The 56,607-nt window shown below is 73.0% G+C and carries 49 protein-coding genes and 1 pseudogene (2 of these 50 cut by a window edge); 24 read left to right on the top strand and 26 right to left on the bottom strand.

Features of this window, described 5'->3' with window-relative positions:
- Positions 1-1,261: the 3' portion of a glycine--tRNA ligase gene (locus K7G61_RS01920; RefSeq protein ID WP_225844703.1), read on the top strand. The gene continues 122 nt to the left of window position 1, outside the view; only the last 1,261 of its 1,383 coding nucleotides appear in the window; its start codon lies beyond the left edge, outside the window; its stop codon occupies positions 1,259-1,261.
- A gap of 85 nt (positions 1,262-1,346) precedes the next feature.
- On the opposite strand, the gene K7G61_RS01925 is transcribed toward K7G61_RS01920, so the two are convergent.
- From K7G61_RS01925 to K7G61_RS01940, 4 genes are all read right to left on the bottom strand, one after another.
- Positions 1,347-2,069, bottom strand: a complete 723-nt coding sequence (locus tag K7G61_RS01925; protein ID WP_225844705.1) for a hypothetical protein — start codon at positions 2,067-2,069, stop codon at positions 1,347-1,349.
- 237 nt (positions 2,070-2,306) lie between these two features.
- Entirely contained in the window at positions 2,307-2,900 is a 594-nt protein-coding gene (locus K7G61_RS01930; RefSeq protein ID WP_225844707.1) for a TetR/AcrR family transcriptional regulator, read from the bottom strand.
- A gap of 98 nt (positions 2,901-2,998) precedes the next feature.
- The gene (locus tag K7G61_RS01935) at positions 2,999-4,003 is read right to left on the bottom strand and encodes an aldo/keto reductase (RefSeq protein WP_225844708.1); all 1,005 of its coding nucleotides are present in this window, start codon (positions 4,001-4,003) and stop codon (positions 2,999-3,001) included.
- Between the two features lie 172 nt (positions 4,004-4,175).
- Complete coding sequence (locus K7G61_RS01940; protein ID WP_225844847.1) at positions 4,176-5,693, bottom strand: MFS transporter; 1,518 nt, start codon at positions 5,691-5,693, stop codon at positions 4,176-4,178.
- Positions 5,694-5,806: 113 nt separating this feature from the next.
- Here K7G61_RS01940 and K7G61_RS01945 point away from each other — a divergent pair, with 113 nt between their 5' ends.
- Positions 5,807-6,856: a helix-turn-helix transcriptional regulator gene (locus tag K7G61_RS01945; RefSeq protein ID WP_225844709.1), complete on the top strand. Its 1,050-nt coding sequence runs from the start codon at positions 5,807-5,809 to the stop codon at positions 6,854-6,856.
- A gap of 67 nt (positions 6,857-6,923) precedes the next feature.
- Here K7G61_RS01945 and K7G61_RS01950 read toward each other — a convergent pair whose 3' ends face one another.
- On the bottom strand, positions 6,924-7,445 hold the full coding sequence (locus K7G61_RS01950; protein ID WP_225844710.1) for a MarR family winged helix-turn-helix transcriptional regulator: 522 nt from the start codon (positions 7,443-7,445) through the stop codon (positions 6,924-6,926).
- The gene (locus K7G61_RS01955) at positions 7,442-8,815 is read right to left on the bottom strand and encodes an MFS transporter (RefSeq protein WP_225844849.1); all 1,374 of its coding nucleotides are present in this window, start codon (positions 8,813-8,815) and stop codon (positions 7,442-7,444) included. Before K7G61_RS01955 ends, K7G61_RS01950 begins: the two co-directional genes overlap by 4 nt.
- A 226-nt stretch (positions 8,816-9,041) precedes the next feature.
- On the opposite strand from K7G61_RS01955, the gene dusB reads away from it, so the two are divergent.
- Together dusB and ppdK are read left to right on the top strand one after the other, a co-directional pair.
- On the top strand, positions 9,042-10,247 hold the full coding sequence (gene dusB, locus K7G61_RS01960; protein WP_225844711.1) for a tRNA dihydrouridine synthase DusB: 1,206 nt from the start codon (positions 9,042-9,044) through the stop codon (positions 10,245-10,247).
- A gap of 581 nt (positions 10,248-10,828) precedes the next feature.
- Entirely contained in the window at positions 10,829-13,591 is a 2,763-nt protein-coding gene (gene ppdK, locus K7G61_RS01965; RefSeq protein WP_374204020.1) for a pyruvate, phosphate dikinase, read from the top strand.
- Between the two features lie 165 nt (positions 13,592-13,756).
- On the opposite strand, the gene K7G61_RS01970 is transcribed toward ppdK, so the two are convergent.
- Positions 13,757-14,242, bottom strand: coding sequence for a DoxX family protein (locus tag K7G61_RS01970; RefSeq protein WP_225844713.1), 486 nt, complete (start codon positions 14,240-14,242; stop codon positions 13,757-13,759).
- A 301-nt stretch (positions 14,243-14,543) separates the two neighbouring features.
- Between K7G61_RS01970 and K7G61_RS01975 the strand changes: the two genes are divergently transcribed.
- Entirely contained in the window at positions 14,544-15,602 is a 1,059-nt protein-coding gene (locus tag K7G61_RS01975; RefSeq protein ID WP_225844715.1) for a LacI family DNA-binding transcriptional regulator, read from the top strand.
- Between the two features lie 170 nt (positions 15,603-15,772).
- On the opposite strand, the gene nirD is transcribed toward K7G61_RS01975, so the two are convergent.
- From nirD to K7G61_RS01990, 3 genes are read right to left on the bottom strand one after another with little or no spacing between them, the layout of a single operon-like run.
- The gene (gene nirD, locus K7G61_RS01980) at positions 15,773-16,126 is read right to left on the bottom strand and encodes a nitrite reductase small subunit NirD (RefSeq protein ID WP_225844716.1); all 354 of its coding nucleotides are present in this window, start codon (positions 16,124-16,126) and stop codon (positions 15,773-15,775) included.
- Positions 16,123-18,726 (bottom strand): nitrite reductase large subunit NirB, encoded by a 2,604-nt coding sequence (gene nirB / locus K7G61_RS01985; RefSeq protein ID WP_225844717.1) that lies wholly within the window; start codon positions 18,724-18,726, stop codon positions 16,123-16,125. The genes nirD and nirB overlap by 4 nt, the downstream gene beginning before the upstream one ends.
- A 2-nt stretch (positions 18,727-18,728) precedes the next feature.
- Positions 18,729-20,150, bottom strand: coding sequence for an NAD(P)/FAD-dependent oxidoreductase (locus K7G61_RS01990; protein WP_225844718.1), 1,422 nt, complete (start codon positions 20,148-20,150; stop codon positions 18,729-18,731).
- Between the two features lie 181 nt (positions 20,151-20,331).
- Between K7G61_RS01990 and K7G61_RS01995 the strand changes: the two genes are divergently transcribed.
- The 3 genes from K7G61_RS01995 to K7G61_RS02005 are packed head-to-tail and all read left to right on the top strand — an operon-like array spanning position 20,332 to position 22,706.
- Complete coding sequence (locus tag K7G61_RS01995; RefSeq protein ID WP_225844719.1) at positions 20,332-20,934, top strand: cysteine hydrolase family protein; 603 nt, start codon at positions 20,332-20,334, stop codon at positions 20,932-20,934.
- Positions 20,931-21,929, top strand: a complete 999-nt coding sequence (locus K7G61_RS02000) for a GlxA family transcriptional regulator (RefSeq protein WP_225844721.1) — start codon at positions 20,931-20,933, stop codon at positions 21,927-21,929. Before K7G61_RS01995 ends, K7G61_RS02000 begins: the two co-directional genes overlap by 4 nt.
- Before the next feature lie 60 nt (positions 21,930-21,989).
- The gene (locus K7G61_RS02005; RefSeq protein WP_225844723.1) at positions 21,990-22,706 is read left to right on the top strand and encodes a hypothetical protein; all 717 of its coding nucleotides are present in this window, start codon (positions 21,990-21,992) and stop codon (positions 22,704-22,706) included.
- A gap of 20 nt (positions 22,707-22,726) precedes the next feature.
- Here K7G61_RS02005 and K7G61_RS02010 read toward each other — a convergent pair whose 3' ends face one another.
- The 4 genes from K7G61_RS02010 to K7G61_RS02025 all read right to left on the bottom strand — a co-directional run bounded on the left by K7G61_RS02010 (position 22,727) and on the right by K7G61_RS02025 (position 27,900).
- A complete protein-coding gene (locus tag K7G61_RS02010; protein WP_225844726.1) occupies positions 22,727-23,209 on the bottom strand; it encodes an OsmC family protein in 483 nt (160 codons plus the stop codon).
- A 173-nt stretch (positions 23,210-23,382) separates the two neighbouring features.
- Positions 23,383-24,831, bottom strand: a complete 1,449-nt coding sequence (locus K7G61_RS02015) for a hypothetical protein (protein WP_225844727.1) — start codon at positions 24,829-24,831, stop codon at positions 23,383-23,385.
- 132 nt (positions 24,832-24,963) lie between these two features.
- The gene (locus tag K7G61_RS02020; RefSeq protein WP_225844729.1) at positions 24,964-27,078 is read right to left on the bottom strand and encodes a molybdopterin oxidoreductase family protein; all 2,115 of its coding nucleotides are present in this window, start codon (positions 27,076-27,078) and stop codon (positions 24,964-24,966) included.
- A 108-nt stretch (positions 27,079-27,186) separates the two neighbouring features.
- On the bottom strand, positions 27,187-27,900 hold the full coding sequence (locus K7G61_RS02025; RefSeq protein WP_225844850.1) for a vancomycin high temperature exclusion protein: 714 nt from the start codon (positions 27,898-27,900) through the stop codon (positions 27,187-27,189).
- A 298-nt stretch (positions 27,901-28,198) separates the two neighbouring features.
- On the opposite strand from K7G61_RS02025, the gene K7G61_RS02030 reads away from it, so the two are divergent.
- The 7 genes from K7G61_RS02030 to K7G61_RS02060 all read left to right on the top strand — a co-directional run bounded on the left by K7G61_RS02030 (position 28,199) and on the right by K7G61_RS02060 (position 36,855).
- Positions 28,199-28,669: a gamma-glutamylcyclotransferase family protein gene (locus K7G61_RS02030; RefSeq protein WP_225844731.1), complete on the top strand. Its 471-nt coding sequence runs from the start codon at positions 28,199-28,201 to the stop codon at positions 28,667-28,669.
- 160 nt (positions 28,670-28,829) lie between these two features.
- Positions 28,830-29,729, top strand: a complete 900-nt coding sequence (locus K7G61_RS02035) for a sirohydrochlorin chelatase (RefSeq protein WP_225844732.1) — start codon at positions 28,830-28,832, stop codon at positions 29,727-29,729.
- A 235-nt stretch (positions 29,730-29,964) separates the two neighbouring features.
- Positions 29,965-31,302: a deoxyguanosinetriphosphate triphosphohydrolase gene (locus K7G61_RS02040; protein ID WP_225844734.1), complete on the top strand. Its 1,338-nt coding sequence runs from the start codon at positions 29,965-29,967 to the stop codon at positions 31,300-31,302.
- Positions 31,303-31,555: 253 nt separating this feature from the next.
- Positions 31,556-32,818: an FAD-dependent oxidoreductase gene (locus K7G61_RS02045; protein WP_225844852.1), complete on the top strand. Its 1,263-nt coding sequence runs from the start codon at positions 31,556-31,558 to the stop codon at positions 32,816-32,818.
- A gap of 40 nt (positions 32,819-32,858) precedes the next feature.
- Positions 32,859-33,314 (top strand): GNAT family N-acetyltransferase, encoded by a 456-nt coding sequence (locus K7G61_RS02050; protein WP_225844735.1) that lies wholly within the window; start codon positions 32,859-32,861, stop codon positions 33,312-33,314.
- Between the two features lie 80 nt (positions 33,315-33,394).
- Complete coding sequence (gene dnaG, locus K7G61_RS02055; protein ID WP_225844737.1) at positions 33,395-35,314, top strand: DNA primase; 1,920 nt, start codon at positions 33,395-33,397, stop codon at positions 35,312-35,314.
- A gap of 431 nt (positions 35,315-35,745) precedes the next feature.
- On the top strand, positions 35,746-36,855 hold the full coding sequence (locus tag K7G61_RS02060; RefSeq protein ID WP_374204026.1) for an RNA polymerase sigma factor: 1,110 nt from the start codon (positions 35,746-35,748) through the stop codon (positions 36,853-36,855).
- Positions 36,856-36,952: 97 nt separating this feature from the next.
- Here K7G61_RS02060 and K7G61_RS02065 read toward each other — a convergent pair whose 3' ends face one another.
- Positions 36,953-37,387 carry a type II toxin-antitoxin system VapC family toxin gene (locus K7G61_RS02065; RefSeq protein ID WP_225844740.1) on the bottom strand — a complete coding sequence of 145 codons (435 nt, stop codon included), beginning with the start codon at positions 37,385-37,387 and terminating at the stop codon, positions 36,953-36,955.
- Positions 37,384-37,623: a ribbon-helix-helix protein, CopG family gene (locus tag K7G61_RS02070; RefSeq protein WP_225844742.1), complete on the bottom strand. Its 240-nt coding sequence runs from the start codon at positions 37,621-37,623 to the stop codon at positions 37,384-37,386. Before K7G61_RS02070 ends, K7G61_RS02065 begins: the two co-directional genes overlap by 4 nt.
- A gap of 166 nt (positions 37,624-37,789) precedes the next feature.
- On the opposite strand from K7G61_RS02070, the gene K7G61_RS02075 reads away from it, so the two are divergent.
- The 5 genes from K7G61_RS02075 to K7G61_RS02095 all read left to right on the top strand — a co-directional run bounded on the left by K7G61_RS02075 (position 37,790) and on the right by K7G61_RS02095 (position 42,439).
- The gene (locus K7G61_RS02075) at positions 37,790-38,599 is read left to right on the top strand and encodes a bifunctional 2-polyprenyl-6-hydroxyphenol methylase/3-demethylubiquinol 3-O-methyltransferase UbiG (protein ID WP_225844744.1); all 810 of its coding nucleotides are present in this window, start codon (positions 37,790-37,792) and stop codon (positions 38,597-38,599) included.
- Between the two features lie 343 nt (positions 38,600-38,942).
- Positions 38,943-39,575, top strand: coding sequence for a hypothetical protein (locus tag K7G61_RS02080; protein WP_225844745.1), 633 nt, complete (start codon positions 38,943-38,945; stop codon positions 39,573-39,575).
- Between the two features lie 13 nt (positions 39,576-39,588).
- On the top strand, positions 39,589-40,347 hold the full coding sequence (locus tag K7G61_RS02085) for a hypothetical protein (protein WP_225844747.1): 759 nt from the start codon (positions 39,589-39,591) through the stop codon (positions 40,345-40,347).
- 149 nt (positions 40,348-40,496) lie between these two features.
- A complete protein-coding gene (locus K7G61_RS02090; RefSeq protein WP_225844748.1) occupies positions 40,497-40,859 on the top strand; it encodes a DUF6281 family protein in 363 nt (120 codons plus the stop codon).
- Between the two features lie 266 nt (positions 40,860-41,125).
- Positions 41,126-42,439 (top strand): hypothetical protein, encoded by a 1,314-nt coding sequence (locus K7G61_RS02095; RefSeq protein ID WP_225844750.1) that lies wholly within the window; start codon positions 41,126-41,128, stop codon positions 42,437-42,439.
- Positions 42,440-42,505: 66 nt separating this feature from the next.
- Here K7G61_RS02095 and K7G61_RS02100 read toward each other — a convergent pair.
- A pseudogene (locus K7G61_RS02100) lies at positions 42,506-42,664 on the bottom strand (VOC family protein); the annotation flags it as partial.
- 12 nt (positions 42,665-42,676) lie between these two features.
- Complete coding sequence (locus tag K7G61_RS02105) at positions 42,677-43,063, bottom strand: hypothetical protein (protein ID WP_225844752.1); 387 nt, start codon at positions 43,061-43,063, stop codon at positions 42,677-42,679.
- 323 nt (positions 43,064-43,386) lie between these two features.
- On the opposite strand from K7G61_RS02105, the gene K7G61_RS02110 reads away from it, so the two are divergent.
- Positions 43,387-44,310 carry a hypothetical protein gene (locus tag K7G61_RS02110; protein ID WP_225844754.1) on the top strand — a complete coding sequence of 308 codons (924 nt, stop codon included), beginning with the start codon at positions 43,387-43,389 and terminating at the stop codon, positions 44,308-44,310.
- 126 nt (positions 44,311-44,436) lie between these two features.
- On the opposite strand, the gene K7G61_RS02115 is transcribed toward K7G61_RS02110, so the two are convergent.
- The gene (locus tag K7G61_RS02115; RefSeq protein ID WP_225844755.1) at positions 44,437-45,483 is read right to left on the bottom strand and encodes a sigma-70 family RNA polymerase sigma factor; all 1,047 of its coding nucleotides are present in this window, start codon (positions 45,481-45,483) and stop codon (positions 44,437-44,439) included.
- 240 nt (positions 45,484-45,723) lie between these two features.
- Here K7G61_RS02115 and K7G61_RS02120 point away from each other — a divergent pair, with 240 nt between their 5' ends.
- The gene (locus K7G61_RS02120) at positions 45,724-46,323 is read left to right on the top strand and encodes a dihydrofolate reductase family protein (RefSeq protein WP_225844756.1); all 600 of its coding nucleotides are present in this window, start codon (positions 45,724-45,726) and stop codon (positions 46,321-46,323) included.
- A gap of 176 nt (positions 46,324-46,499) precedes the next feature.
- Here the strand turns inward: K7G61_RS02120 and K7G61_RS02125 are convergent, their stop codons facing one another.
- Together K7G61_RS02125 and K7G61_RS02130 are read right to left on the bottom strand one after the other, a co-directional pair.
- A complete protein-coding gene (locus K7G61_RS02125; RefSeq protein WP_225844757.1) occupies positions 46,500-46,718 on the bottom strand; it encodes a DUF397 domain-containing protein in 219 nt (72 codons plus the stop codon).
- On the bottom strand, positions 46,715-47,545 hold the full coding sequence (locus K7G61_RS02130) for a helix-turn-helix transcriptional regulator (protein ID WP_225844758.1): 831 nt from the start codon (positions 47,543-47,545) through the stop codon (positions 46,715-46,717). Before K7G61_RS02130 ends, K7G61_RS02125 begins: the two co-directional genes overlap by 4 nt.
- 126 nt (positions 47,546-47,671) lie before the next feature.
- Between K7G61_RS02130 and K7G61_RS02135 the strand changes: the two genes are divergently transcribed.
- A complete protein-coding gene (locus tag K7G61_RS02135; protein ID WP_225844760.1) occupies positions 47,672-48,142 on the top strand; it encodes an ATP-binding protein in 471 nt (156 codons plus the stop codon).
- Between the two features lie 26 nt (positions 48,143-48,168).
- Here the strand turns inward: K7G61_RS02135 and K7G61_RS02140 are convergent, their stop codons facing one another.
- Entirely contained in the window at positions 48,169-49,107 is a 939-nt protein-coding gene (locus K7G61_RS02140; protein WP_225844762.1) for a DUF3048 domain-containing protein, read from the bottom strand.
- A 146-nt stretch (positions 49,108-49,253) separates the two neighbouring features.
- Between K7G61_RS02140 and K7G61_RS02145 the strand changes: the two genes are divergently transcribed.
- Positions 49,254-50,300, top strand: a complete 1,047-nt coding sequence (locus tag K7G61_RS02145; RefSeq protein ID WP_225844764.1) for a YafY family protein — start codon at positions 49,254-49,256, stop codon at positions 50,298-50,300.
- On the opposite strand, the gene K7G61_RS02150 is transcribed toward K7G61_RS02145, so the two are convergent.
- The 4 genes from K7G61_RS02150 to K7G61_RS02165 all read right to left on the bottom strand — a co-directional run.
- On the bottom strand, positions 50,291-51,265 hold the full coding sequence (locus K7G61_RS02150; RefSeq protein WP_225844766.1) for an SDR family oxidoreductase: 975 nt from the start codon (positions 51,263-51,265) through the stop codon (positions 50,291-50,293). The two genes, K7G61_RS02145 and K7G61_RS02150, sit on opposite strands and share 10 nt — an antisense overlap.
- A 116-nt stretch (positions 51,266-51,381) precedes the next feature.
- The gene (locus K7G61_RS02155; protein WP_225844768.1) at positions 51,382-53,196 is read right to left on the bottom strand and encodes a phosphatidylglycerol lysyltransferase domain-containing protein; all 1,815 of its coding nucleotides are present in this window, start codon (positions 53,194-53,196) and stop codon (positions 51,382-51,384) included.
- A gap of 120 nt (positions 53,197-53,316) precedes the next feature.
- Positions 53,317-55,233, bottom strand: coding sequence for an ABC transporter ATP-binding protein (locus K7G61_RS02160; protein WP_225844854.1), 1,917 nt, complete (start codon positions 55,231-55,233; stop codon positions 53,317-53,319).
- Positions 55,234-55,280: 47 nt separating this feature from the next.
- Positions 55,281-56,607, bottom strand: the 3' portion of a protein-coding gene (locus tag K7G61_RS02165; protein WP_225844769.1) for an ABC transporter ATP-binding protein. Its footprint extends 410 nt past the window's final position; the window shows 1,327 of its 1,737 coding nt (coding positions 411-1,737); the start codon falls outside the window, past its right edge — the gene reads right to left on this strand; its stop codon occupies positions 55,281-55,283.

The raw sequence follows: 56,607 nt of genomic DNA on the forward strand, positions 1-56,607 counted from the left end.
GCTCAAGGAGAACATCAAGCGCCAGTGGTGGCGCGCGATGGTGACCTCGCGCGACGACGTGGTGGGAATCGACTCGTCGATCATCCTGGCCCCCGAGGTGTGGGTCGCCTCCGGCCATGTCGCCACCTTCTTCGACCCGCTGACCGAGTGCACCTCCTGCCACAAGCGGTTCCGCGCGGACCACCTGGAGGAGGCGTACGAGGCCAAGCACGGCCGTCCCCCGGCCGCCGGGCTCGCCGACATCAACTGCCCGCACTGCGGCACCAAGGGCGCCTTCACCGAGCCCAAGCAGTTCTCCGGCATGCTCCAGACCCACCTCGGCCCGACCCAGGACGCCGGCTCGCTGGCCTACCTGCGCCCGGAGACCGCGCAGGGCATCTTCGTGAACTTCGCCCAGGTGCAGACCACTTCCCGCAAGAAGCCGCCGTTCGGCATCGCCCAGACGGGCAAGTCGTTCCGCAACGAGATCACGCCCGGCAACTTCATCTTCCGCACCCGCGAGTTCGAGCAGATGGAGATGGAGTTCTTCGTCAAGCCCGGCGAGGACGAGAAGTGGCACGAGTACTGGCTGGAGGAGCGCTGGAACTGGTACACGGGCCTGGGCATCCGCGAGGAGAACATCCGCCGGTTCGACCACCCCAAGGAGAAGCTGTCGCACTACTCCAAGCGGACCGTGGACATCGAGTACCGGTTCAACTTCGGCGGCTCGGAGTTCAGTGAGCTGGAGGGCATCGCCAACCGCACGGACTTCGACCTGACCGCGCACTCCAAGGGCTCGGGCCAGGACCTGTCGTACTTCGACCAGGAAGCCGGCGAGCGCTGGATGCCGTACGTCATCGAGCCCGCGGCCGGCGTGAACCGGGCGATGCTCGCCTTCATGCTCGACGCCTACAACGAGGACGAGGCGCCGAACGCCAAGGGCGTCATGGAGAAGCGCACGGTCATGCGGCTGGACCCGCGGCTCGCCCCGGTCAAGGTCGCCGTGCTGCCGCTGTCCCGCAACCCCGAGCTGTCCCCGAAGGCCAAGGGCCTGGCCGCGGCGCTGCGGGCGAACTGGAACATCGAGTTCGACGACGCGGGCGCGATCGGCCGCCGCTACCGTCGCCAGGACGAGATCGGCACGCCGTTCTGCGTCACGGTGGACTTCGACACGCTGCAGGACAACGCCGTCACCGTGCGCGAGCGGGACACCATGGTGCAGGAGCGGGTGTCCCTGGACCAGGTGGAGGGCTACCTGGCGGCCCGCCTGGCCGGCTGCTGACGCGCAGCCGTACGCGGCCGTACGCAGCCGTACGTACGAGTCACCGGGGGCGGGCGCCGCGGACGCGCACCGGCCCCGGTGGCGTTCAGACGCCGCGCGGGCTCGGCCGGTACGGAGACGGCACGGACGGTATGGACGGTATGGAGGGCACGGAAGGCACGGAGGGCGGGGGCGGCACGGACGCGGCAGAGGGCGCGGACGCGGCCGACCCTGCCCGTCCGGCGTTACGGGGTGGGATCCGGGGTGAGGGCAGCACCGTCACGCCGGCCAGGGGCCGTCCGTCCCCGCCGTCCCGGTCCCGGCCGCCGCGCCGGTTCTCCCGGTCGGCCCGGTCCTGCCGGCCGTGACCGTCGTGGTCGGCTGCGAGCGGCCCCCGCGCCGCTCGCAGCGCCAGCACCGCGCACACCACCGCCAGCGGGAGCTCCGCCGCGACCGCCATCAGCACCGCGGTGCCGAAGCCGGCGCCCGACGAGGTGGTGGTGTCGAACCAGGCGTCGCAGACCAGCAGCGTCGCCGTCGCCGCGGCGACGGGCGCCCGGCGGGCACTGCCGCGCAAGGTGAGGAAGCCGGTGGCGATCAGCCCGGCCGCCTCCATGGCGTCCAGGCCCACCCAGGCCACCGTCCAGTGCGGGGCCGTCGCGGTCGACGGCAGGCCGGTGGCCAGGACGACCAGCCACGGCACCAGGGCCACCCCGCACACCACGAGCGCATAGCCGGGCCAGGGGCGGCGGGGCCGGTCACGGGCCGCCGGGCGGTCGGCCGGCGGGTGAGGCACGAACAGTTCGATGACGTCCGCGGTTCGCGGCATGGCTGTCTCCCTTCCGGTCCCCGTGCCGAAGACAACGCCGGGAACACCGTCAACCCTTCCGTGAACCTGCCCACAGATCAGTGGCGTGAGGCGCCCGGAAAAGGTGCGGCCAGGTCCACCCCGGATACGGGGGGAGAAACCCATGTCGCCCGTGACCAGGACCCCTTGGGGCGAACGCCGTCCGCCCTGCCTACCACCGTCCGCCCGCCCTGCCCCCGTACTCCCGTCGTGCCGCCTTCAGGCGCCGGCCAGGCCGCGCAGCACCAGGTCGCGAACCGCCGCGTACTGCGCCTCGATGTCCGGGTCCGACCAGTCGGGGGCGTGCGCCGGGTCGTGGTAGCGCGTGGTGGCGTCCCAGACCGCGCGGGCGGCGGCGGGCAGGCCGGCCGGGGGAGGGGCGAACTCGCCGCGGGCGGTGCCGTCGGCGAGGATGCGGCGCAGCTGCTCGGTCATCTCCTCGATGTGCCGGGTGACCGTGCCGCGCTTCTCGCCGGCCAGCACCGTGAAGGTGGCGAACAGCTCGGGATCGCCCAGCGCCTTGCGGCGTTTCGCGGCGAACAGGCCGTCCAGCCAGCGCCGCAGGCGCTCGGGCGCCGGGGCGGCGGTGTCGGCCGCGAAGACCTCCAGCTCGTCGCGGTTGCGGTCCAGCCAGCGCTGCGTGACCGCCTCGCGCAGCAGCGACTTGGTGGGGAAGTGCCGGTAGACGCTGCCGTGGCTGACGCCCAGCGCCCGGGCCACGTCCACCACGGTCGCCTTGGCCGGGCCGTAGCGGCGCAGCACGTCCTCGGTGGCTTCGAGGATGCGTTCGCGGGTCAGCGGCTCCGGCGGCATGCGGGGCGGTCCTCCTGGGATCGGGGCGGGCGCGCGGCCGGCGCGGTCGGGCCGGTGCCCGTACGCGGGGCCGCGCCGTCCAGTGTGCCGCTCCCGGGTCAGCGCTCGCTGTCCAGGTGGGTCATCTGCCCGGCGTCGTACCGGGTCCCGGCCACCGCTCCCGCCGGGACGGCCGCCTCGATCGCCGCCAGGTCGGCGTCGTCCAGCGTCACGTCGAGGGCGCCGAGGGACTCCGCCAGCCGCTCCCGGCGGCGGGCACCGATCAGCGGCACGATGTCGTCGCCGCGCGAGAGCACCCAGGCGATGGCGGCCTGCGCGACGGTGACGCCCTTGCCCTCGGCGACCTTGCGCAGCTCCTCCACCAGGTCGAGGTTGCGCCGCAGGTTCTCGCCCTGGAAGCGCGGGAACCGCGCGGCGCGCACGTCGCCGGCCGAGGCCGCGCGCTCCGGCGTCCAGTGGCCGCCGAGCAGGCCGCGGGACAGCACCCCGTACGCCGTGACGCCGATGCCCAGCTCGCGGGCGGTGGGCAGCACCTCGTCCTCGATGCCGCGGGAGAACAGGCTGTACTCGATCTGCAGGTCGCTGATGGGCGCGGTGGCCGCGGCCCGGCGCAGGGTCTCCGGCCCGGCCTCGGACAGGCCGATGTGCCGCACCCGGCCGGCCCGGACCTCCTCGGCGATGGCGCCGACGGTCTCCTCGATCGGGACGGCGGGGTCGACGCGGGCGATCCGGTAGATGTCGACGTGGTCGGTGCCGAGCCTGTTCAGGGTGTACGCGAGGAAGTTCCGCACCGCGGCCGGCCGTCCGTCGTAACCGCCCCAGCCGCCGGCCGCGTCGCGCAGGGCGCCGAACTTGACGCTGATGACGGCCTGGTCGCGGCTGCCGGGCCGGGCCCGAAGGGCGTCGCGGATCAGCAGCTCGTTCAGGCCCATGCCGTAGAAGTCGCCGGTGTCGAGCAGGGTGACGCCCGCGTCGAGCGCGGCGTGGATCGTGGCGACGGACTCGGCGTCGTCGGCCTGCCCGTAGAGGGCGGACATACCCATGCAGCCCAGGCCGAGCGCGGAGACGGCGGGTCCGCCGACACCGAGAGTACGGGTACGCATCGAGGTCCTCCCTTGTGTGCGCCGCCGGACGCGGGGCCGCGCCGCGGCATGCCCCCAGCGTCACACATGGACTGACAGATTTCAATATCTGTCAGTCCATGTGTGGATGCGCTCACGCAACCGGGCTGGCTCGACGGGCCCGGCCGGGCTCACCCGGCCGAGCCGGCCGGGCTCACTCGACGGTGCGCGGCAGCCGCAGGCTCAGCACCAAGGTCGCGGCCACGGCGATCAGTTGGGCCAGCAGCGTCCACACCAGCGCGTCCCGGATGCCCACCGAGGAGATCAAGGTCAGGAAGAGGGTGCCCAGGGTGGCCACACCCAGCGCCAGGCTGGACTGCTGGGTGGTGGCCATCGCGCCGCCCCCCACACCGGCCTGGGCCGGCGGGACCTCGCTGAGCACGATCCGGATCACCACGGGAGCCACGAAGCCCTGGCCGAAGCCGAGCACCGCCAGGCTGGGCGCCAGCGCCCATATGCCCAGGTGCGGCCAGCCCCAGTGGAACGTGCCGGCCAGTGCCAGCAGCCCCGCCGCCTGGACCAGCAGACCGTAGGTCACGGTACGGCGGCCGAAGCGGGTCACCGCCCGCGGCCCGAGCAGCGAGGCGGCGAAGAACGCGGCGCACAGCGGCACCAGCGCGGCGCCCGCGGTCAGCGCCCCGAAGTGCAGGCCGTCCTGCATGGCCACGGCGACGACGAACATGAAGCCGCCGAAGCCGAGGAAGAACGGCACGGCCAGCAGCAGACCGCTGCGCACACCGGGCAGGCGCACCAGCGACGGCGGCAGCAGCGGGACCAGCCCCAGCCGCTCGCCGCGCCGCTCCACCGCCACGAACGCGGCCGCGGCGAACGGGAAGACCGCCAGCAGCGCCCACGACCACAGCGGCCAGCCGGCCGCGCGGCCCTCGGTGAGCGGGAGCAGCAGGGTGATCAGGGCCACGGCGAGCAGCAGGGTGCCGGACCGGTCGATCCCGGCCGGGTTCTGCGAACGGGTCTCGGGCACCGCGCGCAGCGCCAGGAACAGCGCGACCGCGGCCACGGGCACGTTGACCAGGAAGATGGCCCGCCAGCCGCTGCCCGCGATGTCGGCGGAGACCAGCAGCCCGCCGAGCACCTGGCCGACCGTGGAGGCGATGCCGGCGGTGGCGCCGTACCAGCTCAGCGCCTTGCCGCGGGCGCTGCCGGAGGTCGCGGACTGGATGGTGGCCAGCGCCTGGGGGAGCAGCAGCGCGGAGGCCGCTCCCTGGGCGACGCGCGCGCCCACCAGGGTCCAGGCGCTGGGGGCGACACCGCAGGCCAGCGAGGTCAGGGCGAAGGCCGCCAGGCCCCACAGGAACAGGGTGCGGCGGCCGAACATGTCGCCGAGGCGGCCGCCGAGTACGAGGAGGACGGCGTACGCGACGCCGTACCCCGCCACGACCATCTCCAGGACCGCGGGGCCCGCGTGCAGGTCGCGGTCGATGGTGGGCAGCGCGACGTTGACGATGAAGAAGTCCACCATGGGCAGCGCCGCGCCGAGCAGGACGGTCAGCAGCCCGAGGGTGCTCAGCCCCGGCGCGGGCGGGGCGAGCCGCGGGGCGGCGGCCGGTGCGGCGGACGGAGCGGCGGGGGTACGGTCGGCGGTGCGGGTGGGGGCTCCGATGCGGGTCACGCCGGGCAGCACCCGAGCCCGGGATGTCAGGGTCTGATCCATTCTCTCGGTCACGTGATCGACGATGGACCTCTTCTCAGGGGGGTACCAGAGAGCGTTTATCCAGGTATACGGACCACCTGGCAACCGGCTGACCGATCCGGCACCCTGAAGGCATGGACGCGACCAGCACGCCGACCACCGCCGACCGGAACACCGCGCAGACCGGGCGCACCGCCCGCACCGCGAACGCCGCCCGCACCGCGAAAGCCACAGCCGGCGGGACCGCCGGGACCGCCGGGACCGCCGTGACCCTGTCCGGCGGTGCGGGGTTCGGGCAGGACGTCCCGGCGCCCGAGGCGGACGCGGCCGCGAGCCGCCGCCGCGAGCTGGCCTCATTCCTGCGCAGCCGCCGGGAGCGGATCTCGCCGGAGCAGGTCGCGCTGCCGCCGGGGCGCCGGCGTCGCACCCCGGGGCTGCGCCGCGAGGAGGTCGCGCAGCTCGCCGCGGTCGGCGTCACCTGGTACACGTGGCTGGAACAGGCCCGCGACATCCAGGTGTCCGGCCAGGTCGCCGACGCCATCGCCCGCGCCCTGATGCTCGACCGCAACGAGCGGCGGCACCTGTTCACCCTGGCCGGCGCGGCCGACCCGCACCCGGACCTGGAGTGCCCGGGCATGTCCCCGGCTGTCGGCGTCATGCTCGACCAGCTCGAACCGCTGCCCAGCGCGGTCTTCAACTCGCGGTACGACGTCATCGCGTACAACCGCACGTACGGGCGGCTGGTCACCGACCTGGACGCCCTGCCCTTCGAGGACCGCAACGTGATGTGGCTGGCGTTCACCGACCCGCTGTGGAAGGAGCGGATGCTGGACCGCGAGGAGAACATCCGGGTGATGGCGGCGAAGTTCCGCGCCGCCATGGCCGAGCACCTCGCGGAGCCCGCCTGGAAGGCGCTGCTCAAGCGGCTGCAGCAGTCCTCGCCCGACTTCCGGCAGATGTGGGAGCGGCACGAGGTCCTCCAGCCCGCCGGCCACGTCAAGCGCTACCTCAACCCCCATGTGGGCCTGCTCGCCTTCGACTTCACCCACTTGTGGCTGGGCCCGCAGAACGGGCCCCGGCTGACCACCTACACCCCCGCCGACGCCACCACCCGCGAGCGCCTGGAGCGCCTGCACGAGCTGATCCTGCGCGAGCGCGAGGAGCGCCTGCCCACAGCGGTCTGACCCGGGAGGCCGCAGGCCCGACGGGCCGGGGCCGGACGCTCCCGGACCGGCGTGCGGGCCGGCGCGGTCAGTCCGCCGCCGCGAGCGCCGCGGCGATACGGTCCAGGGCCGCCAGGTCCTCGGCCGGCAGGGCCAGCAGCGCCGGCGGCGGGGTGCCCAGGATCGCGTTGGCCCGCGCGGCGGCCTCCAGCCCGGCCGGGGTCGCCGAGACGATCTTGGAACGGCGGTCGGTGGGGTGCGGGTTGCGCTCGACGAGCCCGCGCTTGACCAGGTCGTCCACCACCAGGGTCAGGTACGGGCGGTCGGAGGACAGCTCGGCGGCCAGCTCGCTCATCCGGCGTGGCCTGGCAGCGATCCGGCGCAGCGCCTTGACGCGGAAGAAGCTCATGCCCAGCGCCTCCGCGGTCTCCTTGCGGCGCTCGTTGCGCTCCAGCACCACGGCGGCGAGGTTCCGCCACACCCGTGCCGCCGTCTCCTCGCCGGTGCCGGTGCCGGTGCCGGTGCCGGTGCCGTCGCCGTCGCCGGCGCCCGTCCCCGTATCCGCGCTCGCCACCGCCACCGCCACCCCGTTCCCGTGCGCCCTCGTCATGCGTCCACCTCGATCCGTGCGTCCGCCGTCCCGCGCTCGCCGCGGGCGAACAGGGCGGCCGTGCGCTCCGCCGTGGCGCGGGCCCGGCGTCCGCTGGTGAGCGTACCGAGGACCAGCACCGACAGGCCGCAGCCGGCGATGATCCACCAGGCCGCCGTGTGCAGGCCCGCGGCGACCGCCGCCCCGATCACGGCCACGCCCAGGGACTGCCCGACCTGGCGGCTGGTGGAGGCTACCGCGGCGGCCACGCCCGCCTGCGCGCGCGGCATACCGGACACCGCCGTGTTGGTGATGGGCGCGTTGACCAGGCCGAAGCCGATGCCGAACAGGACGTACGAGGTGAACAGCAGCCAGTTCGAGGACTGGGCGTCCAGCGCGGCGAACAGCACCCCGCTGGCCGTCATGCAGCCGCCGGCCAGGACCAGCGACAGCCGCGGTCCGCGGGCGCCGACCAGGCGCCCGGACAGCGGCGCGAAGACCAGGCACATCAGCGCCATCGGCACCATGTACAGGCCCGCGTCCAGGGCCGACAGGCCCCGCTGGTCCTGCAGGTAGAGCGTGTTGAGGAAGAGGAAGCCGCCGAGCGCGGCGAAGGCGCTCACCGCGATCACGGTCGCGCCGGAGAAGGGCGCGCTGCGGAAGAAGCGCATGTCGATGAGCGGATCGGCGCGCCGCTTCTCGTACCTCACCAGGCCCGCGACGGCCGCCGCGGCCAGCGTGAAGCAGCCCACGATCAGCGGCGAGCCCCAGCCCGCGTCCGACCCCTCGATGATCCCGTACGTCAGCGAGCCCAGCAGCGTGATCACCAGCACCTGGCCGACCGGGTCCACCCGGCGGGCCCGCGGCGCGCGCGACTCGGGCACGAAACGGGCGGTGAGCAGCAGCGCCGCCAGTCCCACCGGCAGGTTGATCCAGAAGATCGACCGCCACCCCACGGACTCCACCAGCGCCCCGCCGACGATCGGGCCGGCCGCCATGCTGATGCCGACCACCCCGCCCCACACGCCGATGGCGCGCGCCCGCTCGCGCGGGTCGGAGAAGGTGTTGGTGATGATCGACATCGCCACCGGGTTCAGCATCGACCCGCCGACCGCCTGCACCATGCGGAAGGCGATCAGCCAGCCGAGCCCGGGTGCCAGGCTGCACAGCAGTGAGCCGATGGTGAACAGCACCAGGCCGGTCTGGAATATCCGCTTCCGCCCGATCCGGTCCGCGGTGGAGCCGGCGAGCAGCAGGAGCGAGGCGATCACCACCGTGTAGGCGTCGATCGTCCACTGCAGCCCGGAGATGGTGGTGTGCAGGTCCTTGCGCATCGACGGCAGCGCCACGTTGAGGATCGTGTTGTCCAGGCTGACGATGAGCAGGCTCATGCAGCAGATGGCGAGGATCAGTGTCCGCCTGCGCGGGCTCGGTTCCCGGCTCGGTTCCTGGCTCACTTCCGGCACGGATCGGTCCCTTCGGCCAGGGGGCTGGCAGATGATTGTATGAACGTAACGATTACTATCGTACAACCATCGTGGGTCGGCGGGACCGGCCGGGCCCCGGGCCGGACCCGGGCCGGAAGGGCCGGCCGGCGGATACGGGACAATGGGGCCCATGACCGCTGACGCCACCTTGGCCCCGCCCGCCCGGGGAGCCCTCCGCATCGGCCCGCACACCGTGACGCCGCCGGTCGTGCTCGCGCCGATGGCAGGCATCACGAACGCGCCCTTCCGCACGCTGTGCCGGGAGTTCAGCGGGGGCAAGGGCCTGTTCGTCAGCGAGATGATCACCACCCGGGCCCTGGTCGAGCGCAACGAGAAGACGATGCAGCTCGTCCACTTCGACGCGAGCGAGACCCCGCGCTCCATCCAGCTCTACGGGGTGGACCCGGTGACGGTGGGCCGGGCGGTGCGGATGATCGTGGACGAGAACCTCGCCGACCACATCGACCTCAACTTCGGCTGCCCCGTGCCCAAGGTGACCCGCAAGGGCGGCGGTTCCGCGCTGCCGTACAAGCGCAACCTGCTGCGGGCCATCCTGCGCGCCGCGGTCGGCAACGCCGGGTCCCTGCCGGTCACGATCAAGATGCGCAAGGGCATCGACGACGATCACCTGACGTACCTCGACGCGGGGCGGATCGCCGTCGAGGAGGGCGTCGCCGCGGTCGCGCTGCACGGCCGCACGGCGGCGCAGCACTACGGCGGGACCGCCGACTGGGACGCCATCGCCCGCCTCAAGGAGCACGTGCCGGAGATCCCCGTGCTCGGCAACGGCGACATCTGGTGCGCCGAGGACGCGGTGCGGATGATGCGCGAGACCGGCTGCGACGGCGTGGTCGTCGGCCGCGGGTGCCTGGGCCGGCCGTGGCTGTTCGGCGACCTGGTGGCCGCCTTCGAGGCCGGGACCGGAGCCGGGGGCGGCGCGGGCGCGGGTGACATTGACGGCCGCCGGGGGCCGGCGGGCCCGCGCTTCGGCGAGGTCGCGGCGGTGATGCGGCGGCACGCCGACCTGCTCGGCCGGTGGCTGGGCGACGAGGCCCGGGGCGTGATCGACTTCCGCAAGCATGTCGCCTGGTACACCAAGGGGTTCGCGGTCGGCTCGGACCTGCGCAGGTCCCTGGCGACCGTGTCGTCCCTGGCCGAGCTCGACGACCTGCTCGGCAAGCTGGACCAGGAGCAGGAGTGGCCGGCGCACGCGGACGGCCCGCGCGGCCGGACCGCGCCCGGCAAGCGGGTCGTCCTGCCCGACGGCTGGCTCGCGGACCCCTGGGACGGCGCGACGGCGGGCCCGGAGGCGGAGTCGGACACGTCCGGAGGGTGAGCCGGGGCCGTCCGGGCGGGGTGGCTCGGCGTCGTCGCAGGACCGACGGCCGGCAGCGGGTCGCTCGCGCCGTTCCCCGCGCCCCTGGCCGCTCCCGGGGAGCCGCGCCTGTCCCCGCGCCCCTGGCCGCTCCCGGGGAGGAGCCGCGCCTGTCCCCGCCCCCGTACCGGCACATGCCCGACCCGCTCGTACGTAGAGCCCCTACGCCCGTTTGACGAGACGTACGCGTGATTCGCGCCACGTCTGATCCCCTCATCGCTCAAATGAGCGCACGGATGAGCGCTGCATCTCTCGAATGCATGGCGCCGCGCATTGGCCCCTTGTCTCCAGCCGCCACCGCCATTCGTCACTCTCCGTATGTGAAATCGCGCCCTCGGGCGAGCGCGGCGCGGTCGTCCGTTCGACTCGTGAACGGAAGCGGGCGGGGCTCGCCGTCGGGTCGCTGCCTGCGATCCGACGGCAGACGGGCGGTTGCGGCCGTGTGTCGTGGTCTTGAATGCCCTTAGACGCCTTGGAGATGGGTACGCTCCCCGCCGTCAGGGCATCCCGGTCGCGAGGATCGCGAGGACCGCAAGGAGTCGGTGGACCACGTGTCGGCACGTCAGAAGAACGAGAAATTCGTCTACGACTTCACTGAGGGCAACAAGGATCTGAAGGACCTGCTCGGCGGGAAGGGTGCGAACCTCGCCGAGATGACCAACCTCGGTCTGCCCGTCCCTCCGGGCTTCACGATCACCACCGAGGCGTGCAGGGCGTACCTGGCGACGGGCGCGGAGCCGCCGACACTGCGCGACGAGGTGAGTGCGCACCTCGACGCGCTGGAGCGGCAGATGGGGCGCAGGCTGGGCCGGCCGGACGATCCGCTGCTGGTGTCCGTGCGGTCCGGCGCCAAGTTCTCCATGCCCGGGATGATGGACACCGTCCTCAACATCGGCCTGTCCGACGCCTCGGTGGCGGGCCTGGCCGCGCGGGCCGGCGGGGACGAGCGGTTCGCCTGGGACTCCTACCGGCGGCTGCTGCAGATGTTCGGCAAGACCGTGATGGGCGTGGACGGCGGCCTGTTCGAGGAGGCGCTGGAGGCGGCCAAGCGGGCCAAGGGCGCCGACACCGACCTCGACCTGGACGCCGCCGACCTGCGCGGGCTGGTGGACGACTTCAAGGCGATCGTGCTCAAGGAGGCCGGGCGGGAGTTCCCGCAGGACCCGCGCGAGCAGATGGACCTGGCGGTGTGCGCGGTCTTCGAGTCCTGGAACACCGACCGGGCCAGGCTCTACCGCCGCCAGGAGCGCATCCCGAACGACCTCGGCACCGCCGTCACCGTCTGCTCCATGGTCTTCGGCAACCTCGGCCCCGACTCGGGCACCGGCGTCGCCTTCACCCGCGACCCGGCGAGCGGCCAGCAGGGCGTGTACGGCGACTACCTGCAGAACGCGCAGGGCGAGGACGTGGTGGCCGGCATCCGCAACACCGTGCCGCTCGCCGAGCTGGAGTCGATCGACCGGGCGTCGTACGACCGGCTGCTGAAGATCATGGAGACGCTGGAGACGCACTACCGGGACCTGTGCGACATCGAGTTCACCATCGAGCGCGGGCACCTGTGGATGCTGCAGACCCGGGTCGGCAAGCGGACCGCCGCGGCGGCCTTCCGTATCGCCACCCAGCTCGTCGACCAGGGCCTGATCGACGAGGCCGAGGCGCTGCGGCGGGTCAGCGGCGGGCAGTTGGCGCAGCTGATGTTCCCGCGGTTCGAGGAGGCGGTGGCCGACAGCGCCTCGGTGCGGCGGATCGGCTGGGGCATCGCGGCCTCGCCGGGCGCGGCGGTCGGCAAGGCGGTCTTCGACTCGTACACCGCGGTCAAGTGGTCCCGGTCCGGCGAGAAGGTCATCCTCATCCGCCGTGAGACCAACCCCGACGACCTGGCCGGCATGGTCGCCGCCGAGGGCATCCTCACCTCGCGCGGCGGCAAGACCTCGCACGCCGCCGTGGTCGCCCGCGGGATGGGCAAGACGTGCGTGTGCGGCGCCGAGGAGCTGGAGGTCGACACCAAGCGGCGGCGGCTGACCGCGCCCGGGGGCACCTCCGGCGACGGCAAGGGGCCGGTGGTGATAGAGGAGGGCGACGTCATCTCCATCGACGGCTCCACCGGCAAGGTCTACGTCGGCGAGGTCCCGGTGGTGCCGTCCCCGGTGGTCGAGTACTTCGAGGGCCGGGTCCACGCCGGCGCCGAGGAGGCCGACGACCTGGTACGGGCGGTGCACCGGATCATGGCCTACGCGGACCGGGTACGCCGGCTGCGGGTGCGGGCCAACGCGGACAACGCGGAGGACGCCGCCCGCGCCCGCCGCTTCGGCGCGCAGGGCATCGGGCTGTGCCGCACCGAGCACATGTTCCTCGGCGACCGGCGCGAACTGGTCGAGCGGCTGATCCTCGCCGACACCGACGGCGAGCGCGAGGAGGCGCTGGGCGCCTTGCTGCCGCTGCAGAAGGCCGACTTCATCGAGCTGTTCGAGGCGATGGACGGGCTGCCGGTGACCGTACGGCTGCTGGACCCGCCGCTGCACGAGTTCCTGCCGGACATCACCGAACTGTCGGTCCGGGTGGCGCTGGCCGAGGCCCGCAAGGACGCCAACGAGAACGACCTGCGGCTGCTGCAGGCCGTCCACAAACTGCACGAGCAGAACCCCATGCTGGGACTGCGCGGCGTCCGGCTCGGCCTGGTCGTCCCCGGCCTGTTCGCCATGCAGGTCCGCGCCATCGCCGAGGCCGCCGCGCATCGCCGCTCGGCGGGCGGCGACCCGCGCGCCGAGATCATGGTCCCGCTGGTCGGCACGGTGCAGGAGCTGGAGATCGTGCGGGAGGAGGCCGACCGGGTCATCGCCGGCGTCGAGGCCGCCACCGGCACCGAACTGCGGCTGCCCATCGGCACGATGATCGAGCTGCCGCGCGCGGCGCTGACCGCCGCCCAGATCGCGGAGGCGGCCGAGTTCTTCTCCTTCGGCACCAACGACCTGACCCAGACGGTGTGGGGCTTCTCCCGGGACGACGTGGAGGCGAGCTTCTTCACCGCCTACCTGGAGAAGGGCATCTTCGGCGTCTCGCCCTTCGAGACCATCGACCAGGACGGCGTGGGCTCACTGGTCCGCGCCGCGGCCGAAGCCGGCCGCGCCACCCGCCCGGGCCTGAAACTCGGCATCTGCGGTGAGCACGGGGGCGACCCGGAGTCCGTCCACTTCTTCCACGGGGTCGGTCTGGACTACGTGTCCTGCTCGCCGTTCCGCATCCCCGTCGCCCGCCTGGAGGCCGGCCGCGCCGCCGTCTCCCCGACCGCGTCGGACACCCGGTGATCCCCTGACCATCCCTGACCATCCGACCGGGCCGGGCCCGGACCGCCGGCGCAGGCCCTTGCCCTGGGGCCGACCCTCACCGCCCCGGCAGTCCCGGGACCCGTCCCACCGGGGGCGGCGCTTCGTGCGGAGGCGCCGCCCCCGGGCCTGCTGGGGGGCCGGGGCCTACGGCTTGCCGGCCGGTTCCGAGGCGACCGGCGCGGGGGTCGAGCTTCCTGGGAGGGAGGCCGATCCGCGGGCTCTGGTCAGGGCGGCGGACAGGGTCCACTCGCCCGGGCCGACTATCGCGATCAGCAGCAGGCTCCAGCAGAACAGAACGGACAGCTCGCCGCCGTTCTTGATCGGCCACAGGTCGTGCTTCTGATGCACCGTGAAGTACGCGTACGCCATCGAGCCGGAACCGAGGAGCGCCGCGAGACGGGTGCCGGCGTCACCGATGCCGATGAACACCAGCGCGCCGCAGACGAGTTGGATCAGACCGGCCCACCAGGACGGCCAGTGGCCGACGGAGGGCTTGCCGCCCATGGGCCCGCCGAACGCACCGAGCACGGTGGAGGCGCCGTGACAGGTGAACAGCAGGCCGATGACCAGCCGGTAGAGGGAGAGCACAGCCGGCGAGGCCAATTCGAGTTTTCTGCCCAGAGGTGACATCCAGGGCTCCTTTTGAGTGGGGGGAGGGAGCTCTTGCTGTCGTGCGATCCCGGAAGAGTACGCGGCACGCGTCGCAAGTGTTCAGCGGCGCCGCGCGTATTTTCCCGGGGCGAGGGTGGAGGTAGAGGCCAGTGTGCCATCGCTGAGGGTGGATGGGCCATGCCGTGACAGTCGCGGACCGGTGTCGAATTCGAATCGAATGTTTCGGGCCGGTAGACGAATGTTACGAATGCGGGGTGTGTGGCCACCTTGCGCCCGTGCGCCGTCGGCAGGACCCCGCAGACCGGCTACGATCGCTGGCATGAGTGCCACACGCGTCCAGCCCCCGCACGGCGACCAGCCCGAAACCGCGGCCGGCGGGACGGCGACCCTGGCCGAGATCGCGCGCGCCGCCGGGGTCTCGGCGCCGACTGTTTCGAAGGTCCTCAACGGCCGGGGCGACGTCGCCCCGGCCACCCGCAGCAGGGTCGAGGAGCTGCTGCGCCGGCACGGATACCAGCGGCGGCGCGGCAGCGTGCAGCCGGCGCCGCTGCTCGACCTGGTCTTCCACGAGCTGGAGAGCGCCTGGGCGATGGAGGTGATCCGCGGGGTGGAGAACGTCGCCCGCGACGAGGGCCTGAGCGTGGTGCTCTCGGAGTCCGCGGGCCGTCTCACCCCCGGTCAGACCTGGGTGGACGGGGTGCTGGCCCGCCGCCCCACCGGGGTGATCCTGGTGCTGTCCGGCCTCGACCCGGCCCAGCAGGCCCAGCTCACCAGCCGCGACATCCCGTTCGTGGTGCTCGACCCGGCCGGCGACCCCGGCGAGGACGTGCCCGCGATCGGCGCCACCAACTGGCAGGGCGGCGTGGCCGCCACCCGCCACCTGCTGGAGCTCGGCCACCGCAGGATCGGCGTCCTCGGCGGCCCCACCGGCATGATGTGCAGCCGCGCCCGTATCGACGGGTACCGCGCCGCCCTGGAGACCGCCGGAATCGCCTACGACCCCGGGCTGGTGCGGCTGGGCAACTTCCACCACGAGGCCGGCTACGCCGAGGGGCTCGCGCTGCTGAGGATGCCGGACCGCCCCACCGCGGTCTTCACCGGCAACGACCTCCAGGCACTCGGTCTGTACGAGGCCGCGCGCGAGCTGGGCCTGCGCATCCCGCACGACCTGAGCGTGGTCGGCTTCGACGACCTGCCGATCTCGCGCTGGATCAGCCCGCCGCTGACCACCGTCCGGCAGCCGCTGACGGAGATGGCCGAGGCCGCCGCCCGGCTGGCCCTTGACATCAGCCGCGGCCGCGAGCCCAGCACCCTGCGGGTGGACCTGGCGACCCGGCTGGTCGAGCGGGGCAGCAGCGCCCCGCCGCCCGCCGCATGAGACCGCACGACGCCGGCTGACGGCGACTCACGCGGACGGAAAGCGCACGGGAAGGGCACGGAAAGCGCACGGAAAGCGGCCGGAAGGCAGACGGGCGCGCGGGCGCCGCCACGCCCGGGGTCACCCGGTGCGGCGCCGCCCGCGCGCCCGGCCTGTGCCGGTCGGACGTGTCAGACCACCCGTACCGGATACACCGGCACCGCCGCCCGGTCGTCGTCCAGGCACCGCCCGTCGGCGAGGTCGAAGCGCTGCTTGAGCAGCGGGGAGGCGACGTACGCCCGGCCGCCCGCCGAGCCCGTCAGGCCGTGGCACAGCACCCCGGCGCCGGTGAACGGGTCGACGTTGCCGATCGCGTACAGCGCGCCGCCGCGGTCGCGGAACAGGGCCGCCTGGCCGCCGTCGGGCAGCAGCACCGCCACCCCTCGGCCGGGCTCCAGGTCGGCCGCCGGGCACACCGGGATCCATCCGGTCGCGGAGCGCAGTTCGACGGTCGCGGTGGTGGCGGGGGATTCGATGATGGTCATGCGTTCACCGTCTCGGTCAGGGATACGAACACGGGTTCCGGCTTGATCTGGTCGCGCTCCTCGACGAAGCGGACCGTGGGGTCGGGGGTGTCGGGCGCGTTGACGAAGGACACGAACCGGCGCAGCCGCTCGGGGTCGTTGATGGTCTGCGCCCACTCGTCGCGGTAGCCGGCCACGTGCGCGGCCATCAGCTCCTCCAGTTCGGCGCAGATGCCGAGGGAGTCGTGCACCACCACGTCGCGCACGTGATCGAGGCCGCCGGGAATCCGCTCCAGCCACACGCTGGTGCGCTCCAGCCGGTCGGCGGTGCGGATGTAGTACATCAGGAACCGGTCGATCAGCCGCACCAGTTCGGCGTCCGACAGGTCCTTGGCCAGCAGGTCGGCGTGCCGCGGGGTCGCCCCGCCGTTGCCGCCCACGTACAGGTTCCAGCCGTTCGCGGTCGCGATCACCCCGAAGTCCTTGCTCTGCGCCTCCGCGCACTCCCGGGCGCACCCCGACACCGCGGACTTCAGCTTGTGCGGGGAGCGCAGCCCCCGGTAGCGCAGCTCCAGGTCGATGGCCATCCGCACGCTGTCCTGCACGCCGTAGCGGCACCAGGTCGAACCCACGCAGGACTTCACCGTGCGCAGTGCCTTGCCGTAGGCGTGGCCGGACTCGAAGCCGGCGTCCACCAGCCGGGTCCAGATCAGCGGCAGCTGCTCCACCCGGGCGCCGAACAGGTCGATCCGCTGGCCGCCGGTGATCTTGGTGTAGAGGCCGAAGTCCCGCGCCACCTCGCCCAGCACGATCAGCTTCTCCGGGGTGATCTCGCCGCCGGGCACGCGCGGCACGATCGAATACGACCCGTTCCTCTGCATGTTGGCCAGGAAGTGGTCGTTGGTGTCCTGCAGGGCGGCCTGCTCGCCGTCCAGTACGTGCCCGCTCGCCCCGACCACCGGCGCCAGCGACGCCAGGATGGAGGCCACCGCCGGCTTGCAGATCTCGCAGCCCTCGCCGCCGCGCGCGCTCTCGCGGCCGTGCCGGTCCAGCAGTTCACGGTAGGAGGCGATGCGCAGGGTGAGCACGATCTCGTACAGCTCGGCGCGGGTCTGCCCGAAGCAGCCGCACAGGCCCTTGTCGACGGCGACGCCGTTCGCCTCCAGCTCCGCGTCGACGAGCTGCCCCAGCACCTTCACGCAACTGCCGCAGCCCGTACCGGCCTTGGTGCACTTCTTGACCTCCGGCACGCTGGTGCAGGAGTGCTCGGTGACCGCCGCGCGGATCGCGCCCTTGCTGACGTTGTGGCAGCTGCAGATCACCGCGTCGTCCGGCAGCGACGCCGGGCCGAGTGAGACGCCGCCGCCGGCGCCCGCCGGCAGCACCAGGTGCTCGGGCGCGACCGGCGGGACCGTGCCGGTCAGCGGGCGCAGCATCCCGTACGACTCGCAGTCGCCGACCAGGATGCCGCCCAGCAAAGTGCCGTCGGCGGCCACCACCAGCTTGCGGTACACCCCGGAACGCGAGTCGGAGTAGACCACGTCGAGGCTGCCGTCGGCGGCGCCGTGCGCGTCGCCGAAGCTCGCCACGTCCACGCCCAGCAGCTTCAGCTTGGTGGACAGGTCGGCGCCGGTGAAGGCGCCCGCGTCGCCCGCGATGGTCCGCGCGGCCGTCTCGGCCATCTCGTTGCCCGGCGCGACCAGCCCGTACACCCGGCCGTCCACGGCCTGCGCGCACTCGCCGATCGCGAAGACCGCGGGGTCGGCGGTACGGCAGGTCTCGTCGACCACGATCCCGCCGCGCTCGCCGACCGGCAGCCCGCAGGCCCGGGCCAGCTCGTCGCGCGGCCGCACGCCCGCCGAGAACACCACCAGGTCGGCGGCCAGCCGCGAGTCGTCCGACAGTGCCATGCCGGCGACCCGGCCGTCGTCGCCGGTGACGATCTCCCGCGTGCCCACCCCGGTGTGCACGGTGACGCCGAGGCCCTCGATCTTGCGCCGCAGCGCGTCGCCGCCGCCGTCGTCCACCTGCACCGGCATCAGCCGCGGCGCGAACTCCACGACGTGCGTGTCCAGGCCGAGGCCCTTCAGCGCGCCCGCCGCCTCCAGCCCGAGCAGCCCGCCGCCGACCACCGCGCCGGTCCGCGAGTGCCCCGCGTACTCCTCGATCGCCAGCAGGTCCTCGATGGTGCGGTAGACGAAGCAGCCCTGCGCGTCCTTGCCGGGCACCGGCGGCACGAACGGGTACGAGCCGGTGGCCAGCACCAGCGTGTCGTACCCGACCGTCAGCCCGGAGCGGGCGGTGACGGTACGGGCCTCGCGGTCCACCGCCACCGCCGGGTCGCCCACGTGCAGTTCGATGCCGTGCTCGGCCATGAAGCCGTCCTCGACCATCGACAGGTCCTCGGGCGTCGCGCCCTCGGTGAAGTACGAGGTCAGGTGTACGCGGTCGTACGCGGGGCGGGGCTCCTCGCACAGCACGACCACGCGCGCCCGCCCGGTCACCCCGCGGTCGGCCAGCGCCTCCAGGAACCGCTGGCCGACCATCCCGTGGCCGACCAGCACGATCGTCTGCGCCGGGCTCGCCGGGCTCGCCGAATTCTCGGCCGGACTCGCAGCCATGCTCAGAAACCTCCGTCGTCGGTGAGCAGATGAAGCAAAGGAGCGGAGGGCAGCGGCTCGTCGCCCTCCCAGGTGCGGGCGACCGTGCCGACCGCCGCCAGATCGCCGAGCAGCACGCCGCCCACCAGCCGGTCGCCGCGCACGACGACCTTCCGGTACGCCCCGCGGGTGGCGTCCGCCAGCCGCAGCACGTCGTCACCGGGCAGCGGTACGGGCTCGCCGAACGCCGCGAGGTCCAGGGCCGCCGGGCCCGTCCCCTCCGTGCCGCCGCCCGCGGGCCGCAGCGTGAGCCGGGTCAGCGCGCGGGTGCCGGCGTAGCGGGGGCCGGGGGACCCGGCGGCGGGCCGGTGGGCGGCGCCGGCCGCCTCCGCGCTCGCAGCCGCGCCCGTCCGGTCGCTTGTCCCCGCGTCTGTCCCCGCGCCTGTCCAAGCGCCCGCCTCGCCGCCCGCCTCCGTCTCCGCTCCCGCCTCCCGCAGCAGCACCCCGGCCAGCACGTCCGCCTGGTCGCGGGCCGCGCCCGCCAGGCCGTACACCGTGCCCGCGTGCTGCGCGCAGTCGCCGATCGCGAAGACCGCGGGGTCGCTGGTGCGCAACTGGTCGTCGACCACGATCCCCTTGGCGACGTCCAGCCCGGCCGCCCGCGCCAGGCCGACCCGGGGCCGCACCCCGCAGGCCAGGACCACCAGATCGGCGCCCAGGCAGTAGCCGTCGGCAAGCTCGACCGAGCGGACCGCACGGCCGGCCGGACCGGGGTCCGGCTCGGTCAGCACGCCGCGCACCCTGCACTCGGTGTGCACCTCGACGCCCTGCGCTTCCAGGTGGGAGCGCAGCAGCGCCGCGGCGGGCGCGTCCAGGTGCCGTTCCATCAGGTGCTCGCCCTGCTGGGCGACCACCACCTGGGCGCCGCGCGCGGCCAGTGCCTGCGCCGCCGACACCCCCAGCAGCCCGCCGCCGACCACCACCGCGCGCACCCCCGGCCCCGCCGCGGCCGAGAGCGCCAGGCAGTCGTCCATCGTGCGGAAGGCGTGCACCCCCGCGGGCAGCGCCAGGTCGCCCTCCCCGAACAGGCCGCGCAGCGGCGGCAGTACGGGGTTGGAGCCGGTCGCCAGGACCAGCCGGTCGTAGCGCAGCACGGAACCGTCGTCGCAGCGCACCAGCCGCTCGTCCCGGTCCAGCCGCACCGCCCGCGCCCGCCGCACCGCGCCCGCGCCGGGCAGCGCGATCAGCTCGGGCCGGTAGCGCCCGGCCAGCACCTCGGCGAGCAGCACCCGGTTGTACGGCAGGTGCGGCTCCTCGCCGAGTACGGTGAGGCGGACCGGCCCGCCGCCGGAGCGCCCGGGGCCGCCGCCGGACCGCGCCGGCCGGCCGAGCTGGTGGGCGAGCCGGGCGCCCGCCATTCCGCCGCCGATCACCACGATGTCCATGCCGTCGAGCGTGCGGGGCCGCTGTTACCCGCCCGAATCCCCGCCATTACCCGGGAGCAACGGTGCGCTCACGCCGCCGGGAACGGGATGTGAGCCCGTCCGGTACCGTGACCGGATCGGTCCGCATCCGGACACGATCGGGCCTGGCCCCCGTATCCCCGGACCGGCGAGGATCATTGGCATGAGCGAACAGACGCGATCCCGTACCGCCCTCCTCGTCATCGACGTCCAGGAGTCCTTCCGGCAGCGCGAGAGCTGGCGGCACGCTTCCGACCCGGACGTGGCCGGCCCGGTCGGCAGGCTGGTCGACTTCGCCCGGGACCGCGGTGACCTGGTGGTATGGGTGCTGCACTCCGAGCCCGGCACCGGCAGCGTCTTCGACCCTGCGCTCGGCCACGTCCGGCCGATCGAGCCGCTGGCCCCCCGGGACGGCGAACCGGTCCTCACCAAGACCTCGCACAACGCCTTCACCACCACCAACCTGCAGCAGCTCCTCACCGAGCGCGGCATCCACCGCCTGATCACCTGCGGCATCAGGACCGAGCAGTGCGTGGAGACCACCACCCGCCTCGCCTCCGACCTCGGCTACCAGGTCACCTTCGTGGTCGACGCCACCGCCACCGAGCCCATCCCCGATCCCGCCGCCCCGGCCGGCCGGCCCTACGCCGAGGTGCTCGCCGACCCGCGCACCCTGGGCACCGCCGAGATCATCGCCCGCACCACCTACGCCCTGGCCGGGCGCTTCGCCACCGTCACCACCGTGAAGGAGCTGACCGGATCGTGACCCGGGTGGTCTTCCTGCTCGTTCCCCGCGTGCACCTGCTCGACCTCGCCGGGCCGGCCCAGGTCTTCTCGACCGCCGCCGACGACGGCCTCGGGTACGAACTGGCGTACGTGGGCGAGCGGGAGGACATCCCCACCGCGCAGGGGCTGCCGCTGCGCGCCACCGCGCAGCTGCCGGCACTGGCCGCGGGCGACCTCGTGGTCGTCCCCGGCTGGCGGTCCCGTTCCCTGCGCGACAACGGCGGGCTGCGCCCGGCCACCCTGGAGTGGCTGCGCGCGCACCACGCGGCGGGCGGCACCGTCGCCTCGGTCTGCGCCGGAGCCGACGCGCTCGGCCGGGCGGGGCTGCTCGACGGCCGCCGCTGCACCACCCACCACGACCTCCAGGACGAACTCGCCCGCCGCTACCCGCGGGCCACCGTCGTGCGCGACGTGCTCTACGTCGTCGACGGCACCCTGGTCACCTCCGCCGGGATCGCCTCCGGCATCGACCTGGCGCTCCACCTCCTCGCCGTGCGCCACGGCCCCGCGGCCGCCGCCCGCGTCGCCCGGCAGATGGTCGTCTACGCCCGGCGCAACGGCGACGAACGGCAGGCCAGCGCCATGCTGCGGCACCGCGCCCACGTCAGCGACGCCGTCCACCGCGCCCAGGACGTCATCGACGCGCGCTTCACCGACCGCCTCGCCCTGTCCGACCTCGCCTCGGCCACCGGCGTGAGCGAACGCACCCTCACCCGCCGCTTCACCGCCTCCACCGGCCTGACCCCGCTGCGCTACCAGCAGGAACTCCGCCTCGAACGCGCCGAGCACCTCATGGCCCTCGGCGCCACCGCCGAGTCCGCCGCCCGGGCGGTCGGCTTCCAGGACGCCCGCATGCTCCGGCGCCTGCGCGCCCGCTCGGCCGGGCCCGGTCCCGCGGGTTCGGCTTCGGCGGGTCCGGTTCCGGCGGGTCCGGTTCCGGCGGGTTCCGGGCCCGCGGGTGACGCCTTGGGCTGACGCCGTACGGAGACCGCGGCGGCGACTGGACGGCGGCGGAATGGCCGATTCCCGGGAGGTGTGCGCGGACCCGCCGGTGCCATGGTGGGCCGGGTGGACTTCTTCGACTCCTTCCCGGCGCGGGAACCGGTCGCGCCGCCGCGCCGCCGCCGCCCGTGGTGGCAGCGGCCCGACAACGTGCTGCCCGCGTCCGTACCGGGTGACGCCCTCCTGATCAGGACCGACAGCGCCGCTGTGTGGGCCGGGGCCGTCCGGGTCTACCCGAACGGCTTCCAGATGAGCGTGCGGATGGTCCGGCGGGAGCCGCCGGACGGTTCGCCGCGGTACCGGCCCGTCCACCACTTCCCGCCCGCCCCCTTTGAGGCGGTCGGAACCGGCACCGGGCTGCGGCTGGGAATCGAATACGTCGACGGGCGCCGCGACGCCCTGGGCGAGGGCCTCGCGTCCCACCACTTCAGCGACGACGAGGAAGAGCGGACGCTGCGCATCATGGACCAGGGCGGCGGGGGCGACGGCACGACCTGGGACGCCGAAGTGTGGGTGGCGCCGCTGCCTCCCGACGGTCCCGTCACCCTGGTCGCCGTCTGGCCCGGCGCGGGCGCCACCGCCGAGTGCCGCGCGGAACTCGACGGCGCCGCGATCCGCGCGGCCGCCGCCCGCACGGTCACCCTGTGGCCGCCGGACGAGTACGAGGCGCAAGACGGCGGCCAGTGGGGCAGTGTGCGCATCGCGACCACGGCCGACGACGCCGGCGGCAAGCAGGCCGGCGGCGCGTGACGGCCGGACCTGCCTGACCCTCACTCCTGCCCGGCGGTCACCACCGGTTCGTGCTCCACCGGGAAGTTGACCGAGGCCGCGATGAAGCACAGGCGGTGGGCGTCCTCGTGCAGGGCCGCGGCCTTCTCGGCCATCGCGCCGGACGCCACCTCCACGCGGGGCCGCAGCAGCGCCCGGGTGAAGTGGCCGCCGCCGTCGCCCGTCTCCTCCATCGTCCCGGACGCCCGGTCGGTGTACGCGGTCACGACGACCCCGTTCACGGCGCACAGGTGCAGGTAGGCGAGCATGTGGCACTGCGACAGCGCCGCCAGCAGCAACTGCTCCGGGTTCCAGCGGTCGGCGTCGCCCCGGAAGTGCGGGTCCGACGAACCGGCCAGGGGCGGCGGTCCGTCCGCCTCGACCTCGTGCGTGCGCCGGTAGGAGCGGTAGGAGTCGGTGCCGCTACCGAGGTTCCCGGTCCAGGTGAGGCGGGTCTCGTAGGCGTGCGTTCTGGCGGACGGCATGAGCGGGCCGGCCTCTCTCCTCGGTGCGCCGGGGTCCCCGGGGTCCCGGAATCCCGGGGACCCCGGCACTTGACGGCTGGGCGGGCGTGCTGCCTCGGATCGTAGCCGCCCGCGCCGCCGCGGCCAGGGGTTTCCCGGCCGGGGACGGAAAACCCGGGACCTGCACCAGCCTCCTAGAGGGGGACGGTCCACTGGAGGCAGTTGTACATGGGGGCGTTGCACCCGGGGGGGATGCCGCTGCCGCCGATGGTGGTCGCGCCTTCGTCCACACTCCCGATCGTCGAGTCCCCGCCTGTCGAGCCCCCGCCTGTCGAGCCCCCGCTCGTTACCGAGCCCCCGCTCGTCGAGGTGCCGCCCACCGAGCTCCCGCCCGTCGAACCGCCGGTGGGCACTCCTTTGGGCCCGTTGCCGGGCCGCACGAACCAACTGATTATCGTTCCGCGGTTGTCGATGTACTCCGCATAAGCCCCGTACCTGCCGTCGGGCAGGGGAAGGTCGATGCGCTGCCCGGCACGCCACAGGAAGGGGCGGTAGCGAACGCCGGCCTCCACGGACACGACACAGTAGCCGCAGACGTCACCGCGGTCGTTCACGGACAATGCCAACCCGTCTTCGGTGTCTTCGGGAACCGACAGCACGGTCAGGGTGTTCCCCGACCACAGGAACGGACGGCGGTCGTCGGGCCCGTACGCGCCCGTGCCGATCACGTCCCCGCGCATGTTGATCGCCTGGAGGCCGTCCGCCACCGTCAGCCCGTCGCGGGTGGCTCCCGGCAGGCGCATCGGCGAGAGCTCGGACCTGCCCGCCCGCCAGCGGAACGCGCGCTCGACCAGGGTGCCGTTCTCGGCGTACATCACGGTGCCGGCGACCTGCCCGAGGTCGTTGACCGCCGAGGGAAGCACGGTCGACCCGGCGGCGGCGATGTCCGTCAGCCAGGTGGACCGGCCCGCCTGCCAGAAGAAGGGCAGGGACTTCCAGGGGCTGGACTGCGAGACCTGCGCGAGGATGCCTCCCCGGTTGTTCACGGCGAGCACCCGGATGTCGGACCAGGGGCCGCCGTCCGGCGGCAGAATCGGGGTGATCCGCCCCCGGTCCCAGAGGAACAGCTTGTCGTACGTCCAATCCTCGTAGTAGGGCGGGGGCTCCGGGTCCGTGCGTGCCTGGACCAGGACCCGCCCCCTGGCGTCCATGCAGACGGCCCGGGTGTGCGGGAAGGGGCCGACGTTCATCGGCCGGGGAACGCCGTCGGTCCACAGCAGGGCGGTCATGCCGGAGTTGTAGTACGCCCCGGCGTACTGGCCGGAGTCGCTGATCCCCACGAGCTCCACCGGCGACGCACCGTCCGGTGCGAGGGGCACGGACAGCGCGCCGTCCGACCACAGGACGGGTGCGTACGTCTTCCCGTCGAGGAAGCCCCACCCGGCCATCTGCCCCGACCGGTTGATGCCGCAGACGCGCGACATGTAGGTGCAGTCGTCCCTCCGCAGCGATGTGACCGTAATACCGCCGTCCGTGGTGGGGCGGGCCGTCGCCGAAACGCGCGAGGCCCCGAAGCCGATCACGGCCGCGCTCGCGAGCGCACCCGAAAGGATCGCGCGCCGGCTCGTACCCTCGTGTGCCATGTCCGGTCCCCTCGTCGAACTGCCTTTCGGCGAGGGTGACATGGATCACCTTTATCGGCACAGACGCCATCACGCCACGCATCGGCGGGCTCGCATCGGGCTTATCCGCACCACTCGGACCGCCCCGCCGCGCTAGGCCCGCTCCACGCGGACCGCGCACACCTTGAACTCCGGCATGCGGGAGGAGGGGTCGAGGGCGGGGTTGGTGAGGAGGTTGGCGCGGCCCTCGCCCGGCCAGTGGAACGGCATGAAGACCGTGTCCGGGCGGATCGCGGGGGAGACCATGGCGGGGGCCACCGCGCGCCCGCGGCGGCTGGTGACCGCCACCGGGTCGCCGTCGGCGACGCCCAGCAGGCCGGCCAGGCGGGGGTGGAGCTGCACGAAGGGCCCGGGCGCGGCCTCGTTGAGCTCGGCGACCCGCCGGGTCTGGGCGCCGGACTGGTACTGGGCCAGCACCCGGCCGGTGGTGAGGTGGTACGGGAAGTCCGGGGACGGCTCCTCGGCGGACGGGCGGTGGTGCACGGGGGTGAACCGGGCCCGCCCGTCGGGGGTGGCGAACCGTTCGAGGAACAGGCGCGGCGTCCCGTCGCCCGCAGCCTCCCCGTCATCGCCGTCATCCCCGTCCTCCGGGGCCGGGCACGGCCAGAACACGCCGTCGTGGGCCGCGATCCGCTCGTACGTGATGCCGGAGTAGTCCGCGGGCCCGCCCGCGGAGGCCCGGCGCAGTTCGCCGAAGACCTCCTCGGGGTCGGCGGGGAAGCCCTTGTCACAGCCCAGCCGCTCGGCCAGCCCCTCCAGGACCTCCAGGTCGGACCGCACGCCGGCGGGCGGGTCGACGGCCTTGCGGCGCAGGATGACGCGGCCTTCCAGGTTGGTGGTCGTCCCCGTCTCCTCCGCCCACTGCGTCACCGGCAGGACGACGTCCGCGAGCGCGGCCGTCTCGGAGAGCACCACGTCGCAGACGGCCAGGAAATCCAGCGACTGCAGGCGCTCGGTGACGTGCCCGGCGCGCGGCGCGGAGACCACCGGGTTCGAGCCCATGACCAGCAGGGCGCGTATGTCGCGGCCGAGGGCGTCGAGGAGTTCGTACGCGCTGCGGCCCGGCCCCGGCAGGTCGTCGGGGTCGACGCCCCACACGGCGGCCACGTGGGCGCGCGCCGCGGGATCGTCGAGCTTGCGGTAGCCGGGGAGCTGGTCGGCCTTCTGGCCGTGCTCGCGGCCGCCCTGCCCGTTGCCCTGCCCGGTCAGGCAGCCGTAGCCGGACAGCGGGCGGCCGGCCCGGCCCGTGGCCAGGCACAGGTTGATCCACGCGCCGACGGTGTCCGTCCCCTTCGCCTGCTGCTCGGGGCCGCGCGCGGTCAGCACCATGGACTCCCGGGCGTCGCAGAACATGGCCACCGCCTGGCGTAGCCGCGGCACCGGCACGCCCGTGATCCGCTCGACCAGCTCGGGCCAGTGCGCCATCACCGCGGGCAGCGTCTCGTCCCACCCGCTGGTGCGCCGCCGGACGAAGTCCTCGTCCAGCCGCCCCTCGGCGACCACCAGGTGCAGCAGGCCGAGCGCGAGCGCCAGATCCGTACCCGGACGCGGCTGCAGGTGCAGGTCGGCCTGCTCGGCGGTGCGGGTGCGGCGCGGGTCCACCACGATCAGCGTGCCGCCGTTCTCCCTCAGCTCGGTGAGGTAGCGCAGCGACGGCGGCATGGTGTCCGCGAGGTTGGAGCCGACGAGGATCACGCACCCCGTCCGTGCCACGTCCGCCAGCGGGAACGGCAGCCCGCGGTCCAGCCCGAACGCCTTGTTCTGCGCCACCGCCGCCGACGACATGCAGAAGCGCCCGTTGTAGTCGATCTGCGAGGTACGCAAGGCCACGCGGGCGAACTTGCCCAGCGCGTACGCCTTCTCGTTCGTCAGCCCGCCGCCGCCGAACACGCCGACCGCGTCCCGCCCGTGGCCGGCCCGTGCCCGCAGCAGCCCCTCGGCCACCCGGTCCAGGGCCTCCTCCCAGCCGGCCGGCCGCAGCACGCCGTCCGCTCCCCGTACCAGCGGCTCGGTCAGCCGCACCCCGCGGGACAGCACCTCGGCCGCGGTCCGCCCCTTTCCGCACAGGGCGCCCTTGTTGACCGGGAAGCCGGTGCGCTCCACCACCTCCGGCAGCCCGCCGCCGTCGGCCCCCACCCGCAACGTCATCCCGCACTGCAACGCGCAGTACGGGCAGTGCGTATCCACGTCCCTGGTCGCCACACTCATGTGCCCACCCTGCGGCGGCCGTGTTTCCCCCGGGCCCCGGACCGATTACGCCCGGGGGACGACCCCCTCAGCGCCCCGCCCGCGCCGCTGTGAGCCCTTGGCCGTGGCTCACCCGCGGCCCGGGGCGGCGGCGGAGGGGGCGGCGAGGGCGCGGGCCACCTCGTCGTCGCGCGGCCCGAGGAAGCGCGGGTCGGGTCTGACGGCCGCGTCGAAGGCCGCCTTGCCCGCCGCCAGCAGCTCCCGCGCCCCGCCCGCGTACCAGGTCGCGTCGTGCGGCTCGTCCACGCCCACCCCGTAGGCGTCGATCCCGGCGGCCTCGCACAGCGTGAGGGCCCTGCGGATGTGGAAGCCCTGGCTGACGAGGATCGCCCGGTCCACCCCGAAGACGCGCTTCGCCCGGTCGCACGAGTCCCACGTGTCGAACCCGGCGTAGTCCAGGACCACCTTCCGCGCGGGCACCCCGTGCGCGGTCAGGTAGGTGCGCATGGCGCCGGGCTCGTTGTACGAGGCGCGGCTGTTGTCGCCGGTGACGAGGACGACCCGGACCTTGCCCGCCGCGTAGAGCCGGGCCGCCGCGTCGAGCCGGTGCGCGAGGTACGGCGAGGGTCTGCCGTTCCACAGACCCGCCCCGAAGACCACCGCCACCGGCTCGCTCGGGACGTCCGCCTCCGTCCGCACCCGCCCGCTTCCGCCGAGCTGCAGCCAGGTGGCGGGCAGCAGCGCCGCCACGCACCCCGCCACCACCCACCGCACCAGCCGCCGCCGGCCGCGCACGGTCCGCGGCAGCCGCGGCAGCCCGGCCCGCCGCCGGATCCGGCCCAGCCGCGCCCGCGCCCGTCCCGTCCAGCCGGCCCACCGCGCTGGTCCCCTCCAGCCCGTCCATGTCCGCACGAGCCCCTCCTTCCACCCGCACTGGTCGACGCGCGTACGGGGCGGCCGGTTGCCCGGCGGGCCGCCCCGGCGGCTTCGCGGCCACCCGTTACCGCCCCGCGTGGACCACACTGGGACACGAGCACGGGCATCCCCCGGACATCTCTCGGGCATCTGCCGGGCATCCCTCGGACGACTCCCGGAGGTCGCCGCGGGGATCCTCCGGGACGTTCCGGCCGGGTCCCGGCGAGTGACCCCATGGCATCGACGCGCGGAGGCCGTCCTGACCACTCATCGTCTGCCGTTCTTCGTCTACGGCACGCTGCTGTCCGGTGAGCGCAACCACCACCTGCTGGCCGGCCGTACCGCGACGTGGACACCGGCCGAACTGACCGGCGCGCTCCTCTTCCACGCCACGAGCCGCCCTTACCCGTACCCCTACGCCGTTCCCGACCCGGCCGGTGCGGCAGTGGTGCGCGGCGAAGTCGCGGCCGTGTCCGAGGAGCTGTACGAGGACGTGCTGCGTGAACTCGACCTGCTGGAGAATTTCTCCGCCGGCCGTAACGACAACCACTATGAACGAGTGGCCGTGCGGGTTCGGGCGGAAAGCTCGCGGATCGACGCCTGGGTCTATTTCGCCGCCGACCGCATAGCTCGTGACCTGCTGGTTTCGGGTGTGCGCGTGCCGTACGGGGACTGGCGGCGGCGTGCCGCGCGATGACCGGCGGGAATGCGGCGGGGCCGGCCCGGAGGAATTCCGCGGGCCCGCGGGGAATTGCGCGGAAGCCCTCACAGCCCTTTCCGGAGGCGGTGAGATCCGCGATACGGCCCGTTTCCCGGTTCCACATGGCGGCGCAACGTCCCGGCCGCAGGATCGCCCTATGAGTCGCGTCAGCCGCATCAGCCGCATCAGCAGTGCCGGCCCGGTCGGTCCGGTCACCCCGGTCGGTCCGGTCACCCCGGTCACCCCGGTCGGCCCGGTCGTTCCGGCTGCCACGGTCGGGCGGATCGGCGCCGGGCCGGGCGACCAGCAGGGGCCCTCCGGGGCGCCGGGCCGCCGCCTGGCGGCCGACGGCGGGCGGCCGGTGCTGGTCGCCGTGGCGCACGGCAGCCGCGACCCGCGCGCCCTGGTCACCGTGACCGAACTCCTGCGGCGGGTACGGGCCCGCAGGCCCGGTCTCGACGTGCGCCTGGGGCACGTCGAGCTCAACCAGCCGCTGCTCACCGACACCCTGGCGGACCTGACCGGCGACGTGGTGCTGGTGCCGCTGCTGCTGGGCCGTGGCCACCACGTCAAACACGACCTGCCCGCCGCGCTCGCCGGCGCCCCCCGGGTGACCGGGGTCGTCGCCGGGCCGCTCGGCCCCCACCCGCTGCTCGCCGAGGCACTGCACGCGCGGCTGGCGGAGGCCGGCTGGCAGGAGGGCGGCCAGGGCGTGGTGCTCGCGGCGGCGGGCTCGCGCGATCCGGACTCCGCGGTGGACACCGCGCGGACGGCGGCCCTGCTGAGCGCGCGGCTCGGCCGGGTCCCGGTGCTGCCCGCCTACGCCTCCGCCGCCGGCCCCACGGTCGCCGAAGCGGTGGCCGCCCTCGCCGCCCGCGGGATGCGGCGGATCGCCGTCGCCTCCTACTTCACCGCCCCCGGCCGCTTCGCCACCCAGGTCGGCTCGGCCGCGCCCTGGATCGTCTCGCGCCCCCTCGGCGCGCACGACGCCATGGCCCGCCTGGTCCTGCGCCGCTACGACGAGGCCGCCGCGTCCGTCCGACGGCTCGCCGCTTAGTGCTGTGGTCGGGAAGGTTTGCCGGTAGCTCGCGGCGTCCGGTGCGGTGGATCGCAAGGCGCCGGATCGGCCTCGTAGTGGGCCTACTCGGTCGATTCGGCAACGCCGCGAGGTGCCGTGCCGGGCGTCGCGAGCCGGTGAACCTTCCCGGTCACAGCACTAGCCTAGGGCGCGCCCGGGCCGCGGGCGCCACGGCGAACCGTCCGGGGCGCGCCTCCCGGTTACCGTCGAAGGCATGGAAGGCAACAACGCGCCGCGCCTGACGGGCACCAGGACGACCACCGGCTCGTACGGACCGCGCGAGCCGTACGAGGAGGCCGACGCGGAGCGGTACGTGCCGGAGCCGGACAAGCGCCCCGGCCGCACCGCGTTCCAGCGCGACCGCGCCCGGGTCCTGCACTCCGCCGCCCTGCGCAGGCTGGCCGGGAAGACGCAGGTGGTCGATCCGGGGGTGGCGGGCGCCGCGGTGTACGACACCAGCCCGCGCACCCGGCTGACCCACTCCCTTGAGTGCGCCCAGGTGGGCCGGGAGCTGGGCGGGGCCCTGGGGTGCGACGCGGACCTGGTGGAGAGCGCGTGCCTGGCGCACGACCTGGGCCATCCGCCCTTCGGGCACAACGGCGAGGTGGTGCTCGCCGAGTTCGCCGCGAGCTGCGGCGGGTTCGAGGGCAACGCGCAGAGCCTGCGACTGCTCACCCGGATCGAGCCGAAACGGTTCGCCGACACCGGCGGCGGCTCCGGGGCGCCGGTCAGCGTCGGCCTCAACCTCACCCGGGCGGCCCTCGACGCCGCCACCAAGTACCCCTGGCCGCGCGGCGCGCACCCCACCGATCCGGGCGGCCCGAAGTTCGGGGTGTACGAGGACGACCTGCCGGTCTTCCGCTGGATGCGCGAGGGGGCGCCCGAGGGGCGGCAGTGCTTCGAGGCGCAGGTCATGGACTGGTCGGACGACGTGGCGTACTCCGTGCACGACATGGAGGACGGTCTGCAGGCCGGGCACATCGATCCGCGGGCCCTGCTGTCCCGCGACGAGCGCGCGGAGGTCTTCCGGTGCGCCGCCGCGCGCTACGCCCCGCCCGGCACCGACCAGGAGGAACTGGCCGCCGCCCTCGACCGGCTGCTCGCCCAGCCCTGGTGGCCGCGCCACTATGACGGCTCCGCCCTGGACCAGGCCCGGCTGAAGGACGCTTCCTCCCAGCTCATCGGCCGTTTCTGCCTGGCCGCCGAGGGCGCCACCCGGGCCCGGCACGGTACGGCGCGGCTGACCCGGTACGGCGCCGAACTCGTCGTGCCCCGCGAGCAGCGGCTGGAGTGCGCCGTCCTGAAGGCCGTGGCCGACCGCTACGTGATGCAGCGCGCGGCCCAGGCCCGGCGGCGCGCCGAGCAGCGCGTCGTGATCGGCGAGCTCGCCGAGGCCCTGTGGGCGCGGGCCCCCGAGGGCCTCGACCCGCAGTTCCGCCCCCTCTTCCTGTCCGCCCCCGACGACCGCGCCGCCCGCCGCGTCGTCGTCGACCAGATCGCCGGGCTCACCGACGCGGCCGCGACAGCGGCCCACCGCCGCCTTTGCGACTGACCGGCGCCCGCCGCCTATGCGGCCGATCGTGTCCGTCGCCCATGCGGCCGACCGGCATCCGCCGCCCGTGCGGCTGACCGGACGTGGGCGCGGCCCCCTAGGTGGTGCGGGCATGCCCGGCGTACCCTCGGACGATGATCAAGGACGCGAGCGGACGACGCGCTGAAGCCCCGCAGGGCCCCCGCACTCTTCCCGGCGGCACGCCCGTGCGGGAGGCTCGCGTATGACGGACGACCGGCAGGGGAGGCGCACAGTGGTGGACGCACACCAGACCTTCGTGATCGTCGGAGCGGGGCTCGCCGGGGCGAAAGCCGCGGAGACGCTCCGCTCCGAGGGGTTCACCGGCCGGGTGATACTGATCGGCGACGAACGCGAGCACCCGTATGAGCGCCCACCGCTCTCCAAGGGCTTCCTGATCGGCAACGACGAGCGCGACTCGGTGTTCGTGCAGCGCCCGGGCTGGTACGCGGAGCACGACGTCGAACTGCACCTGGGCCAGCCCGTGGTCCACCTCGACCGCACCGCCCGCACCGTACGGCTCGGCGACGGCACCACGCTGCAGTACGACAAGCTCCTGCTGGCCACCGGTTCGGAACCGCGCCGCCTCGACGTCCCCGGCACCGACCTGGCCGGGGTGCACCACCTGCGCCGGCTCGCCCACTCCGAGCGGCTCAAGCGCGTGCTGGCCAACCTGGGCCGGGAGAACGGCCACCTGGTGATCGCCGGGGCCGGCTGGATCGGCCTGGAGGTGGCCGCCGCCGCCCGGGGCTACGGGGCCGAGGTCACCGTCGTCGAACCCTCGCCGACGCCGCTGCACGCCGTGCTCGGCCCGGAACTGGGGGCGGTCTTCACCGACCTGCACACGGAACACGGCGTGCGCTTCCGCTTCGGCGCCCGGCTGACCGAGATCACCGGCCAGGACGGCATGGTGCTGTCGGTGGTCACCGACGACGGCGAGGAGCACCCCGCGCACGACGTGCTCGCCGCCATCGGGGCCGCCCCGCGCACGGCGCTCGCCGAGACCGCCGGGCTCACCCTGGCCGGCCGCGCCGAGGGCGGCGGCATCTCGGTGGACGCCTCCCTGCGCACCTCCGACCCCGACATCTACGCCGCGGGCGACGTCGCCAACGCCTTCAACCCGCTGCTCGGCGTCCGGCTGCGCGTCGAGCACTGGGCGAACGCCCTCAACGGCGGCCCCGCCGCCGCCCGCGCCATGCTCGGCCACCCCGTCACGTACGACAGGGTCCCGTACTTCTTCTCCGACCAGTACGACCTGGGCATGGAGTTCTCCGGCCACGCGGCGCCCGGCACGTACGACCAGGTGGTGGCGCGCGGCGACGTGGGCAAGCGGCAGTTCATCGCCTTCTGGCTGCGCGAGGGCCGGGTGCTGGCCGGCATGAACGTCAACGTCTGGGACGTCACCGAGCCCATCCAGCGGCTCATCCGCTCCGGCCGCCAGGTCGACCCCGACCGCCTGTCCGACCCCTCCGTACCACTAGCCTCGTTCCTGGACTGACCGGGAGGCTCCCGGCCCGACCGGGGAGGAACGCCGCCGCATGCCCGCCCAGATACGTACCGCCGTCGTGCCCGTCGAGGAGATCTTCGCCCTGCGGTGGGCGGTGCTGCGCACGGGAATGCCGCGCGAGGCCGCCGTCTACCCCGAGGACGCGCGGCCGGAGACCTTCCACGTGGCCGCGTACGACGAGCACGGCGCCGTACGCGGGTGCGTGACGTTCTTCCCCGACGCGATGCCCGGCGAGGCCGTGCCCGCCTACCGCTTCCGCGGCATGGGCAGCGCGCCCGAGGTCCGCGGCCAGGGGTTCGGCGCCGCGGCCCTCACCGCGGGCCTGCGCGAGTGCGCGGCCCGCGGCGCCGGACTGGTCTGGTGCAACGGCCGCACCTCCGCGACCGGTTTCTACGAGCACTTCGGCTTCACGGCCCTCGGCGAGGAGTTCGTCCTCGAACCGAGCGGCCCCCACTACGTCTTCGTCACGAAGGACCTGGACCGGTAGCCCGCCGCCGGCTCCCGCCGTACGGGTCGCGGCAGGCGGTCGCGGCAGGCGGTGTCCGACCCGGGCCGTAGACTTCCCCCGTGGCAGGGCGGATCAGGGACGAGGACGTGAAGGCGGTACGCGACGCCGTCCCGATCGACGCCGTCGTCGCCGAATACCTGCAGCTGCGCCCGGCCGGCGGCGGCAACCTCAAGGGCCTGTGCCCCTTCCACGACGAGAAGTCCCCCTCCTTCCAGGTCAGCCCGTCCAAGGGCCTGTACCACTGCTTCGGGTGCGGCGAGGGCGGGGACACGCTCTCGTTCGTCATGAAGGTGGACCACCTGTCGTTCACCGAGGCCGTGGAGCGGCTGGCCGGGCAGGCCGGGATCACGCTGCGGTACGAGGAAGGCAGCCACATCCCCGGCCGGCAGCAGGGGGAGCGGATCCGGCTGGTGGAGGCGCACCGGGCGGCCGCGCGGTTCTACGTGGAGCAACTGGCGGGCGCCGAGGCCGAGATCGGGCGGGCGTTCCTGGCCGCCCGCGGGTTCGACCAGGCCGCGGCGGAGCGCTTCGGAGTGGGATACGCGCCGGCCGGGTGGGACCACCTGGTGCGTTACCTGCGCGGCCAGGGCTTCACCGACAAGGAGCTGATCGTCTCCGGTCTGGCCTCGGAGAGCCGGCGGGGCGGGGCGATCGACCGGTTCAGGGGCCGGCTGATCTGGCCGATCCGCGACATCACCGGCGAGGTGATCGGCTTCGGCGCGCGCAAGCTGCGCGACGACGACCAGGGCCCGAAGTACCTCAACACCGCCGAGACCCCGCTGTACAAGAAGTCCCAGGTGCTCTACGGCATCGACCAGGCCAAGAAGGAGATCGCCCGCACCGGGCGGGCGGTCGTGGTCGAGGGCTACACCGACGTGATGGCCTGCCACCTGGCCGGGGTGACCACCGCCATCGCGACCTGCGGCACGGCCTTCGGCGGCGAGCACATCAAGATCCTGCGACGGCTGCTGATGGACAACTCCACCGCCGAGGTCGTGTTCACCTTCGACGGCGACGAGGCCGGGCAGAAGGCGGCGCTGCGGGCCTTCGAGGACGACCAGAAGTTCGCCGCCGAGACCTCGATCGCGATCACGCCCGGCGGCATGGACCCGTGCGAGCTGCGGCTGGCCGAGGGCGACGCGGCCGTCCAGCGGCTGATCGACACCCGCACCCCGCTGTTCGCCTTCGCGCTGCGCTCCATCGTCGGGCGCTACAACCTCGACACCGACGAGGGCCGGGTGGCCGCGGTGGACGCCGCCGTGCCGGTGGTCGCCGCCATCAAGAACCAGGCGCTGCGCGACCGCTACGCGATCCGGCTGGCCGGCATGGCCGGGCTCGCCACGCAGGCCGAGGAGCAGTCGATGATCCGCCGGGTCCGGGCGATGGCCCGCGCCCGCGCCCAGGGTGCGCCCCCGCCGCAGCGGCAGCCCCCCGCCGGGTACGCCCGGCAGGGCCCGCCCCCCGGCAACGCCGGGCCGCCCGCCCCGCGCGGCCCCCGGCTCGACCTGCGCAGCCCCGCCCACCGCGTCGAGCGCGAGCTGCTCAAACTCGCCCTGCAGTACCCGCAGTTGGTCTCACCGGCGTTCGACGCCTACGGCGAGGACGAGTTCACCGGCCCCCCGTACGCCGCGGTGCGCCGCGCCATCGCCGAGGCGGGCGGCGTGGAGCGCGCCGACGGCGACTTCCTGCTGCGGGTGCGCGAGGCCGCCGCCGACGACACCGTGCGGACCATGATCACCGAGCTTGCCGTCGAGCCGGTCATGCACAAGCTCCCGGAGATCTACGCCGGCGAGGTGCTGGTCCGGGTCCGGCTCTTCGCCGTCGACCGCCGGGTGGCCCAGGTGCACGCCGCCCAGGCACGTCTCGCCGCGCAGGGCGCCCCCTCCGACGCGCCGGAAGTGGCCGCGGTGCGGGACGAGTTGTGGGCCCTGCAGCAGTACGGCAGGCGGCTGCGCGACCTGGGCGCGGCCGCGCTCTGACCGTTCCCGGCGGCCCGCGCCGGCGGTGCGGGCCGGCGGTGCGGGCCGGCCCGGTCGTGCGGTGAGCCGGCCGTCGCCGTGCGCCGGGAGGCAGGCGGCATATGCCGCTGAGTTACCGACCGGGCTCAGGTGGTGACGTGGTGTGAAAAAAGGGAGCGCACGACCCTCGTAGTGGGAGTGCGTCCTGGGTCAGACTGGGGGGCGGCGCCAGAGCCCTCTTCGAGCCCAATGTCGCGCTCACTGCGGAGGTCGCTTCCGTGCAGACCCAGTTCGAGGACATCCAGGACATCCAGGACATCCAGGCAAGCCGCGGGATCCGCGGCCTTCGGGACGCCGAGCCGGAGTTTCCGGCCCTCCTGCCGGCCGCGGGCGGGGCGGTGGCGGTGGATCCCGTGGCGGAAGCACGGGGAGGGCAGGCCGTTCCGCCGCGGGTGCCGGAGCAGCGGCGGGACGACGGCGACGGCGTTGGCGACGGCGAGGGCGGCGGCGGTCAGGCGCCACCGGGCGCGGGGGCGGAGTCCCCGGGCGGGCCCGTGCCCCGGTCCGACCTCGAACCCGGCCCCGTACCCGGCGCACCGGAGGACGTACCGGAGGAAGGGCCGGTGCGGGCGCCGCGGGAGGAGGCGGTGGGGCCGTCGGCCGACCTGTTCCGGCAGTACCTGCGGGAGATCGGCCGGATCCCGCTGCTGACCGCCGTGGAGGAGGTCGAGCTCGCGCGCCGGGTGGAGGCCGGGCTGTTCGCCGAGGAGAAGCTGGCCGCCTTCCCGCACCTGGACTCGCGGCTCGCCTCGGACCTGGACCGGCTGGTGGTGGCGGGCCGGATGGCCAAGCGGCGGCTGATCGAGGCGAATCTGCGGCTGGTCGTCTCGGTGGCGAAACGTTACGTCGGCCGCGGGCTGACCATGCTCGACCTCGTCCAGGAGGGCAACCTCGGCCTGATCCGCGCGGTCGAGAAGTTCGACTACACCCGCGGCTACAAGTTCTCCACGTACGCCACCTGGTGGATCCGCCAGGCCATGTCCCGCGCGCTGGCCGACCAGGCCCGTACCATCCGTGTCCCGGTGCACGTGGTCGAGCTGATCAACCGGGTGGTCCGCGTCCAGCGCCGGCTGCTCCAGGAACGCGGTTACGAGCCCAGCACCGAAGAGGTCGCCGTCCAGCTCGAACTGCCCGTGGAACGCGTCCGGGAGGTGCTGCGGCTGGCCCAGGAGCCGATCTCCCTGCACACCCCGGTCGGCGAGGAGGAGGACGTGGCCCTCGGCGACCTCATCGAGGACGGCGACGCCGCCTCCCCGGTGGAGTCCGCGGCTTTCCTGCTCCTGCGCGAACACCTGGACGCGGTGCTGTCCACCCTCGGCGAGCGCGAACGCAAGGTCGTCCAGCTCCGCTACGGCCTCGACGACGGCCGCCCCCGCACCCTTGAGGAGATCGGCCGCATCTTCGGCGTCACCCGCGAACGCATCCGCCAGATCGAGTCGAAGACCCTCGGCAAACTCCGCGACCACACCTTCGCCGACCAGCTCCGCGGCTACCTGGAGTAGCGCGGCGCCCGCCCGGGCGCACGTCGCAGACGCCTTCCGCATCTCCGTACGGGCCGGCTCGAAGGAGACTTGGCGGCCCTTGCGGCCGGGCCGGGCCTCACAGGTCGTCCGGCAGCACCCGGAAGGCCTGGTGACCGCTGAGCGGGCGTACCGCCCGGAAATCGCGCCTGTCGAGCGTCAGCACGCAGTCGGTTTCGTAGGTCTCGGCGAGGACGACGTTGACCGCGTCGGTCAGGTCGAGGTTCAAGGAGCCGTAGCGGTTCTGCACGGACCGGGCCTTGCGCAGTAGGTCGGCCGAGACGTTCGGGATGAGGACGCGCAGGGTGCGCTCTTGCTGGAGCAGCCAGTCCTTGACCGTGTCGGCGGCCCTCCGCCCGACATTACGCGTGGTGATGTGCTCGATTTCGAGTATGACGAGCGGGGATACGACGGTGGCCGACGCCTGGCCCAGTGCCTTGCGGGCCGCGTCGTGCTCCTGATCGGACACGTTCAGCGCGGCCACGAGCCCCGAGGTGTCGCCGATGACGATCAACGCAAGTCCGTGATCGCCCGGTCAACCCCTGCCTTGACGTCCTCCGCCGAGAGCGGACCGCCGAAGTCCAGTTCCGGGATGTCCCATTCCTGATCCCATCGCCGGTTGCGGAGCGCCACGATGTGGAAGGCCTCGCGGAAGAACTCCGACTCGGGGCGTCCTTCCCGCTCGGCGGCCTCCTTGACGGCCCGGAGGTCCTCTTCGTCAACCATCACCGTCGTCTTCTTCAGAGCCATGAGGTTATGGTACCTCCACCATAACCTTCCTCCACTCGGCCAAGGCCCGGGAAGATCGCGGCGCGGTCAGTGGGCCGACCGGCGCGCGGTCGCGGCCGAATCGGCCGGCCCCCGGCGCCGGGAATTCGGTGGTGAGCCGGTACGGCCCGCCCGTACCGTCACCCGCATGACCGACAGCGCCGAGGACTGGCTCCGGCTCAACCGGGAGAACTGGGACGACAGGGTCCCGGTCCACGCCGCCAGCGAGTTCTACGATCTGCCCGGTTTCCGCGCGGGCGCCTCCACGCTGCGGGCGTTCGAGGCGGACGAGGTCGGGGACGTGTCCGGCAAGCGCCTGCTGCACCTGCAGTGCCACATGGGCCAGGACACGCTGTCCTGGGCGCGCCGCGGAGCCCGCGTGACCGGCCTGGACTTCTCGGAAGCCGCCGTACGCATCGCCCGCGCCCTCGCCGAGGACATCGGCATGGCCGACCGCGCCCGTTTCGTGGTCTGCGACGTGTACGAGGCGCCCACCGCCCTCGACGGCGAGCGCTTCGACATCGTCTACACCGGCCTGGGCGCCCTGGTCTGGCTGCCCGACCTCACGCGCTGGGCGCGGGTCGTCTCCTCGCTCCTGGAACCCGGCGGCGCCCTCTACCTCGCCGAGTTCCACCCGGTGACCGACATCCTCGGCGACGACGGCCGCACCGTCGAGTACGACTACTTCCACGTCGACGGCGAGCTGTGCGAGTACCCGTACTCGTACACGGGCGGCCCGGCCCTCACCAGGACGCGCTCGGTGCAGTGGCAGCACCCCCTCGGGGACGTGGTGACCGCCCTCGCCCGGGCCGGGCTGCGCCTGGAGTTCCTCCACGAACACCCCACCACCTACTTCCCGCGCTACCCGGTCCTGGAGCGTTCCGGCCCCGAATTCCGCTTCCCGCCCGGCCACCCCCGTGTCCCCTTGATGTACTCCCTGCGGGCCACGAGAGCGTGAGCCCTTCGTCCGGGGGCCGCCGGATTTCCCTCGGTGTGCCGTGTCCTGTCCGGAAACAACGGAATGGCGGAATAGCGGAATGCCGGAATCCGCTTACCGACTGTTTGCCGTGCGTTGAGAAACATGATATTCATTGCTTACCGAGACTTCCGGGGGGCGCGGAAAGAGCCGAAGGGGTCGGTTGTCGCGATACGCGCCCTTATCTGGCGTGATGTGTCACGATTCGCGCGCTCCGGCCATCGGCTTTTTCCCGATTTTTCCTGTGCGCTGTTGCGCCTCTCCGCATGTCCTTTCAGTAGTGCCCGCTCCGCGCTTTGCGCGGAATTCCCGAACAGGCGGAGAGATGTCCAGACTGTTCCGCAACGTGGCCGCCGTGAGCGCAGGTGTCATCGGCTGGGCCGCCATATTCGTCACCAGCGGTGCGACCAGCGCGATGGCCGCACCCTTCGACAACATGTATCCCACGCTCAACGCGGAATGGCCCTGCCTCGATTACAGCGCGCACGGGCACTTCTGCCAGACGGACAACAAGGACATGTCCGTGTGGATGCAGGGTTCCCTGACCAGCGCGGCCAAGAGCACCATCAAGAGCCGGCTCAGCAACCAGTACGCTCCGACCGACCTGGTCGTGAGCTACCCCTCGTCCGCGTCGTACACCGGCTCCAGCGAGACCGACATCGTCTACCAGCAGAGCACGTCGGGAATGAGTGGCACCACCATCGGCTTCACCTGGTGCGACGACGCGGTCAGCCCCTCCTCGTGCGACCAGCAGTACGTGCGGTTCCGGTACGACAGCATCGACGCGGAACTGGCCTGCCACGAGACCGGTCACGCGGTGGGTCTGACCCACGGACGTCAGGCGTCGCCCGCCGTCTCGCAGACCAACTCGGCGCTGGGGTGCATGGAGACCCCCGACTACGGCAACCGCACGGGCCTGGGGTCGAACAACATCGCCGAGATCAACGCGACGTACTGAGAGGACCGGTCGGATGAGACTGACGAGATTCAAGATCAGGCCGGGCCACGTACTCACCGCGGTCGGCGCCTGCGCCGCGCTCACCGCGGGCACCGTCGCCGTGGCGAACAACGGCTCGGCCGCTCCGCCCAGGCCCAAGGTGGTCGTCGCGGACGCCGACGCGCTGCTTCCCAGTGACACCGCGACCGACTGGGTCACCTACAGCGACCACCTGGCGGTGGTGACGATCACTTCCGAGCGCGCGCTCCCGCCCTCCGCGGAGGAGACCGCGGCCGGCGAGGGGTTCATCCCCCGGGTGGTGACGGCGCACGTGGATCAGGTCCTGTGGTCGAGGCCGGGCGCGCCGACCGCTCCCACCACGATGGACTGGGACCTGGACGGCTGGACCTTCCACGGCGACGAGAGGACCCCGCTGCGGGTCGACGGCGAGCCGTCGATGGCGGTCGGCGAGCGATACGTCGTGCCCATCACGTATCTCAGCCCCACGACCACCGTCGACGAGGCCGGCTGGGAGCCGCTGAGCAGCGACTCCCTCCTGCCGGACGCGGACAACACCGTCGGCGCCGGTGCGAAGGTCTACGGCTACAGCGGCCCGCAGTCCGACCCGGCCCATACGACCGACGTCAAGGACGACGCGTGGGGCGGCACCCCCGAGGAACTGGCGGCGACTTTGGCCGCGACCCCGCCCGACCCCAATGCCGCCGCCTACATGGACCTGCCGCCCGACGTGCGCTTGTCCAGGGCCAACGGGACCAACCACACCACCGGTTGACGTTCGTACGCGCCGTCGGGGAACCGATTGCCGGCCGGCCCGTCCAACCACCGTCGGCGGCCTTGAACCGGCCGCCGACGGCCGATCAGAAGAGGGGGCGTGGAATGACACCGAGTGACCGCGGACGAAGGACGCGAGGCGTACTCGTGATGACCGCCGTGGCGGCGGCGGCCCTCGCCGCGGCCTGTTCCGGCGGCGGGCAGCATACGGCGGACGCGGACTGCGCCTGGCAGCTGTCGTACGGAAACCGCCTGTACGTACCCCCGCAGAACGCCGCCGCCGTGGTCCAGGGCGTCCGCCACGAGGGGACCGCTCTCGGGCAGGGCTCCTTCGCGGGCTGCGCGGACGGCGGGGACAGCGCGGACGGCGGGGACGGCGGAGAGAAGGTCACCGTCTACCGGATCAAGGGGGTGGACCCGTCGCTGGCCGTCATCACGCAGGACGACCAGATCGGCGTGACCGACCCGAAGCATCTGCCGCCCCCGGTGAGCGCGTTGCTGGCCGGCCGCTGAGCCCCGGCCTCCTCGTAGCGCCCGCCGACGACGCGAGGAACGGGCGAGGTATGCCGTGAGCCGGGCTCCGGAAGACACCCGCACCCGGGGCCGCCGTTCCGTTCCGGGCGGGGTCCGCGCCCGGAACGCGCCCCTCCGCCCAGGCCCGCGATAGGCGTACGCACGGGGGTGGCGCCACCGGTTGCTCTGACGCATCATCAGCCTCATGGGGTATGCCGCCGGGGCGAGTGGGGGCATACCGGAGACGCGCACGGGGAGGGAACGCGATGAGCGGCGGCAGCGGGCAGGGGATCGGCAGACGTGCGGTGGTCGCGGGGATGGCGCTCGGCGCCACGGCCCTGTCGACGGCTCCGGCCAGGGCACTGACGGCGGGGCGGGCCAAGGCGCCGGCGGCGGGAACGGGCGCGCGCCCGGGCCGGACGCCCGCGGCGGTGACCAGGTGGCGGACCGCGAGCGGGCACACCGTCCTGGCCCGGCCGCTGGCGAATCCCGACGGGTCGAACCCGCTGGTCGAGATCTGGGACGTCAACCGGCACGGCCATGTGCTCGGCATGATCGACGCGGGCGAGGGCACCACGCCTCAGTGGCCCTCGGCGATCTGGGCGGACGGCCGGGTCACCGTACTGCCGCCGCCGGTGGCGGACGCCGCGGACTGCGGCGCGCGCCACCTCAACGACTCCGACCAGGCCGCCGGTTACTACACCGTCGGCGGCCGGACGCACGCCACCTTGTGGACCGGCGGCGTGCCGCGGGTACTGGACATCGGCACGGTCTACAGCGAGGCGACCGCCCTCAACAACCTCGGGCAGGTCGCGGTATTCGGCTACGACGTGCCGAGCGGGGACACCGCGACACCGAGCAAGGCCTGCCTGGTCGACGGGACCACCGTCACCACGATCGCCCCGCCGCCCGCCCGGCAGGGCATCACCTTCTCCGCGGTCGCGGTCAACGACCGGGGCGAGGCCCTGATGCGCGGCTACATCCCGCAGAGCCCGATGCGCCTGGCGTACCTGTGGCGGGACGGCACCACCGTCGCCGACTTCACGGACATCGACGGCACCTGGAGCCTGATGGGCGTCGCCGGCCTCAACTCCCGCGGTGACGTCGTCGGCGACTACTCCTCGCAGTCCGGTCCGCCCACGACCCGCGCCTTCCTGTGGTCCGGCGGGACGCTGACCACCTTCACCGGCCCGCACAACGGCACCGCCTCGGTCTCCGACTACTCCATACAGCGGGCGCTCAACGACCTCGGCGACGTCGTCGGCTTCAGCAACAGCGCCGTCGGCCAGCGCCCCTTCCTGCGCAGCGGCGGCACCGCCACCGACCTCGGCACCCTCGGCGGCACGAGCGCCAGGGCGGTCGGCGTCAACAACGCCCGCCAGGTAGCCGGCGGTTCCTCCCTCGCGAACGGCTCCTGGTCCGCGTTCCTGTGGCGGGCGGGCGAGATGATCGCGATCACCCCGCCCCCCGGTTACGCCGGCACGGGCGCCTCCGCGATCACCGAACAGGGCGACGTCCTGGGGTGGGCCACCACCGTCGACGGCACCCGTACCGACTACTTCCGCTGGACGGTCCTGTAGGGCGTACGGATCCCGTGCCGCCGGTCCGCGGCGGCCGTCACCGGCGGCGTATCCAGGCCGGGGCGGTCAACCGGTCGGCTTGACGGGCGCGCTGCGTCCGTGGCGTCGGCCGCTGAGCTCGGCGTCGAGCGTCTCCTGGGCCACGCGCATGGCCTCGGCGTGGACGGGGTCTTGCAGCCGCTTCCACATCTCGTCCTCGGCGACGTCCTCCACATCGCTGACCACCCGGTGCCGGCGTTACTTCGCGTCCTGCGGGTGGGTGATCGCGCTCGTGTCCACGAAGAGTGCGGCGAATGCCGCGGTGGCCGCGGCGAAGGCGGTTGCCGCGTTCGGGTGCGAGGAGCCGTTCACGATCAATGCCACGCCGGAGAACACGACCGCTGGGGCAGCGAGAATCGCGGCGACCAGCCACAGAGGGTCGGGGGGCATCGACGAAACCTGCGCGTCCTGCTTCTTCTGTCGCGGGTTGACGATCGCACCAAGAAGGGCGGAAGCGAGAACGCTGAAGGTATTGCTCAGGTCCGACAGATCCACTGCGTCGGTTTCCCAGGCCAACAGACACACAATCACGAGTAGCCCGGCATAGGCCAGGGTCAGGAGCCCGCGAGCGGTGCGGGTCCGCACGCACTCCCAGAAATTCCTATGACGCGCCGACGTGTCTCTCCGCAAACGCCTGGTCACTTCGTCAGCTTAGCCCGCGGCATGCGGAAACCTCCGTACCCGGGCGTGCGGCACGCAGGGTGACCGGGCCATGCCTACGCGGACGGGGCGCCGACGACCGGTGATCCACTCACGGGTGGATCCGAATGGGTATTCGACCGGGAATACCGTGGCAGGCCGGACGTATTGTCGTCACAAGCCGGCAGAAGGAACGGGTGTCGTCGTGTACCCGGTGCGGCTGCCCGCTCATGGGGGAATGGCCCGCTGATCGGAGGGGGATGGTTGCGGTGGTGGCGATCGGGTCTGCCGCCCGCGGCTCGCGGTTCACGCGCGGCGCGAACAGGCGGTTACGAGAAGCCCGCCACGACGAGTGGGCGAGACTGGCCGGCAGGTCGCTCGCGGACCACGTCGACGGGTGGGCGCATGTTCAGCGGAAGGCGCCGCTCCTGGTCTCGGAGATCGAATCCCTGGATTGGGAGGCGGAGCGATTCCTCGATGTACAGGACTGGTTACTGGTCCGCAAAATGATCCTCGGCGCCTTCGAGGCGGCGAAAGCCGCGGAGGAGGACGCGCCGAGCGCCGCCGGGGACGTCGGAGCTGCGGCGAGGGACAAGCCGGAGAAAACGCGGGCGTTGCTGAGCGTATTGACGGCGAGAAAGGAGAGCATAGCCAAGTACGTCGCGGAGTCGGCAGAGATCCGGGCCAGAAGACGCTACTCCCGGGGCCTGGCCCTGGGCGCCGCATTGAGCATCGCGGCCCTCATACTGATCGGATTGGTCATGAGGGACGTCACCGTCGCACTCCACCACCCCTTCGACGGGTCGAACCAACTCAACCTCAAGGAGTTCTTCGCCTTACGGGACTCTCTGGCCTGCATCGGTGGCGGCTCGCTCGGCGCCGCCCTGAGCGTCCTCTTCCGCATAGGCGCGGGACAGCACGTCTCCTACCGTTCGACCTCGGCCGCCACCGCCGTCTACCGCATGATCCTCGGCTGGATATTCGCCGCGGGAATCCTGTGCCTGGTGAAAGGCCACATCGTCGCCCTGTTCCCGGACCCGACGGAGGAACTCCTCAAGAGCAAGGACCCGTTCGACGACCCGTTGGTGGCGCAGTCCTTCTTCTTCTGGGTCGGCGTCGGCATCCTGGCGGGATTCAACGAACGCTGGGTGAAACGCCTCATCTCGCAACCCGTGAGCGACAAGAAGGGCTGACCCCGCCCGCCCAGCGAGCCCGCCCGCAAGCACAGGCCGCGCCGGCGCTCGCGTACTCCGATGAACGGCGGGCGGGTGTCAGTGAGGGAGGCGGTCGGCGTGCGCGGGCGCGCCCCCAGAGGTGTGTCAATCCGTTTCAGGGAGGGTCCGGGGCAGTCCGAAACGCGTCATGACGTTGGTGTCGTGGAAGCCGGTGATGGACGTGATGTGGTCACCGGCGGTGGTGGTGACCAGCAGGGTGTATGCGCGGTGGACACCGCACTGAGGGTCGGCGAGGTACACGCCGAAGGCGGGCTGGCCGTTGGCACGGGTGGGCACCACGCGGTAGGTGCGGCCGGGCCGGAAGACGACGGCGGCAAAGAGACGCCGGGCCGATTCGATGCCGCGGTATTCCAGCATGGCCGGGGGCATGGACAGCCTCACGTCGGTGACGAGCAGTTCGATCAGGGCGTCCAGGTCCGCTCGTTCCAAGGCGTCGGTGAACCGGGCGACGAGCCGGTGTTCCGCGGCGCTGTCGGGTTGCCGCGCATGCCTGCCGCTGCGGGTGCCGCCGGCGTCGGCGAGGTGCTTGTCGACCGTGGCGCGGGCGCGTTTGAGGGCGCTGTTCACGGAATCCTCGGTGGCCTGGAGCATCCGGGCGGCCTCGTCGGCGTGATAGCCCAGGACGTCGCGGAGGACGAGCGCGGCGCGTTGCCTCGGGGGCAGTAGTTGCAGGGCGGTGACGAAGGCCAGGGAGACGGCCTCGGTGGTCTCGTAACGGGCCTCAGGTCCGGGGCGCTGGTCGACGAGGTGGTCGAGCAGGACATCGGGATAGGGCTCAAGCCAGGGCGGGGCGTCGCCGGCGCCTGCGGGTTCCGGCAGGGCGCCCTCGGGCAGCGAGGGGGCTGCACGGGGGCGGGGGCGTCGGCTGTCGGCACGCAGCATGCTCAGGCACCGATTGGTCGCGATCCTGTAGAGCCAGGTGCGCAGCGAGGACCGCTGGCCGAACTCGCCGAGGTTGCGCCAGGCGGACACCAGGGTTTCCTGGAGCGCGTCCTCGGCGTCCTGCAGGGATCCCAGGATGCGGTAGCAGTGCACCTGCAGTTCGTGGGAGTGGCCCTGGACCAGGTCGCGGAACGCGTCGTGGTCACCACCCTGAGCCCGAGCGATCAGGCCCGTCGTGTCCGTCCCCATCGGCGTAAACCCTCGCTTTTCCATCTTCCGGCGGGCGCTTTCGGCTCGTCCGAGAGTACGGACGCCGCCGGGCCCCCGAACTGGGCGGTTACCGCGCGCCCGATTCGCGGGCCCGGCGGCGTCTGCCCGAAGGGAGACGGTCCCGTCCCGGGGGGCGCCCTGGATGCGGAACAGGACGTGACCTCATCGACGGCGTGTCCGTACCGGTCACAGCCGGCAACACAGTCAAGGGAGCAGGAAATGGGAAAGATCGTCATCAGCTCGAATGTCACCCTCGATGGGGTGGTCCAGGACCCGGACGGCGAGGAGGGCTTCGAACGGGGCGGCTGGTTCCACCAGTACGTGGCGGCCGACGACCTCGAGGACTGGGTCGCTCGCGAGACCCAGGAAGCGCTGGATGTCAACGCGCTGCTTCTGGGCGGGCGCAGCAGCCAGTGGTTCGCGGACCGGATGATGGCGCGTAACGAAGGCGAAGGCCGTGTGAGCCCCGAGTGGGCGAACAGGGTGAGAAACCTCCCCAAGTACATCGTGTCGTCGACCCTTGAAGATCCTCAGTGGAGCAGCGCCACCTTCCTGACCGGCGATGTGGTGAAGGAGATCTCGGAGCTGAAGCGGAAGGTGGACGGGGAAATCCTGGTCTACGGCAGCTATCAGCTCGTGCGCACACTGATGGAACACACCTTGGCCGATGAACTGCGGCTCGTGGTCTTCCCGGTCGTGCTCGGTTCCGGCATGCGCATTTTCGACGAGATCGGCGACAAGAAGCCGCTGCGCCTGGTCGACACCCGAAAGATGGGTGGCAGCCTGGTGTTCCACCGGTACGAATTCGTGCAGGGCTGACGGCCGCGGACAGTGCCGGATCGGCGTTCGTCGGTGTTGCAGCAGCGCCCCCCCGGCCTGCTCGGGGCGCGGTCGCTCGGGCTGCGTCGCGCCCCGAGAGGCTGCCACTGCCGTTGCGGGGCGCCCTCGTTGGGCGACGGTTCCTCCTTCGGGCTCCGGTGAACGGCGGGCGGTTGTCAGTGGGGGAGCCGGTCGGCCTTTATCGCTCCTATGAAGGCGGACCACGCCGTGGGGGAGAAGGCGAGGTGGGGGCCGTACGGCACCTTGCTGTCGCGGACCGGGACCTCGCCGGTGGCGGCGGCATGCGCGGGGGCCCACTCGACGCACTCGCCGCCGTTGCTGCCGCTGAATGACGATTTACGCCAATCCTCATGGGGGATTGCGGTAAGGGTCATGAGTAACGGTCCTTCAGGAGAGAATCGATCAGCTCCGCCGTCTCGTCCGGCGGCTCGGCTACGGCCTTGAGCAGATCATATGCATCCTGAGCGGTCGTGACATCGCTCGGATCGGCCAGAACGTACCCGCGGGGAAAACCGTCGACGTGGACCACGTCCGCCCCCTCGCTGAACGACAGCAAGCTCCACGCGGACTCCGTCGCGTAGTGCGGGCCCTTGCGCCGGATGACCTGCACCCGGTTCCGCGGTGTCTCCGCCAGGTCCCGCACGTACATGAGCTGGCGGCGCATCACCTCCGGGTCGCCCACCGTGTTCGTCAGGACCGCCTCGTTCAGGACCAGCCACAAGCGGGCCGGGTCCTGCTCCCTGGTCAGGATGTGCCGGCGTTCGACGCGCGCCGTGACCAGGTCCTCCAGATTGCTCGGGCGGGCCGTGCGCAGCACCGCACGCGCGTACTCCGGGGTCTGGACCAGGCCCGGGAAGAGTTGCGGGTGGAACATCCGCACCGTCGTCGCCGTCCATTCCAGTTCCGCGTACGGGCGGAACCACGGGGGGAAGGCGTAGCGCAGGGCGAGGGGCCAGAAGCGTTCGAAGCGGCCGCCCGCGTACGGGAAGGTCTCGTCGCAGACCTTGGCGAAGTCCAGCGTGGGGACCCGGTCGCCGGACTCGATCTTGGCCACCAGGGAGTAGCTGCAGTGGGCCAGCGCGCCGAGTTCGGCGCGGGACATGCCCAGGCGTTCGCGCTCCAGCCTCACCTCCTGGCCGAAGTACGCCAGTGGGGACGCCGTGGGGTCGCCGGACGGGATCTGCTCGGTCTTGGTGCTCACGAGAACTTCCCTGGTGCCGCTGGACAGTTGTTGCCGTCCAGGTGAACGCTCTATCACTCTCCGTTGCCACTCGACAGTCTAGGAGTAGCCAAGGACGCACGGGACAAGAACGGCGAAAGGTCCACGATGACGACGACGGGAACCCGGACCGCACACCTCAGCGCTGACGCGGCGCCACACGAGACCGAGATCGTCAGCCGCTGGCCCACCGCCGGGCGGACGGTGGCGCGGGCCCGGCGGGAACTCGTGGACGCCCTCACCGCCTGGGGCCTGCCCGAACTGCGCGACGCGGCCGAGCTGGTGCTGTCCGAGCTGGTCACCAACGCGGTCCGGCACGCCCGCAGCCCGCGCGGACGGCTGATCGAGACCCGCGTCCGCCGGCTGCCCGACGGCCGGGTCCGGATCGAGGTGCACGACGCCAACACCGATCTGCCCGTGCCGCGGGCGAGTTCGGACACCGACGAGGGCGGGCGCGGGCTGCAACTCGTGGACGCGCTCACCGCCCACCAGTGGGGGGTGAGCGGCCGTACGGGGGTCGGCAAGGCGGTATGGGCGATCGTCGCCGGGCCCGGCGACGGGCAACGGCCCGGAGGCTGACGGTGAGCCGCGGCCGGCCCGCGCGCTCACGGCGCCAGGATGATCCACGTGCGGCCCGGGTGCAGCGTCACCGTCCTGCCGTTCACGGTGTACGTGGTGCCGGCCGACTGCGTGGGGCGGGTCCAGCGGGCCTGGTACGACCTGCCGTCGCGGAGGACCTGCGCCGAACCGCTGCCGACGGTCTGGGAGAAGGGGACGAAGCCGGTACGGCTGTGGAAGCGGGACTCCTTGACGGTGACGTGCTGGATGATCACGTTGTCGGCCGTCCAGGGGGAGGCGGCGCCGTCCATGGCGACCCGGTAGCGCGAGCCGTTCCAGGTGAAGGCGAAGCGCGCCGAGGGCATGGCGGCCGAGGCCGAGGTGCCCGCCGTACCGCCCGGGGGAGGCGCGGCGGCGAACCGCAGGCCGATGTCCCGGGCGGGTGCGGCCCGGTCGGCGACGCCCTTGGTGCGCAGGTACTCGTTGTGCGGGGCGGGGCGGTCGGGGGAGCGGAAGAAGGCGCTGGTGCCGGTGACGGCGGCTATGTCCTTGTCCGCCTTCAGCACGGGCAGCAACTGGCTCTGCGCGCCGGAGAAGGCCAGGACGGGACGGCCGTACTGCGGCAGGATCTGCAGGTCGGTCTCGCGGGCGCTGCGGACCGGGCCGACGACCGGCGGCAGGTGGTTTCCGTCGAAGACCGCCATCAGGCGGGACAGGCCACCCTCGACCTCTATGCCGTAGACGATGTCCGCGCTGTTCAGGCCGGTCTGCGGGCGGGCCGCGCCGACGTTGTCGATCTTCACGGCCAGGACCTTGCCGGCCGCGCCGGGCTCGCCGGTCAGGTACGAGGTGGCGGGGGCGGACGAGCCGGAAGTGCCCGGCCCGGTCGTCGGGGCCGTGCCGCCGCCGCCCGTGCACGAGGTCACGAGCACCAGGACGACCGCCCCGGCCGCCGCTGCGGCCCCCACAGCCCTCTGCCTGCGCATGGCCACCACATCCTCTGCCCAGAGGATTACCGCGACCCCCCGCCCCTAACCGTTCGGGATCGGCGAAACCGGTCCGCCGCCGATCCGGTCCGCTGGTGCCCCCAGCCCCCGGCACCCCAAGCCCCCGAGTGCACGATCCTTGACTCATGCGTGCCGCCCGCCTGATCCGTATGGCGCTCCTCGTGCAGTCGAGCCCCGGCATGACCGCCGCCGCCCTCGCCCGCGAGCTGGAGGTGTCCGAGCGCACCGTGATCCGCGATGCCCAGGCACTGCAGGAGGCGGGCGTTCCCATCCGGTCCGAGCGCGGCCGGGCCGGCGGCTACCACCTGGCGCCGGGGCACAGGACCCGGCTCACCACGCTGCGTCCGACCGAGGCGGAGACGCTCTACCTGTCCGGTCTGCCCACGGCCCTGCGCGACCTCGGGCTGGCGGACGCCGCGGACACGGCCCGGCTGAAGCTGTCGGCCACCCTGCTGCCGTCGCTGCGTGCGGCGGCCGAGTCGTCGGTGCGCCGCTTCCACCTCGACGCCCCGGCGTGGTTCCGCGAGCCGTCGACGCCGGAGCTCCTGCCGGAGCTGGCCCGCGCGGTGTGGTCGGACCGCCCCGTCGAACTCGCCTACGCGCGGCCCGGCCGGGAGGGCGCGCCGCCCGAGCGGGTGACGCGCCTGCTGGAGCCGTACGGTCTCGTACTGAAAGCGGGCGTGTGGTACGTCGTCGGCCGCGTCCCGGGCGGGCGGCCGTCGCGGGAGGGCGACTGGCGCACCTACCGCGTCGACCGCGTCCTGGCGCTGTCGCCCGCCCGCGGGACGCCTCCCGGCGGCGACGAGCCGTTCGTCCGCGATCCGGCCTTCGACCTGGCCGCGTACTGGAAGACCCATTCCGAGGGGTTCGCCCGTGCGCTGCTGCGGACTGCCGTCACGGTGCGTCTGACCGAGCGGGGGCTGCGCCTGCTGCCCGTCGTGGCGGATCCGGCCGGCGTGGGCGACGCGATGGCCTCCGCCACCGGGCCGGACGAGGCCGGGCGCGTGACGCTCGACCTGCCGGTGGAGTCGGAGGAGGTCGCCTTCACGCAGCTCGCCGGGCTCGGCGCCGAGGCGGAGGTGCTGGCCCCGGCGGGCCTGCGCGCGCTTTTCCGCGAGCACGCGCGGGCCCTGGCGGCCGTCTACGGGGCGGAGCCCGGCGATCAGCGGTAGTCGTCCGGCGTGCCCTGCTTCCCGCCGTAATAGACGTCCTCGAAGTACGCCATGGCGTCCGGCCGGCTGCCGTCCACGTCGCGTACGCCATAGGCCCTGGCCAGCTCCCCGCTGGAGGTGGACCTGCCGTTCCAGCGGGCGGCCCGGTCCGGGTCGGCGGCGAGCGCGGCGACCGCGCGGGCCAGGTAGTACGGCGACTCCGCGACGGCGAAGTGCGGGTCCTTGGCGACCGCGTCGCGCCAGTTGTCCTCCGTCACCCCGAAGTGGGCCAGCATCTGCTCCGAGCGCAGGAAGCCGGGCGTCACGGCGACGGCCGTGCCCCCGTACTCCGCCAGCTCCTGGCCCAGCCCGAAGGCGATGCGGATCGGGGCGTTCTTGGCCAGGTCGTAGTAGAGGTTCTCGCGGTAGCGGCGGTTGAAGGCGGCCGTGCCGTCGGTGACCTCCACGTGCAGCGGCGCGTCCGAGCGGATCAGCAGCGGCAGTGCCAGAGCCGCGGTGATCAGGTGGGAGCGCACGCCCAGGTCCAGGATGCGCAGGCCGTCGGCGAGCGGTGTCTGCCAGCTCTTCTTGCCGAAGACGGAGCCGGCGAGCAGGTGCTCGCCGCCCCACAGGTCGTTGAAGAGGATGTCCAGCCGTCCCTGGTCGCGGTCGACGCGCTCGACCAGGGCGCGTACCCGGTCCTCGTCGAGGTGGTCGGTGGGCACCGCGATGCCGGTGCCGCCGGCCGCCGTGACCAGCTCCGCGGTCTCCTCGATGGTCTCCGTGGCCCGGCCGACCTCGCTGACGTGCCCGCGGGTGGTGCGGCCGGTGACGTAGACGGTGGCCCCGGCGCGGCCGAGCTCGACCGCGAGAGCACGCCCGGCGCCGCGCGTGGCCCCGGCGACGAGCGCGATCCGGCCCGCGAGGGGGCCCTCCCGGTCGGCGGGCGGTGTGCTGCCGCTGTTGTGGTTGTGGTTGTCGTTCATGCCACCACGGTGCCTGCCAATGGTGACAGAACACGTCACCCTTTTTTTCCGCCGTGCCGCGCGTGCCGCCCGTGCCGCTCGTGCCGCGCGTACTGCCCGTACCGCCCGCGCCCGCCCTAAGCGTCGCCGCGCAGCCGGGCCAGAGGGCGCGGGGCCACGATGAAGCCCTCGGCGCGGGCGCTGGCCAGCCCGATCCTGGGCAGGTGCGCGCTCTTGGCGAACAGCAGGAACCGCGGCTCCCAGATCGGCCGGTACTTCGCGTTGGCCCGGTACAGCGACTCCAGCTGCCACCAGCGGGAGAAGAACATCAGCGCCGAACGCCACATCCGCAGCACCGGGCCCGCGCCCAGCCGGGCGCCGTCCTCGAACACCGAGCGGAACATCGCGAAGTTCAGCGACAGCCGCTCGACGCCCACCTCCCGGGCGCGCTCGATGAGGTCCAGCACCATGAACTCCACCAGGCCGTTCTCACCCTCGCGGTCGCGCCGCATCAGGTCCAGCGACAGGCCCGACGGCCCCCACGGCACGAAGCTCAGCAGCGCCCGCAGCTCGCCGTCGGCGTCGTGGCACTCGATCATCACGCACTCGCCGTCGGCCGGGTCCCCGAGCCGGCCCAGCGCCATCGAGAAGCCGCGCTCGGTCTGCCCGTCGCGCCACCGGTCGGCCGCCGCGACCAGGCCGGCCATCTCCTCGGCGGGGATCTCGCGGTGGCGGCGGATACGGGTGGTGTAGCCGGCCCTGCGGACCCGGTTGTACGCCTGCCGCACCCCGCGCATCGCCCGCCCGTCGAGCGAGAAGTCGTCCGTCTCCACGATCGCCTCGTCACCCAGTTCCAGCGCGTCCAGGCCGAACCGGGCGTAGACCGTGCCGCCCTCCTCGCCGGCGCCCATCACCGCCGGGATCCAGGCGTGGTCGCGGGCCTCCGCCAGCCAGGCGTCGATCGCGCCGGGCCACGCCTCCACGTCGCCGATCGGATCGCCCGAGGCCAGCGCGACCCCGCCGACCACCCGGTAGGCGATCGCGGCCTTGCCGCTGGGGGAGAAGACCACCGACTTGTCGCGGCGCAGCGCGAAGTAGCCCAGCGAGTCCCGGGCGCCGTGCGCCGCCAGCAGCGCGCGCAGCCGGTCCTCGTCCTCCCTGGTCTGCAGCTCGCGGCCGCGCGGCGAGCGGAACAGCGCGTACAGCGCCGCCAGCAGCAGGACCAGGCCGGCCAGGTTGATGCCCGTGCTCACCCACGTGGTGACGTGGAGGTTGGGGGCCAGGTCGTCGTCGCGGCTGAGGGTGCCCAGGCGCAGCGCCACGTACCAGACGCGGTCGCCGACACTGGCCCGGTCCGGGCCGACCGCCGTGACCAGGGTGGTGCCGACCAGCACCGACAGCAGCGCGCCCGCGCCCAGGACGGCCAGTGCGAGCTGCGGGTTGGTCCGGTCGCCCTTGCCGTAGAACTCCTTGCGGCCGAGCAGCGCGAAGACCAGCACGGCCAGCGTGACGGCGGTGGACACCCAGTTGAACGGGCGCTGCCGCAGGTCGTGCAGGCACAGCCACCCCACCGACAACCCCGCGTAGGCCCCGCACAGGCCCGTGAACACCCACCAGGCCAGCCGCTTGTGACGGGCCAGCATCATCGCCATGAAGAACGCGACGGCCGCGGAGCCGTACCCCGCGAAGAGCATGAACGGGGTGAACAGGTGCCCGGTGTTGTGGTCGTAGACCTCCTGGCGGGCCGACAGGGAGACGCCGCCCGCGAGGTTGAGCAGCCCTATCAGGCGCAGGTACCAGATCGGGACGCGCGCGCTGCGCCTGGCCAGGGGCGTGAGCGCGCCGCGGGCGCAGCGGTGGTCCCGGCCCTGCCCGGACCCCTTGGGCGTGCTCCCCGGCCGCTGGGCCGCCCCGGTGCGGGCGGGCTGGGGCGCGGTGGCGGTACTGCTCATGATCTGTGCCTTCCGGGCGACGGCCGTGCGAGAGCGCACAGGCTACCGCGCACGGCCGCCCGGACGAAGGGGCGCGGGGTCCGCCCGCGCCCCTCCGGTGTGTCCCGCCGTGCGGCCCGGTCAGTCGACCTCCGCCACCGCCTGGGCGAACTGGGCCGCGTACAGGCGCGCGTAGGCCCCGTCCGCGGCGAGCAGCTCCTCGTGCGTGCCCTGCTCGACGATCGAGCCGGACTCCATGACGAGGATGACGTCGGCGTCACGGATCGTGGACAGCCGGTGGGCGATGACGAAGCTGGTACGGCCGTGGCTGAGCTTGGCCATCGCCCGCTGGATGAGCACCTCGGTACGGGTGTCGACCGAGCTGGTCGCCTCGTCCAGCACCAGGATCCTCGGGTCGGACAGGAACGCCCGGGCGATCGTGATCAGCTGCTTCTCGCCCGCGCTGACCCCGCTGCCCTCGTCGTCGATGACCGTGTCGTAGCCCTCGGGGAGGGTGCGGATGAAACGGTCGGCGTGGGCGGCCCGGGCCGCCGCCTCGATCTCCTCGCGGGTGGCGCCCTCGTGGCCGTAGCCGATGTTCTCCGCGATCGTGCCGCCGAACAGCCACGTGTCCTGCAGCACCATGCCGATGCCCGCGCGCAGCTCCTCGCGGGAGATCGCCGAGATGTCGGTGCCGTCGAGGGTGATCCGGCCGCCGGACACCTCGTAGAACCGCATCAGCAGGTTCACCAGGGTGGTCTTGCCGGCCCCGGTCGGGCCGACGATCGCGACGGTGTTGCCCGGCTCGACCTTCAGCGACAGGTTGTCGATGAGCGGCTTGTCGGGCAGGTAGCGGAACGAGACGTCCTCCAGGACGACCTTGCCGGTCAGGTTCGCCGGCAGGGCCAGCGCCTTCGGCTCGGGCGACTGCTCCTCGGCGTCGAGGAGTTCGAAGACCCGCTCCGCCGAGGCCACGCCGGACTGGATCAGGTTGGACATGCTCGCCACCTGCGTCAGCGGCTGGCTGAACTGGCGCGAGTACTGGATGAACGCCTGCACGTCGCCGATGGACAGCGCGCCCGAGGCGACCCGCAGGCCGCCGACGACGGCGATCGCCACGTACTGGATGTTGCCGATGAACATCATCAGCGGCTGGATCGTGCCCGAGATGAACTGGGCGCGGAAGCCCGACTGGAAGAGCGCCTCGTTCTCCTTGTCGAAGACCTCCTGGGACTCCGCGGCCCGGCCGAAGACCTTCACCAGGGAGTGCCCGGTGTACATCTCCTCGATGTGCGCGTTGAGGCTGCCGGTGGTCTTCCACTGCTGCACGAACTGCGGCTGGGCGCGCTTGCCGACCCTGGTCGCCACGACCAGCGTGGCCGGCACGGTCACCAGGGCCACCAGCGCCAGCAGCCAGGAGATCCAGAACATCATCGCCAGCACGCCGACGATGGTCAGCAGCGAGTTGATGAGCTGGCCCATGGTCTGCTGCATCGTCTGGCCGATGTTGTCGATGTCGTTGGTGGCCCGGCTGAGCACCTCGCCGCGCGGCTGCTGGTCGAAGTACGACAGGGGCAGCCGCGACAGCTTGGCCTCGACGTCCTCGCGCAGCCGGTAGACCGCGCGGTTGATGACCAGGGTCGCGGTGCGCATCTGCACGACGCTCAGCAGCGCGGCACCCAGGTAGACGCCGAGCGCCAGCAGCAGCACCGAGCCGATGGCGCCGAAGTCCATGCCCTTGCCGGGCGTGAAGTCGATGCCCCCCAGCATGTCGGCGACGCCGCCCTTGCCGTGCTCGTGCAGGTAGTGCAGGACGTCGGCCTTCGAGCCGCCCTTGAGCTGCTTGCCGATCACGCCGGCGAAGATCAGGTCGGTGGCGCGGCCGAGGATCTTCGGGCCGGTCACCGCGAGCGCCACGCTGCAGGTGCCCAGGGCCAGTACCGTGACCAGCAGCACCCGGTCCGGCCGCATGAGGGCGATCAGCCGCTTCAGGGAGCCCTTGAAGTCCATGGACCGCTCGATCGGCCCACCGCTCATGAACCGGGCGGGGCCCGCCATGGGCGCGGGTCCCCGTCGCGCGGGCGCCTTCTTCGGGTCGCCGTCGCTCACGCCGCGGCCTCCTGTTCGGTGAGCTGGGACAGCACGATCTCGCGGTACGTCTCGTTGTCCGCCATGAGTTCGGCGTGGGTGCCGGTGCCGACGACCCGGCCCTCGTCGAGGACGACGATGCGGTCGGCGTCGCGGATGGTGGACACCCGCTGGGCGACGATCACGACCGTGGCGTCGGACGTCTCGTGGGCCAGCGCGCGGCGCAGCGCGGCGTCGGTGGCGTAGTCCAGGGCGGAGAAGGAGTCGTCGAAGAGGTAGATCTCCGGGCGCCGCACCAGCGCCCGGGCGATGGCCAGGCGCTGCCGCTGGCCGCCGGAGACGTTGCTGCCGCCCTGCGCGATCGGCGCCTCCAGGCCGCCCTCCAGCTTGGCCACGAAGTCCTTGGCCTGCGCCACCTCCAGCGCGTGCCACAGTTCCTCGTCGGTCGCCTCCGGCCGCCCGTAGCGGAGGTTGGAGGCCACCGTGCCGGAGAACAGATACGGCTTCTGCGGGACCAGGCCGACGGTCTCGGCCAGCAGCGCCGGGTCGAGTTCCGCCACGTCCTCCCCGTCGATCAGCACCTGGCCGCCGGTCGCGTCGTACAGCCGCGGGATCAGGCCGAGCAGCGTGGACTTGCCGCTGCCGGTGGAGCCGATCACCGCGGTGGTCTCGCCGGGCCGGGCGATCAGGCTCACCCCGCGCAGCACGGCCGCCTCGGCGCCGGGATAGGCGAAGTCGACGTTGAACAGCTCCAGCTCGCCGTGCCTGCGCAAGGCGGTGACCGGCGCGGCCGGCGGCACCACGCTGGAGTCGGTGCTCAGCACGTCCTGGATGCGCTCGGCGCACACCTCGGCGCGCGGCACCATCATGAACATGAAGGTGGCCATCATGACCGACATCAGGATCTGCATCAGGTAGCTGAGGAACGCCGTCAGCGCGCCGATCTTCATGCCGCCGCTGTCGATGCGGTGGGCGCCGAACCACAGGACGGCGACGCTGGAGATGTTCACGATCGCCATCACGGTCGGGAACATCAGCGCCAGCAGCCGGCCGGAGGCCAGCGACGCCTCGGTGACCTCGTCGTTGGCGCCCTTGAACCGGCGCTTCTCGTAGTCGTCCTTCACGAAGGCCCGGATCACCCGGATGCCGCTGATCTGCTCGCGCAGCACACGGTTGACGGTGTCCACACGGGTCTGCATGGTGCGGAAGATCGGGCGCAGCCGCCGGACGATCAGGCTCACCGCGATCCCGAGCACCGGGACCACCGCCAGCAGCAGCGAGGACAGCGGCACGTCCTGGCCGAGCGCCATGATGATGCCGCCGAAGCACATGATCGGCGCCGAG

Source organism: Streptomyces sp. HPF1205 (assembly GCF_020400825.1).
GTDB lineage: Bacteria > Actinomycetota > Actinomycetes > Streptomycetales > Streptomycetaceae > Actinacidiphila.

Coding starts and splice junctions, on each gene's coding strand:
- K7G61_RS02010 (WP_225844726.1), bottom strand. CDS start 23,209: ATGCCGTCCGCCAGAACGCACGCCTACGAGACCCGCCTCACCTGGACC.
- K7G61_RS02040 (WP_225844734.1), top strand. CDS start 29,965: ATGGAAGGCAACAACGCGCCGCGCCTGACGGGCACCAGGACGACCACC.
- K7G61_RS01945 (WP_225844709.1), top strand. CDS start 5,807: ATGGACGCGACCAGCACGCCGACCACCGCCGACCGGAACACCGCGCAG.
- K7G61_RS02095 (WP_225844750.1), top strand. CDS start 41,126: ATGAGCGGCGGCAGCGGGCAGGGGATCGGCAGACGTGCGGTGGTCGCG.
- K7G61_RS02140 (WP_225844762.1), bottom strand. CDS start 49,107: ATGCGCAGGCAGAGGGCTGTGGGGGCCGCAGCGGCGGCCGGGGCGGTC.
- K7G61_RS02125 (WP_225844757.1), bottom strand. CDS start 46,718: ATGACCCTTACCGCAATCCCCCATGAGGATTGGCGTAAATCGTCATTC.
- K7G61_RS01955 (WP_225844849.1), bottom strand. CDS start 8,815: ATGAGCCTGCTCATCGTCAGCCTGGACAACACGATCCTCAACGTGGCG.
- K7G61_RS01975 (WP_225844715.1), top strand. CDS start 14,544: ATGAGTGCCACACGCGTCCAGCCCCCGCACGGCGACCAGCCCGAAACC.
- K7G61_RS02070 (WP_225844742.1), bottom strand. CDS start 37,623: ATGGCTCTGAAGAAGACGACGGTGATGGTTGACGAAGAGGACCTCCGG.
- K7G61_RS02085 (WP_225844747.1), top strand. CDS start 39,589: ATGAGACTGACGAGATTCAAGATCAGGCCGGGCCACGTACTCACCGCG.
- K7G61_RS02050 (WP_225844735.1), top strand. CDS start 32,859: ATGCCCGCCCAGATACGTACCGCCGTCGTGCCCGTCGAGGAGATCTTC.
- nirD (WP_225844716.1), bottom strand. CDS start 16,126: ATGACCATCATCGAATCCCCCGCCACCACCGCGACCGTCGAACTGCGC.
- K7G61_RS01995 (WP_225844719.1), top strand. CDS start 20,332: ATGAGCGAACAGACGCGATCCCGTACCGCCCTCCTCGTCATCGACGTC.
- nirB (WP_225844717.1), bottom strand. CDS start 18,726: ATGGCTGCGAGTCCGGCCGAGAATTCGGCGAGCCCGGCGAGCCCGGCG.
- K7G61_RS01940 (WP_225844847.1), bottom strand. CDS start 5,693: ATGGATCAGACCCTGACATCCCGGGCTCGGGTGCTGCCCGGCGTGACC.
- K7G61_RS01930 (WP_225844707.1), bottom strand. CDS start 2,900: ATGCCGCCGGAGCCGCTGACCCGCGAACGCATCCTCGAAGCCACCGAG.
- K7G61_RS01935 (WP_225844708.1), bottom strand. CDS start 4,003: ATGCGTACCCGTACTCTCGGTGTCGGCGGACCCGCCGTCTCCGCGCTC.
- K7G61_RS01970 (WP_225844713.1), bottom strand. CDS start 14,242: ATGTCACCTCTGGGCAGAAAACTCGAATTGGCCTCGCCGGCTGTGCTC.
- K7G61_RS02020 (WP_225844729.1), bottom strand. CDS start 27,078: ATGAGTGTGGCGACCAGGGACGTGGATACGCACTGCCCGTACTGCGCG.
- K7G61_RS02090 (WP_225844748.1), top strand. CDS start 40,497: ATGACCGCCGTGGCGGCGGCGGCCCTCGCCGCGGCCTGTTCCGGCGGC.
- K7G61_RS02150 (WP_225844766.1), bottom strand. CDS start 51,265: ATGAACGACAACCACAACCACAACAGCGGCAGCACACCGCCCGCCGAC.
- K7G61_RS02115 (WP_225844755.1), bottom strand. CDS start 45,483: ATGGGGACGGACACGACGGGCCTGATCGCTCGGGCTCAGGGTGGTGAC.
- K7G61_RS02145 (WP_225844764.1), top strand. CDS start 49,254: ATGCGTGCCGCCCGCCTGATCCGTATGGCGCTCCTCGTGCAGTCGAGC.
- K7G61_RS02155 (WP_225844768.1), bottom strand. CDS start 53,196: ATGAGCAGTACCGCCACCGCGCCCCAGCCCGCCCGCACCGGGGCGGCC.
- K7G61_RS02080 (WP_225844745.1), top strand. CDS start 38,943: ATGTCCAGACTGTTCCGCAACGTGGCCGCCGTGAGCGCAGGTGTCATC.
- K7G61_RS02135 (WP_225844760.1), top strand. CDS start 47,672: ATGACGACGACGGGAACCCGGACCGCACACCTCAGCGCTGACGCGGCG.
- K7G61_RS01990 (WP_225844718.1), bottom strand. CDS start 20,150: ATGGACATCGTGGTGATCGGCGGCGGAATGGCGGGCGCCCGGCTCGCC.
- K7G61_RS02160 (WP_225844854.1), bottom strand. CDS start 55,233: ATGGCGGGCCCCGCCCGGTTCATGAGCGGTGGGCCGATCGAGCGGTCC.
- K7G61_RS01925 (WP_225844705.1), bottom strand. CDS start 2,069: ATGCCGCGAACCGCGGACGTCATCGAACTGTTCGTGCCTCACCCGCCG.
- K7G61_RS01950 (WP_225844710.1), bottom strand. CDS start 7,445: ATGACGAGGGCGCACGGGAACGGGGTGGCGGTGGCGGTGGCGAGCGCG.
- K7G61_RS02075 (WP_225844744.1), top strand. CDS start 37,790: ATGACCGACAGCGCCGAGGACTGGCTCCGGCTCAACCGGGAGAACTGG.
- K7G61_RS02015 (WP_225844727.1), bottom strand. CDS start 24,831: ATGGCACACGAGGGTACGAGCCGGCGCGCGATCCTTTCGGGTGCGCTC.
- K7G61_RS02120 (WP_225844756.1), top strand. CDS start 45,724: ATGGGAAAGATCGTCATCAGCTCGAATGTCACCCTCGATGGGGTGGTC.
- dusB (WP_225844711.1), top strand. CDS start 9,042: ATGACCGCTGACGCCACCTTGGCCCCGCCCGCCCGGGGAGCCCTCCGC.
- K7G61_RS02035 (WP_225844732.1), top strand. CDS start 28,830: ATGAGTCGCGTCAGCCGCATCAGCCGCATCAGCAGTGCCGGCCCGGTC.